Consider the following 56,422-nt stretch of genomic DNA (forward strand, 5'->3'; position numbering starts at 1 on the left):
GCTGACGACCCAGCTCGGATGTGATCGAGCCGAACAGCTCGGGATCACGGTCAGATAGGGACTGGGTGAAAAATCCGGTATCACGGAGATTGGCGTTCATGGGGGCTCCACATGGCTGGGTAAGAATCTTGCGGATTTCCTATCGGAAACGGCAAATGCGCAAAAGCTTTAAAGCGACGAATTGGCCCGCTGCGGCGTCAAGTCTGGCTTATCGGGGAAAGGTATGGTTGTTTCGGAACCAAATGTGCAAGACCGGAAACCGCAGCAAATGATCCAGAGAATCGCTTTTCTTGCCAGTGACGTCAAAGTGGCCCAAACCGCCCGAGATACTCTGGTAAAACGTTATGGTAATGCTGCCCCGCGGGATGCTGATGTGGTGGTGGCTTTGGGCGGCGACGGGTTCATGCTCCATACGTTGCACAGCATGCAGCACCTGGATACGCCGGTTTACGGCATGAATCGCGGCACAATCGGCTTTCTGATGAATGAATTCCACGAAGCCGACCTTATGGCCCGTCTGGGCGAAGCCGAGGAAGAAGTCATCAACCCACTGGCCATGCGTGCGATGGATCAGTCAGGTAAGATGCACGAGGCCCTGGCGATCAACGAGGTTTCGCTGCTGCGCGCAGGACCACAAGCCGCGCGCCTCAGGATAAGCGTCGATGGCCGTGTTCGTATGGATGAGCTGGTCTGTGATGGCGCGTTGTTGTCCACGCCCGCCGGATCGACCGCCTATAACTACTCGGCTCACGGCCCGATTCTGCCAATTGGATCAGATGTTCTTGCCCTGACGGCTATTGCTGCATTCAGGCCACGTCGGTGGCGCGGCGCGCTGTTGCCCAAGATCGCCAAGGTGCGTTTTGATGTGCTGGATGCGGACAAGCGCCCGGTCATGGCGGATGCAGATTCGGTGTCTTTCGCTGATATCGACTGGGTCGAGATCCGCTCTGAACCTGCAATCCAGCACCGCATTTTGTTCGACCCGGGGCATGGGTTGGAAGAGCGCCTGATATCTGAGCAATTCACCTAAATTTTGGGACTTACGAATTTTTTAGAACTTGTGTGAAGCAGTTCACATGAGCTTCATTAACTTTCCGCTAATCTGATCTTGCCCGGAGAACACGTCTCGGTGGGAGTGAGTGGCCACCAAACGACGTTTTCGAACGATTGCGCAGTTTACGCGCTGGCGAGGGTAGGTGGTGCTACGCTCGTTAATGATATCTGGGCTTATTTTAGTAAGCGGACCCCGGGCACAATAACCCGGGGTCTATTTTCGTTTTGGGTCGCACTACGTGCTCATCTTCTCCCACAACGGCAAACACATCTGACCGACGCGCGCCTCAATTGCGGCGGCGGCATTCACGGCCATATCTTCTCGCCAGCGGCGGGCAGCGATCTGGACATTGATCGGCTGCGGGCCGCTGGGCAAATCCGCAAGCCGCGCGGGAACGCAAGCGGCGGGCAGGCCAAGGAAGTTCATCGCATAGGAATACACGGCGCAGCCAAGAACCTCGTGCACCCCTTCGGCACCTTCGGTGTCCCGATCCGGTTTGAAGAAAGGTTGCGGCAGGAAAGGCGACAGGACCAATGCGTAGTTTTCCATAAACAACGACCATTCACGGGCGTAATGACTGCGCTTGGCCAATATTCGGATCAGGTCGGTGTTTACGATGGGTGGGAACTCTTGGAAATAGACATCAAATATCTCGCGTATGGTTTCAGATCCCACCGCCTTGATGTCGCTTTGCATCAGGGTCAGGACTTCGCCCATCAAGGCGCGATAGCCTACCCGGCCGCACTCAAAGACATCCGGCGGGTCGATCTCTTCCACCAGATAGCCGGCGTCGACCAGCGCATCGCGGGCCGTGTCCAGCGCCTTGTCGACGTCGGGGTGCAGCGCATAGCCGAAGGTGTTTTTGGTGAAGGCCACTTTGATCGGATCATCCGAGGGTTCCCCGCGCCACGGCATTGAAACGTGAAACGGGTCGCGCGGGTCGGCGGCGATCAGGCTGGGCATGGATAGATGCAAGTCGGCGGCAGAGCGGGTGATTAGCCCCTGCACCGACATGGATTGTGCCAGAATTCCGCGTTCGGCTTGTTGGCTGGGGTTCCACGCAGGAACACGCCCCAGCCCTGGTTTGATCGTGACCGCGCCATTGGCCGCCGCAGGAAACCGCAGACTGCCGCCAATGTCGTTGCCATGCGCCAGCGCACCGATGCCTGCCATCACGCCTGCACCGGCCCCGCCCGAAGATCCACCGGGCGAGATATGGCGGCCCCACGGGTTATGTGTCCGGCCATGCAGCGGGTTGTCTGTATCGGCGCGGAATGAGAATTCCGGCGTGTTCGTCCGTCCGATCACGATGGCCCCGGCATTCTGCAGGTTGCGCACAACAGGCGCATCGTCGGGCGCGATCACATCTTTCAGGGCCACCACACCGTTTGAGGTCGCGTGCCCCTTTTGGTCGACGTTAATCTTGATGGTGACGGGAACACCGTGCAGCGGACCGGCAGGGGTGCCGCCCGCAACAGCCGCATCCAGATCACGTGCGCGCTCCAGCGCTTCGGTGCTCAGGTCCTCGACCACCGCATTCAGGTCTGGGTTTACCTGATGCATCCGGTCGATGGCATTTTGGGTGACCTCAAATGCGCTCAACTCACCGCTGCGGGTCAAGGCGGTCAGGTCGGTGGCGTTCAGCCGCCAGATATCGGTTTGTGTCATGGGCCCTCGCTGTCTTGGGATGACAGTAGGGGGCTTGTTTCAGGTTGCAAGAGAAAGGCATGCGGGCGACGGATCGTCGCCCGCATGTCTGCTACTGAGCGTAGCCAAGGGTTTTCAACGCGTCGGCGATCTCGTCCAGAATAGCCGGGTCATCGATGGTGGCTGGCATCTTGTAGTCCTTGCTGTCCGCAATCGACACCATCGTTCCACGCAGGATCTTGCCAGAGCGGGTCTTGGGAAGGCGGTCTACCACCACAGCCAATTTGAACGCAGCGACTGGCCCGATCTTTTCGCGCACCAGTTTGACGACGTCCTGCACGACTTCGCCATGGTCGCGGTCACAGCCAGCGTTCAGGCACAGGAACCCCACCGGCATTTGACCTTTCAACTGGTCCGTCACACCGATCACTGCACATTCGGCCACGTCGGGGTGGGCGGCCAGAACCTCCTCCATCCCGCCGGTCGACAAGCGGTGGCCAGCGACGTTGATCACGTCATCGGTGCGCGCCATGATGTATAGGTAGCCATCCTCGTCCACCATGCCTGCATCGCCGGTCTCGTAATAACCGGGGAATTGGTTCAGGTATGAACTTTTGAACCGATCCTCGGCATTCCACAGCGTTGGCAAGGTGCCCGGGGGCAGGGGAAGCTTGATCGCAATAGCGCCCAGCTCACCTGGCTTCATCGGATGACCGCCTTCGTCCAAAATCTGCACATCATAGCCAGGCATCGGTTTGGCGGGCGAACCCAGCTTGACCGGCAGTTCCTCGATCCCCAGTGGGTTACCTGCGATGGTCCAGCCGGTTTCGGTCTGCCACCAGTGATCGATCACCGGCACCTTCAGCGCGTCTTGCGCCCATTCGATCGTATCGGGGTCAGCGCGCTCGCCCGCCAGATACAACGCGCGCAAGCAGGAGAGGTCATACTTCGCCAGCATTTCCCCCTTAGGGTCTTCACGCTTCACGGCGCGGATGGCGGTCGGGGCGGTGAAAAAGCTTTTGACCTTATGCTCGGAAATCACCCGCCAGAACGTGCCTGCGTCGGGCGTGCCAACGGGTTTGCCTTCGAACACAATCGTCGTGTTGCCGTGAATCAACGGAGCATAACAAATGTAGGAGTGTCCAACGACCCAGCCCACATCCGAGGCCGCCCAGAACACATCGCCCGGATCGACATCGTAGATGTTCTTCATTGTCCAGTTCAGCGCCACCAAATGGCCTGCGGTCGGGCGTACAACACCTTTGGGTGCGCCGGTGGTGCCGGAAGTATACAGGATATATGCCGGATCATTGCCGTCGACCGGAACGCATTCCGCCGGTTCGACGCCATATTGGAATCCATGCCAATTGTAGTCACGCCCTTCAATTAATTGCGCCACTTCCTGCTCGCGCTGGAAGACCACGCAGAACTCGGGCTTGTGGTTGGCCATGTCGATGGCCCCGTCCAGCAGCGGTTTATAATGCACGACGCGACCCGGTTCCATCCCGCAGGATGCGGCGATGATCGCCTTGGGCTTGGCGTCGTCGATCCGGACAGCCAGTTCATTGCTGGCAAAGCCGCCGAACACCACCGAGTGCACGGCCCCCAGACGGGCGCAGGCGAGCATGGCCTCCAGCGCTTCGGGGATCATCGGCATATAGATGATGACACGGTCGCCCTTTTCGACGCCCTTGGCGCGCAATGCCCCGGCCAGATTGGCCACGCGGTTGCGCAGTTCGACATATGAAATCTCGCGCTTGGTGTGGGTGATCGGGCTGTCATAGATGATTGCGGCCTGTTCGCCGCGACCGTTTTCGACATGCCGGTCGACCGCGTTCCAGCAGGTGTTCACCTTGGCATCGCTGAACCACTCATACAAAGGGGCGTTGTCGTCAAACAGGGCTTTGGTCGGCGGTTGAACCCAGTCAATAGCCTTTGCGGCGTTCATCCAAAAAGCCTCTGGGTCCGATTTCCAGCCTTCGTAAATGTCCTGATATGCCACGGTGAACTCCTCCTAAATCTCCTTGAGAAGTGTGTTATGTGGCCAGGGGGCACCGCACAAGCGAGCGCTTTGACGGAGCGTCACTTTATCGCAAAAAATTTGCAAGAATCCGCAGGTTGGCCTGCAAATTTTTGCAAATCATCGCCTTTTTGCTGACTTTTAACGATCAATTTTGCGCTTTTGCAAAGTTGAATATTTTGGCGTGCAAATTTTTGCCTGCTGTGAATCAAACAGGGCGCCGATACTGGCGCCCTGAATACTGTGCTCAGGTTAATTAACCGTAATGCGCTACGGGTGTACCCGCGATCGCCGCCATATTCAGCAATCCGCGCGCTGTGATCGACGGCGTCACGATATGCGCCTTGTTGCCCATGCCCATCAGGATCGGGCCGACCTCCAAGCCATCGGCCTTCATTTTCAAGATATTGCGCACTCCGCTCGCCGCATCCGCATGGGCAAAGATCAGAACGTTTGCTGTTCCTTTCAGGCGTGAGTTCGGGAAGATCCGCGAACGCAGTTCAGGGTCGAGGGCCAGATCCAGGTTCATTTCACCTTCATATGTGAAATCGCGCGGCTCGGCGTCGAGGATATCCAGTGCCGCCCGCAACCTTTTGCCTGATCCTTCAGCCTGATTGCCAAACTGCGACTGAGAACAGAAGGCGATTTTGGGCTCGATCCCGAACCGACGAACATGACGCGCGGCGCCAATGGTCGACTCGGCCAGCTCTTCTGGGGTTGGCAGCTGCCGAACATGGGTATCGGCAATGAACAGCGGTCCGTCCTCGAGGATCATCAACGACAGCGCGCCATGCGGGTGCAGATCGACATCGCCCAGAACCTGTTCGACGTAGTTCAGGTGCCAACGATACTCGCCAAAGGTGCCGCAGATCATGCTGTCTGCCTCGCCACGTTGCACCATGATGGCCGCAATGGCGGTGTTGTTCGTCCGCATGATCGCCTTTGCCAGGTCCGGCGTGACACCGCGGCGTTGCATGATCTCGTGATACGAGTTCCAGTAGTCATAATATCGCGGGTCGTCTTGCGGGTTCACAATCTGGAAGTCTTTGCCGGGACGGACCGTCAGCCCCAACCGCTCGCATCGTGCATTGATCACTTCGGGGCGGCCAATCAGGATTGGGGTTTCGGTTGTTTCCTCGAGAATGGCCTGAGCTGCGCGCAGAACACGCTCGTCCTCACCCTCGGCAAACACGATCCGGCGCGAGGCCACGGCCGCGGCCTCAAAGACCGGGCGCATCAGCAGGGCAGACTTGAATACGGACTGATTCAACCGCTCTTTGTATGCCTCGAAGTCGTCGATCGGGCGCTTGGCCACACCACTTTCCATTGCGGCTTTGGCAACGGCAGAGGACACGACGCCGACAAGGCGCGGGTCAAAGGGTTTGGGGATCAGATAATCGGGGCCAAAAGTCAGTTGCTCACCTTTATAGGCCGCAGCCGCCTCGGCGCTGGTCGTGGCGCGTGCCATCTCGGCGATCCCGTCCACGCAGGCGATCTGCATTTCGTCGTTGATCTCGGTCGCGCCCACATCCAGAGCGCCCCGGAAGATGAAGGGGAAACACAGAACGTTGTTGACCTGATTGGGAAAGTCGCTGCGGCCCGTGGCAATGATCGCGTCCGGCGCGACTTCGCGTGCGGCTTGTGGCAAAATTTCCGGGCTTGGATTGGCCAGCGCGAAGATGATCGGGCGCTTGGCCATCTTCTCAACCATCTCGGGCTTCAGGACGTTCGGCCCGCTAAGGCCAAGGAAAAGGTCCGCATCGCCGATCACATCGTCCAGCGTGCGCAAATCCGTTTTTTGCGCGAATTGATCCTTGTGCGGGTTCATATCCTCTTCACGGCCTTCATAGACAAGCCCGTGAATGTCGCACAGCCAGATATTCTCGCGCTTGACGCCCAGTTTTACCAGCATCATCAGGCAGGCAATTCCCGCCGCGCCGCCACCGGTTGAGACCACTTTGACGTCTTCAAAATTTTTACCGGCAACGTGCAGCGCATTCTTGGCTGCGGCACCCACGACAATCGCGGTGCCGTGCTGGTCGTCGTGAAAGACCGGGATGTTCATCCGTTCCCGGCACAGCTTTTCGACGACAAAACAGTCCGGCGCTTTGATGTCTTCAAGGTTGATCGCGCCAAAGGTCGGCTCTAACGCGCAAACGATATCCGCCAGTTTCTCGGGGTCGGGTTGATCGACCTCGATGTCAAAGCAATCGATCCCGGCGAATTTCTTGAACAGGACAGCCTTGCCTTCCATTACCGGTTTGGAGGCAAGCGCGCCGATGTTTCCCAGCCCCAGAACAGCTGTCCCGTTTGAGACGACCGCTACCAGGTTCCCGCGTGCGGTATACAGCTCGGCGTTGGCAGGATCCGCTTTGATTTCCAGGCTGGCCTCTGCCACACCGGGCGAATAGGCACGTGCCAGATCGCGGCCGTTCGCCATTGGTTTTGTCGCTTTGATTTCAAGCTTACCGGGCTTTGGGTGGGCGTGATATTCAAGCGCGGCTTGCCGCAGGCTGGGTGTGTCCGACATCGGCGACTCAACTCCTCAGAAAATTTGATTTAGTGTTAAACTATTTCCCCGGCTTTGGCTACGCTACGTCATTTTGCAACAGTTTCGCTAAAGTTCACCGACATCCCGTTGAAAAGCGTCGTATTGCTTTTACATTCGGGCAACTTTGGAGCCAACTTAGACCTGTCGAGCACTGAAAGCCATAAATGAGCTATAAAGACGAAATTCAGGCCGGGACTGCCTTCCCGGCGGAACAAGTTGTGGTTGGTCCGGATCGCGCCGCTTACGTATCGGTTTTGCTGATCGCCATCCTTATCCTTGCCGCCGTAAGTATCTGGCCGGTTCAAGCCCTTGCTCTGAACGAAGAGGGGGGATTGTTCGAAACGATCTCGGCCGCAGCGCTTTTTGCCTCGGGTCTGGCCGCGCTCTGGCGCTATCCCGGCATCACCCGTCTTTATATCGCGCTGGTCTGTCTGTTGCTTGCGGAAAGAGAGCTTGAGGCGGATGTCTATCCAGTCGACAGCCTACCATATTGGGTCCTTAACGGTTTGGACAGTGTGCTTGATATGACGTCGGTCCGGGTTGTTCTGGCCGTCATCGTAGTTGGCGGTGCCCTATGGCATGGAGCCCCGACGGCATGGCAGGCGGCAAAGCGACGGGCGCCTTTTTTCGTGATTTTCGTGCTGGCGGGATTGCTGGCGGTAACCGCTCAGCTGCTCGAGGAAGTTTCCGGAATTTACCAGGCAGATCTGTCCACACTTATGGCAGTGCGGTTCTTTGTTCTGGAAGAAACGCTTGAGATGTTCTTTTCGATTGGCATTTTGGCCTCTGTTCTGATCGGATGGCCAAAATCCGATGCCGAAGAGACGCTGAATGACCTCGACCTTGAACAACAGCCAGACGCGCGCTGAAATCCGACTGCCCACAAGCGAACTGCGCGACGATATCCCGTTTTTCACAAAGACCCTCGGTATGAGGATGGATATGATCTATCCCGCTGACGATCCGAGTGTTGCCGTGTTTTCAGGCCACGGGTTGCGCCTTCGGGTCGAGAAGGACGCGCCTGAGGCGGCAGGCACGATCCGCATCCTGACAGACGATCCTGACGGTTTTGCAGACGGGCAGCGGACTCTGGTCGCGCCCAATGGCACACGGGTTGAGATTGATGAACTGAACCCGCCAATGGTGATGCCTGAAACAGTGCATTCCTTTGTGGTTCGCAGGCTCAAAGATCAGGCGCCCTGGATCATCGGGCGGGCAGGGATGCACTACCGCGATCTTGTGCCGGATCGGCTAGGTGGGTCGATCATCGCCAGCCATATCCGTATCCCCGATGGCGGCCCAGTGCCGGATATGGTGCATTTCCACAAGGTCGGGTTTCAACTGATATTCTGCATCCATGGCTGGGTTGACGTCGTCTACGAGGATCAGGGCGAAAAAATGCGCCTGACAGCCGGGGATTGCTTTATTCAACCCCCCGAAATCCGCCATCGGGTTCTTGAAGCCTCGGATAATGTTCAGGTGATCGAAATCGGTGTTCCCGCCGAGCACGTCACTGAAATCGACCACGAGATGGAACTGCCTACGCCGAATTTTCGACCGGACCGCGAATGGCAAGGGCAGCGTTTTGTTTATAACAAAGCCGAGAATTCAGAGTGGGGGCCATTCCGCCTGCCGGGCTATGTCTGTCGCGACACGACGATTGCCGAGAATACCAAGGGTGTTGCAGGCGTGCAGGTCGTACGAAAAGGGCAGGGTGAACCGGTCTGGGCGACGCATGACACGGATATCCATTTTACCTTCGTCATGACGGGCGAGGTAACTCTGGAAGGTGAAGGGCGCGACCCGTACCGTCTGGAACAAGGGGATGCGTTCGTGATCCCGCCCGGTATGCGCACCAAACTGTCCGAACCTTCCGATGATGCCGAATTGCTTGAAGTCACCCTTCCGGGGGTCTTCAATACCAATCTGGGTTAGGTGAGATTTTGCCTGGGAATCTTGTGCTCGGGGGTTCAACTCCCCGGGCAGTTTCCTTTAGGGTATGATTTTCTGACCAGTTGATCAAAAATGGGGAATCGCCATGACTTTGAAAGATGCAGCTCTGTCTGTCCGGGAAAAAGCCTATGCGCCTTATTCCAACTTCAAGGTTGGGGCGGCGATCCGGTCCGCAGACGGTGAGGTCTATTCCGGCTGTAACGTGGAAAATGTGGCGTATCCCGAGGGCACCTGTGCCGAGGCCGGAGCTATTGCCGCGATGGTCGCTGCGGGCGAACAGGAACTGTCCGAGGTCTATGTCGTCGCTTCAAGTCCGCAACCGGTGCCGCCGTGTGGCGGTTGCCGGCAAAAGCTAGCCGAATTTGGCAAGCGGGACGTAAAGGTGACGCTGGCGACCGTGGATGGCGCCGAGTTTGTAACCACGATTGGGCAATTGCTGCCGGGCGCTTTCGACGCCTCGCACATGGAGGACGTGTGACCCCATGGACGCCCGTTCGATCATTGCAAAACTGCGCCGGAATGAGGTGCCGACCGGAGATGAGCTGAACTGGTTCGCGCAAGGACTGGCCGATGGTGGTGTCAGCGACGCTCAAGCGGGCGCTTTTGCCATGGCCGTCTGTATGGGCGGATTGGGCACCAAAGGGCGCGCCGATCTGACGATCGCAATGCGCGACAGCGGTGATGTGCTCAGCTGGGATTTCGATGGCCCGGTAATTGACAAACACTCGACCGGTGGGGTGGGAGACAGCGTAAGCCTCGTGCTCGCCCCTGCACTGGCTGAGATGGGGGCGTATGTCCCTATGATCTCGGGACGGGGTCTGGGTCATACTGGCGGTACGCTGGACAAGCTTGAGGCCATTCCCGGCGTCAGCACCCAGATCGGTCAGGACCGCCTGACGCAGATTTTGCGCGAAACCGGCGCGGCCATTGTCGGGGCCACGGGGCAGATCGCCCCGGCAGACAAACGCCTTTATGCGATCCGTGATGTGACGGCGACCGTTGAAAGCCTAGACCTGATCACAGCGTCGATCCTGTCCAAGAAACTGGCCGCCAGCCCCGAGGCTTTGGTGCTGGACGTCAAGGTCGGTAGCGGCGCGTTTATGAAAACGTTGGATGATGCGCGCAAATTGGCAAAGGCCCTGTCGGAAACTGCGAATGCAGCAGGCTGCCGGACCTCGGCTGTCATCACCGATATGCACCAACCTTTGGCCCCGGCGCTGGGCAATGCTTTGGAAGTGGCCGAGGTGATGAAGGTCATGACGCAAGACCCCTATGCCCCGCTGGCCGAAATCTCGGCCGAATTGGGCGGGGTTCTGCTGGCGGATGCGGGGATGTTCGCAAATGCCGATGAAGGGCGCGACAAGATCACAGATGTTATCCGCGATGGTCGTGCGGCGGAACGCTTTGGGCGTATGATGGCAGCCGTAGGCGCGCCGCTGCAGTTTGTTGACAACTGGTCCCGGTACTTGCCAGAGGCCAGCGTGATCCTTGAAGTTCCGGCACCGACCAACGGGCACATCACTGCGATTAACGGTGAGGCACTGGGCCTGACAGTTGTTGCACTGGGCGGCGGAAGGCAGGTTGAGGACGACGTCATCGACCCGGCCGTGGGTCTGTCTGGCATCGTCCGGCTGGGCGACAAAGTCGAGAAGGGCGCGCCATTGGCGGTGATCCACGCTTCGCGGGAAGACGCTGCGCGGCAGGCCGCCCAGAGCGTTCTCAGCGCGATCTCGATAGGTGCCGATGCCCCGGCAGAACCCACTCTTGTCCACGAAAGGATTACGCCGTGACCCGCGCGTTTCTTGTGGTGATGGACTCGGTTGGCATCGGTGGCGCACCGGATGCTGATCGGTTTTTCAATGGCGATGCGCCGGACACGGGTGCAAACACACTTGCCCATATTGCACAGGTTTGCGCCGAAGGGCGGGCTGAAGATGGGCGCTCAGGCCCACTGTACCTGCCAAACTTAGATGCGCTGGGACTTGGGGCCGCAACGCGGTTGGCATCGGGGTCGGAAACGCCGGGGTTGGAGGTCGATCCGTCTGGGCGCTGGGGGTGCGCGAGAGAGCATTCACTGGGCAAGGATACGCCTTCGGGCCACTGGGAGCTGGCCGGTCTGCCGGTGCCGTGGGATTGGCATTATTTCCCGGATACCACGCCAACCTTCCCCGCCGACTTAAGCCGGGCTGCGGCCCAGGCGGCGGGAACAGACGGTATTCTGGGTGATTGTCACGCCTCGGGCACGACCATTATCGCCGAACTAGGGGCCGAGCATATGCGGACGGGTCGGCCGATCTGCTACACCTCCGCTGACAGCGTTTTCCAGATCGCGGCACATGAGGAGAGCTTTGGCCTCGACCGCCTACTGGACATGTGCAAGGCGCTTGCCCCGCGGTTGCATGAGATGAAAGTGGGTCGGGTCATCGCGCGACCTTTCACAGGCTCACCCGATCAGGGCTTTACCCGCACCACCAACCGAAAGGACTTTGCCATCCTGCCGCCGGCGCCGGTTTTGACCAATTGGGTGCAGGATGCGGGGCGCCGCGTCCATGCGGTGGGCAAGATCGGCGACATTTTCTCGATGCAGGGGATCGACACGCTGCGCAAAGGGTCGGATGCCGAGTTGATGGGCCACTTGTTCGATCTGGTCGATCAGGCCGACGAAGGCAGCCTGACCTTTGCCAATTTTGTTGAATTCGACAGCCTGTATGGCCACCGCCGTGATATCAGCGGATATGCCCGCTCCTTGGAATGGTTTGACCGCGAAATCGGTTTGATCCTGAACAAGTTACGCGCGGGCGATCTTATGCTTTTGACCGCCGATCACGGCAATGACCCCAGTTGGATCGGAACCGACCACACGCGCGAACAGGTGCCCGTTCTGATCGCGGGTCAAGGCACGGGCCAAATCGGGGCCGTCGATTTTGCCGATGTCGCTGCAAGTATCGCACACCATCTGAACATTCCGGCACAAGGGCCGGGGAAGAGTTTTCTATGACCGTCGCAGACCTACCCAAAATCGAGTTGCACCTGCACCATGAAGGCGCCGCGCCGCCCGAATTCATCCGTCAGCTTGCCCATGAAAAGCGCATAGACCTGAGCGGTATCTTTAAATCAGACGGAAGTTACGACTTCCGCGACTTCGCCCACTTCCTCAGTGTCTACGAGGCCGCCTGCGAGGTGCTTAAATCACCCGAAGATTTCCGCCGCCTGACTTTGGCCATTCTGGAGGAAAGCGCTGCGAATGGGGTAGTCTACTCGGAAACCTTCCTCAGCCCTGATTTCTGCGGCGGCGGGGATGTGCACGCCTGGCGTGACTATCTGAACGCCATACAGGACGCGGCAGACGAGGCCGAGCGCAAGTTCGATATCACCTTGCGCGGCGTTGTCACGTGCGTCCGGCATTTCGGACCCGAACAGGCGAAACAAAGCGCCTTTTGCGCAGCAGAAACCGCCGGTGACTGGATCACCGGGTTCGGAATGGGCGGCAATGAGGGCGTCGGGACGCAGGGCGACTACAAATGGGCCTTTGAATGTGCCCGCGAAGCTGGATTGCGACTGACCACCCATGCCGGAGAGTTCGGCGGCCCCGAAAGCGTACGCGATGCTGTTCGGGACCTCGGTGTCGAACGGGTCGGCCACGGCGTGCGGGCTATCGAGGACGACGATCTGATCCGGGAACTTGTCGACCGCGAAGTCACGCTTGAAGTCTGCCCCGGTTCCAACGTGGTGCTGGGCCTGTTCCCCGATTTTGCGGCACATCCGATTGCCCGGTTGCGCGATCAGGGTGTGAACGTCACAGTTTCCACCGACGATCCGCCGTTTTTCCATACCACCATGCGGCGCGAATATGAGATGCTGCATCAGGCCTTTGGCTGGGACGCCGAGGATTTTGCGGCCCTGAACGACACAGCCCTGAATGCGGCCTTCTGCGATGATGACACCCGCGAACGGGTCAAGAAAAGACTGGAGAGAACATGAGCGAACACCTGACCGTCGTTGACCACCCGCTGGTGCAGCACAAACTGACGCTCATGCGGGACAAGGGCACCTCGACCGCCGTGTTCCGCCAGCTGTTGCGCGAAATCACCCTGTTGCTGGCCTATGAGGTTACGCGTGAACTGAAGCTGACCACCAGCCACATCGAAACCCCAATGGAGGAAATGGACGCCCCCATTCTGGCGGGTAAAAAGCTGGCCTTGGTGTCGATCCTGCGTGCTGGCAACGGAATGCTGGACGGGGTGCTGGAACTGGTCCCCTCGGCCCGTGTCGGGTTTGTCGGGCTGTACCGCGACGAAGAAACCCTGAAGCCTGTGCAATACTACTTCAAAGCGCCTGAAGGTCTGAAGGATCGGCTGGTCATCGCGGTTGATCCGATGCTGGCAACCGGCAACAGCTCGGCTGCGGCGATTGATTTGCTGAAAGAAGCCGGGGCGACCGATATCCGTTTCCTCTGCCTGCTGGCCGCGCCCGAAGGCGTCGCCCGCATGAAAGAGGCGCATCCTGACGTGAACATCGTCACGGCGTCGCTGGATCGCGAGTTGAACTCGAAAGGGTATATCATGCCTGGGTTGGGCGATGCCGGCGACCGGATGTTCGGCACCAAGTAACCGGCTTACTCGCCACAGATATTCTGCAGTCGGACCCAATCGCGGTCCGGCAGCACTTGCGGCAGCGGGCGCCCGGCCATCGGGTCAGCCTCGATCAAGCCGAGAGTGTCTTCCCCCGTGACATCCACAGCATAGGCATATGGCGTTGAAGGCAGTGCCGCCTGGGCGAAAACTTCTAGCAAAGCTTGATCGGACAAAGTTGGGCGCGGTTCTGACAAGACCTGTTCTGTATAGGCGTCAACGATCTCGGGCGTCAGCTCTCCGGTTGTTAGCAGGCGAAACGCCGTCGTTGGGCCGGTTCGGTCCAGTACCTCGTCCAAGGGATCCTGTGCGGCGGCCCGCGCGCGTTCGGCGATGATGTAACCGGCGGCGATGGATGGGTCCTCGTGATCTTCAACCAATGACCGGTTCAACAGAATGATGCCACCAGGCAGGCCGAGGCTTGTTTGCACCCCAGCGGGCAGAATAACGACCTCTCGCACTCCGGTTCGGGCTGCCAGTTGATCCAACGCAGCCTGTGCATCCTCTGAGGTGCACGAAACACCCGAAACCCGTTCAATCCGGTGCAGGATCGCATTTCCGATATCGTATCGCTTGATCTCGGGGACAACAGAGACGACGTGGTTTTGCAGTGCGGCCGGAACCCAAAGCAGCAATAGCGCGGCAACTGCAGCAACCACACCCGCAACACTAAGCCAGCGCAACCGTCCGGGATGCGGGCGCGACCGATCAATTGCCTTTTGCAAACGGTCGATCGCCGCGATCATCGTGGTCTCTGTTTCCTCCAGCTCCAGCGTTTCGTCGGGGTCGCCGTCCGGGTTAAAGATTGCGGGATAAAGTCCTGGGTTCTGTCGTTCCAGCGCAGCCAATGACCAATGGGTCAATGCCCGATCGTTGAAATCAGAAATCGTCAGCGTTGCTTCGCCAATCGACACCACAACCTCGCGCCGCTGCACGTCGGGCGAGGGGCGCCACAGACCGGTGGCTTCGATCCGTTGGTACTGTTTCAGAGCCGTCATCAAGGTGAGGTTTGCTCGTTATTATTTTGCCCCAGCTTAACATGGTAAATTCAAAGGGCGCAAACCAGTTGCGCCGTCTGCAGTAAATGTGCTGGATACAACGGCGCGCGAAGGATCGGCCTGTCGTGCTCCACTGTTATGCCGAGGTGAATGATGCAGGCGGACACTCAGACGTCACCGATACTGGCATCGGTGCTGATGATCAGCGCGATGGCGATCATCGGGGTGATAGACAACGTAGTGATCCTGTTGGCGGAAACGGTTGGCCTGTGGCAATTCCACCTGAGCCGTGCGTTGCTGATGTTGCCGCTGATCTTTGGTCTGTCGCTATTGGGGCTGGGCAGTATGCGCCCGAAACGATTTGGCCCGGTGATTCTGCGCAGCGTACTGATCACCCTGGCCATGTTGTTCTATTTCGCGTCGCTTGCGGTCATGCCAATTGCGCAGGCGCTAGCCGGGTTGTTCACGTCGCCGATCTTTGTCCTGTTGATCTCGGCCCTGGCAATGAAACAACGGATTGGTCCTTGGCGTATCGTTGCAGTCCTGCTGGGGTTTGCGGGAATTCTGTGCGTGCTGCAGCTTGACCCCTACGATTTCGATACCCGCAGCCTGTTGCCGGTCGCCGGGGGCCTGTTCTATGCGTTGAGTGCGGTTATCACGCGCAGCCATTGTTCTGATGAAAGCACCGTCGCGCTGCTGGCTGCGATGATCATCACGCTGGGGTTGGCCGGGGCGATCGGTCTTTTGGTTCTCGAGTTGTTTCCGGTGGCCGCGCCGGATGGCCCCGACGGTTTCGCCGCGCGGGGTTGGGTCTGGCAGATGCAACCTGCATTTCCGTGGATCGCAATACAGGCCGTAGGGTCCACGATTGCCGTCTTCATGTTGATCAAGGCCTATCAGGTGGGCGAGCCGTCCTATGTCGCGGTCTTTGAGTACTCGGTCATGATCTTTGGTCCGCTCTTTGCTTTTGCGGCCTTCGGGCAAGCAATCGGGCCGATGCAGATTGCTGGGATTGGTTTGATTGCAATCGCGGGTGCCCTGTTGGGATGGCGTGCAGGGCGCGAGGCTGCCCGGCCAGAACCGGTTTAGCCGTATCCTGAGGCCAGCCATTTGTTTTGGGTGGGCAAGCGGGGATCATTCAGACCGGATACCGATGGGTGTCACATGACCGGCGCGATTTCAGCCGACGGGCTCAGACAGATTCGGCAACACGGATGACCGCCGGTGTAAATTATAGTTTCCAAAAACCTGCCAATTTTTACCAATTGCGCAGTGTTGTTCAAAGAATTGTTGTTTTTCACGGCTTTAAGAGCGCAAATTGGGCGGCAATGTGTCTAAATTAAGTCGTCCATGGTTAAGTCGTGCTAGTCGTTATGTGTAGTTGTTTTTGTGTCAGAAGTGGGTGCGACACGTGTTAAAAGTACAGAGTGTTTTGAGTTATGAGGCCGTTCCGAACCATCAAGTGCAGGACAACCCTGCGGTTTCGCTGAACGCGCGTCGGGGTGGTTTTGTTCACGGAACAAAGATCGCGACGGATCGCGGCTGGCAGCCCGTTGAAGGATTGCAAGTAGGCGATCTGATCCGCACGATGGACAACGGGTTCAAGGAAGTCTCGCGGGTTGCGACGGATTGCATAGCAATCGCCGCCAGCGAGTCCAGGTCGGAAAACTTACCTGTCCGTGTGCCGTCGAACACTTTGTACAACGGCGATCCGGTCTGGTTGATGCCAGAGCAGGGCGTGGCGTTGGACAACACCAAGCTGAGCCAGGGTCCGATCACGCTGCCGATCAGCATGCCCGTGGTGCCTGCGCGGGTTCTCAGCGGTACGTTCCGGCTTTCGTCCAGCGCGCCATCATTGCTGTTTGAGGTTTGTTCGTTGTTCTTTGAGCAAGACGAAGTGATCTATATCGAGGGTGGCTTGCGCGCCTTTTGTCCTGCGGGCCGCTTTGGGTCGAACAGCCGGCCCGCGAACGCCTCATACAAGGTGGTCGATGCCGAGCGCACTGAAGATCTGATCGACATGGTCGCGCATAGCCGGGACATTGCTGTTCTTGCGAATTCACTGGGCGCATTACCGGCTCCGATCATGCAGAACCCGATATTTCCGGCGCGGCCTGTTATGGGCACGCGACGTCCTGGGCGGCCGGGGCGGCCTGCTCCGATATTCTAATTTTTTTAAAGCTATTGATTAAAGAATGGCGCTGGCGCGGTAACCCGCACCAGCGTCTATTTTTTTAGGCAGCTTTTGCTTCGGGGTCAAAGCGACCATAGAAGCTCTGGCCTTTCTCAGCCATCTCTCGCAGCAGCGGCGGGCAGGCGAAACGTTCGCCATACTGTGCCGTCAACTGGTCGCAACGCTCGGCGGCGTAGGGCGTGCCAATGATGTCCAACCAGCTGAGCGGACCACCCGACCAAGGTGCAAAGCCCCAGCCAAGGATCGCGCCCACGTCGCCTTCGCGGATGTCCTCCAGAACGCCTTCTTCCAGCGCGCGGACCGCTTCCAGAACCTGCGCGAACATCAGACGTTCTTGCACTTCGATCAGGTCAGGCTGGTCCTCGGCATGCGGGTATTTCTCCTGCAGACCCTTCCAGTACTCGGTGCGCTTGCCCTTTTCGTCATAGTCAAAGAAGCCCGCGTTTGCTTTGCGTCCCAGGCGACCCTCTTCCTCCATCCAGAAGATCAGATCATCGCCCGGGTTTTCCGGATAAGCATCGCCCATCGCGGCTTTGGTGGCGCGAGCAATCTTGGCGCCCAGATCAATCGAGGTTTCATCGTTCAGCTGGATCGGCCCAACGGGGAAGCCCAGCTGACGCGCGGCGTTGTCAATCAGCACAGGGCTGACGCCCTCGGTGATCATGCGCAAACCTTCGTTGATATAGGGGATGATGCAGCGGTTTGCGTAGAAGAAGCGCGCATCGTTGACGACAATCGGCGTCTTGCGGATCTGGCGCACATAGTCCAGCGCCTTGGCCACCGCGCGATCACCGGTTTCCTTGCCCTTGATGATCTCGACCAGGAACATCTTCTCGACCGGTGAGAAAAAGTGAATCCCGATGAACTGATCCGGGCGCACGCTCGCCTTGGCCAGATCCGAGATCGGCAGGGTCGAGGTGTTCGAGGCAAAGATGCAATCCTCAGGGATGATCGCCTCGACCTTCTTGGTCATCTCGGCCTTTACGCCGACGTCTTCAAACACGGCTTCGATGATCAGGTCGCAGCCCTTGAGGTTGTCCAGATCCGGCGTCGCAGTGATGCGACCCAGCATGGCCTCTTTCTTTTCAGCGGTGACCTTGCCGCGCTTCATACCCTTGTCCAGGTAGCTCTCGGTGTAGGCCTTGCCTTTATCCGCGGCCTCTTGGTCACGGTCGATCAGAACCACTTCCATACCGGCCTGAGCTGAGACCAGCGCGATACCGGCACCCATCATGCCTGCGCCCAGAACGCCGATCTTCTTGACCCGCTGATCGGGCACGTCTGCGGGGCGAACGGCACCTTTTTCCAGCGCTTCTTTATTCAGGAACAGCGAACGGATCATTGCGCCCGAAGACGGGTTCATCAAAACAGACGTAAACCAGCGCGCTTCGATCTTCAGCGCGGTGTCGAAATCGACCAATGCGCCTTCGTAAACTGCACTCAGCAGAGCCTTTGCCGCAGGGAAGGCGCCTTGGGTTTTGCCGTTCACCATCGCCGATGCGCCGACAAAGTTCATGAAACCGGCAGGGTGGTAGGGGGCACCGCCGGGCATCTTATAGCCCTTCGCATCCCAGGGTTTGACGATATCCGCGTCCTTGGCGTTCAGCACCCATTCCTTGGCTGCGGCCATCGGATCGACTGCGATTTCGTCGATATATCCCGCGCCTTTGGCTTTCTTGACGTCCAGCATCTTGCCTTCCAACAGCAGCGGAGCGGCAGCAATCGCGCCAACTTTGCGGACCATCCGGGTGGTGCCACCCGCGCCGGGGAAGATGCCAACCATGATCTCGGGCAGGCCGTATTTTGCCTTGGGGTTTTCAGCCGCAAAGATGCGGTGCGTGGACAGCGGCAGTTCCATGCCGATGCCCGCAGCGGTGCCCGGAAGAACGGCGGCAATCGGCTTGCCGCCCTTCTTGGTCTTGGGGTCCATGCCTGCCAACTCGATCTTGCGCAGCAGCGCGTGCATGGCCATCGTGCCTTCGAACAGACCTTTGGCAGGGTTGTCGCCTGCTTGCTCTTTCATCACGGCCAACAAATTCAGGTCCATGCCACCGGCGAACGAGCCTTCTTTGCCCGAAGTGATGATAATGCCTTTGACGTCGTCATCAGCGAGCGCCTGATCGACCTGATCGCTCAGTTGCGCCAGCCCGTCAAAGGACATCACGTTCATGGTTTTCCCGGGAACATCCCAGGTAATAATTGCGACGCCGTCTGCGTCTTTGCTCAGAGTGAAATCAGTCATTGTCATCTCCAATCTGGTCAGCCGTCAGCGGGCTGCCATCCTTGCGGGTGAAGGAGAATCCGTTCTCATCATCCTTCACCATCATGTCTATGTCGCTGTAATAGCCGGTCTCGGTCGGGGTCCGTGTGCCCACCACCAGAAAGGTCGCGGGCGCATCGGTTTTGTTCACAAGGTGGTGGCCGTTGGCCTCACCTGCGGGCCAAGCGGCGCAATCGCCGGGCTGCATCTCATGCTCACCATCATCATCGATCAGCACGCAGGTGCCGCTGAGCATGATGGCAAATTCGTCCTGCTCCATGTGGTAATGGCGCAGCGAAGACATGCCTTGCGGTTCCAACCGCACGATGTTGACTCCGTATTGGGACAGCCCGCCTGCATCGCCCACACGCTGGACGAAACGACCTGCGGTCGCCTCGGCCAGTTTGCCGGGATAGGCCGAGCCACCCTGAAACGGGATCTGAGAGAGATCCAGCTTGGGCATCAGACGCGCTCGATGATCGTTGCTGCACCCATGCCGGATGCAATGCAGAGCGTGGCCAGACCGGTTTCTTTGTCCTTACGCTCCAGTTCATCCAGCAGAGTGCCGATGATCATCGCACCGGTTGCGCCCAGCGGGTGGCCCATGGCGATCGAACCGCCGTTGACGTTGACCAAACCAGGGTCGACATCAAACGCCTGCTGGAACCGCAGAACGACTGAGGCAAAGGCTTCGTTCACTTCGAACAGGTCCAGATCGCTGATTTTCATTCCGTTGTCGGCCAGAATCTTCTCGGTCACCGGTACCGGGCCAGTCAGCATGATGGTCGGGTCGGTGCCAATCTTGGCCGTCGCTTTGATGCGGGCACGCGGCTTGAGGCCGTATTTCTCGCCGAATTCCTTGTTGCCGATGAGAACCGCCGCAGCACCATCCACAATGCCCGAGCTGTTGCCTGCGTGGTGGATGTGGTTGATCTTTTCCAGATGCGGGTATTTCAGCATCGCCACCTTATCAAAGCCGGGCATCTGTTCGCCCATCATCTGGAAGGCCGGGTTCAGGCCGCCAAGGCTTTGCATGTCAGTGCCGGGGCGCATGTATTCATCGCGGTCCAGAATAGTCAGGCCGTTCTGATCCTTGATGGTGATAACCGATTTATCAAAACGGTTGTCTGCCCATGCTTCCGCTGCGCGGCGCTGCGATTCCATCGCCAACGCGTCGGCGTCATCACGGCTAAAGCCATATTCGGTCGCGATGATATCGGCCGAGATTCCCTGCGGCACGAAATAAGTGTCCATCGCCAGCGAGGGGTCAACGGCAATCGCCGCGCCGTCGCTACCCATGGCCACACGTCCCATCATTTCCACGCCACCTGCGATGTAGGCTTGGCCAGCGCCGCCCTTGACCTGGTTTGCTGCCAGGTTCACAGCTTCCATGCCGGACGCACAGAAACGGTTGATCGCCAGACCGGGGATCGACTGGTCCAGGTCCGAGGCCAGAACAGCCGAACGTGCCAGACAGCCGCCTTGTTCCATCACCTGTGTGACGTTGCCCCAGATCACGTCCTCTACTGCGTGGCCTTCCAGATTGTTGCGCTCTTTCATCGCATTCAGGGTCAGGGCGGACAGGCGTACCGAGGTTACCTCGTGCAGGCTGCCATCCTTGCGGCCCTTACCGCGCGGGGTGCGCAGGGCGTCATAAATATAAGCTTCGGTCATGGGGTCTCTCCTTAAGCTCGATCCGACGGTTTGCCGGGCATCAGGTCATAGGGGTGTTTCCAGCCTGGCTGTTCCGACAAGCGGGTCAGCCAGGCGTCGATATGGGGCCAGTCGGCACGGTCAAAGCCGAATGGTTCAGGATAGTACAGATAGCTGCAGCAGCTGAGATCGGCATTCGTGACGTCATCACCAACAATCCAATCGCGACCTTCAAGATGAGTGTTCAGAACGTCATAAGCCGCTTTGAGGCGACCTTGATTGAAGGCAATTACATCAGGATTTCGGTGCTGTTCTGGCAGAAAGTTGATCAGGAAACGGGTCAAGCCAGCCATTGAGCTGAGCTTGTGATTGTCCCACAGCACCCAGCGCAGAATGTCATAGTTCTCATCCCGGTTCTTGCCGCCGAACTTGCCGGTTTTCTCGGTCACATAGGCCTGAATGGCGCCCGATTGGCTGGTCCGGAAATCGCCATCGACCAGCACGGGCGCTTCGCCCATTTCATTGACTTCGGCGCGGTATTCGGGAGTACGTGTAACGCCTTTGAAGAAGTCTACAAAAACCGGCTCCCAGTCCAGCCCGGACATTTCCAGGGCCAAGGCAGCCTTGTAGCTGTTTCCGCTTTCTCCGAAGCAATGAAGTTCGATTGTCATGCGATCGCCCCTCCCAAGGCGTACGGTGCGAAGTCGAAACTCGCGTATTTCGAGAAAGACGATCCGCTTGGCTGTGCGCCAAAGGGCATTGTCTTGCTGAAAACACGCCCACCTGAGTGAAGGTGGCTGTAGTGTTTAACGCTTGCGGTCATCCAACTCGGAATTGAAGATTCGCAGGCGATGGGTCAGGTTGTCCTCGTTGATCACGCTGTTGAAATTCTCGAACAGAAACGACAGCGCCTCTCCTTCGTCCAATCCAGCATCACGCGCGAACGCTTTGAGCTTGCGATACCCGTCTTCGGTCATTGCGACGGGAAAGCGGCGTGTTAGTCGAAAACGCTTTGGCATGTGGTTCCTCCGGTAAGCTGGGTCCGGGCAATATCGCCCGGACCCAGACTGAGATCAGAAGTTCGCCGCGTCCAGAGCCATCACTGTGTCCGCACCCGTCTGGATGCGTGCCAGATGCATGCCTGTGGCGGGCAGGCGGCGCGCCATGTAGAAGCGCCCGGTGTTGATCTTGGTCTCGTAGAACTCCTTGTCCGACGCGCCGCCATCCAGCGCATCTTGCGCGGCTTTGGCCATCTGCGCCCACATCAAGCCCAGGCAAACATGGCCGAACATGTGCATGAAGTCATAAGAACCGGACAGAGCATTGTTGGGGTTCTTCATGCCTTCCTGCATGAAGTACATGCCAGCGGCCTGCAGGTCTTTGGACGCAGCCTTCAGCGGTTCGATGAAGGCCTTGTCATAGGCTTCGTCTTTACCAGCGTTGTCTTTGCAGAAGGTCTTGACCATGTCGAAGAACGCCATGACGTGCTTGCCGCCGTCTTGCGCCAGCTTACGACCGACAAGGTCCAACGCCTGAACGCCGTTGGCGCCTTCGTAGATCATCGCGATGCGTGCGTCGCGGGTGTATTGCGACATGCCCCATTCTTCGATGTAGCCATGACCGCCATAGACCTGCTGTGCCTGAACGGTCATGTCATAGCCCTGATCGGTCAAAAAGCCTTTGATGACCGGTGTCAGCAGCGAGATCAGCCCGTCCGCATCTTTGTCGTTAGACCGATGCGCCTTGTCGATCATGGTCGCGCCCCAAAGAATGAACGCACGCGCACCTTCGGTGAAGCTTTTCTGATCCATCAGGTTGCGGCGGATGTCCGGGTGCACGATCAGCGGATCAGCGGGGCCGTCCGGGTTCTTTACACCAGTTACATCACGACCCTGCAGGCGGTCTTTGGCGTATTCTACAGCATTCTGGTAGGCGGCTTCGGCCTGCGACAGACCCTGCATGCCCACACCCAGACGCGCTTCGTTCATCATGGTGAACATGGCACGCATGCCTTTGTGCTCTTCGCCCAGCAGCCAGCCGGTGGCTTCATCATAATTCATGACGCAGGTCGAGTTGCCGTGGATACCCATCTTCTCTTCGATCTTGCCGACCGAGACACCGTTACGCTCGCCCGGCGTACCATCTTCATTGACGATGAACTTGGGCACGATGAACAGGGAGACGCCCTTGATGCCTTCGGGGCCGCCGGGGATCTTGGCCAACACCAGGTGGATGATGTTGTCAGCCATGTCGTGATCGCCGGACGAGATAAATATCTTTTGGCCCGAAATCTTATAGCTGCCATCGCCCTGCGGTTCTGCTTTGGTGCGCATCAGGCCCAGATCGGTGCCGCAATGCGGTTCCGTCAGGTTCATGGTGCCGGTCCATTCGCAGCTGACCATATTGGGCAGGTATTTGTCTTTCTGTTCGTCGGTTCCGTGCGCCAGGATCGCTGACGCCGCGCCGTGCGTCAGGCCCTGATACATCACGAATGCCTGGTTCGCAGCCGAGAACATCTCGCCAACGGCGGTGCCCAGGACGTATGGCATATTCTGACCGCCATACTCTTCCGGCATGTCGAGGCCAGTCCAGCCACCTTCTTTCATCTGCTCAAAGGCGTCTTTGAACCCGGTGGGCGTGTATACGATACCGTTTTCCAACCGGCATCCTTCGGTGTCCCCAACCACGTTCAGTGGGTGCAGAACATTGGTGGCCACTTTGCCTGCTTCTTCCAGAACAGCGCCTGTGAATTCGGCTTCAAGCTCGTTGTACCCCGGAACGTCGGAGTCCGAGATTTTCAGAACATCGTGCAGAATGAACTGCGTATCTTTGGTTGGCGCGTTGTAGACGGGCATGTGAAGCTCCCTTTAATTCATATGTCCGGGTGGTAGGCAGGCGAGGGGGTTACTCGGCAGCCTTTTTGTCTTGTTTGACCGAGGCGATGACTTTCTCGCCCCAGCGCAACTGTTCTTTCAGATCGTCGATCGCCTGGGTCAGTTCCTCACGGCGTGCTTCCATGTCTTCCAGACGCTCGCACGCAATTTCATAGGTGCGCGATATCTGCGTCATCTGTTGGTCGCCGACATGGTAAAGGTCCAGAAGCTGGCGAATTTCTTCAAGGCTGAACCCAAAGCGCTTGCCGCGCAGGATGAGTTTCAGGCGGGCACGATCACTTTTGGTGAACAGCCGTTTCTGACCTTCACGGATCGGAAACAAAAGCTCTTTGGCCTCGTAAAACCGCAACGTGCGGGGCGTGACATCATATGTCTCGCACATTTCTCGGATGGTCATCAGATCTTCGGTCATGGTTTCAGCACTCTCGTCACTGGCGTCTATGAAAGTCAGTTGCGCAGTCGATGCGCACGTTACAACACGTAGATGACGTTCACGTAATGTGAACGCTGCGTCACAAAATAAGTTTACGTAACTGCCCCGTGCGTCAAGTCGCGGATTTCTGACTTTTTCAGGTTTAACGTAACGGAATTTGAGGACGCCAATACCCACAGAGCGACCTGGCGCGCCTTAAAGCACGCCCGGAGTATGCGTATGTCTTTTCGATTTTTTAGGTTCGCGACGGTACGCCGCCGGAATCACTTTAGCGATTTGGCCGTTTGATCGCGCATCTCGGTCAGGGCATCAATTGCCTCGTCCAATTGCTGCTTTTGCTGGTTCAATTCGACGATCTGCTTATCGGCGACGTCGACAAAAGCACGCATTTGGATCTCGTTGCCCTCATTTTCATAAATCAGCAGCCATTGCCGGATATCTTCCAGCGAAAACCCATATTTGCGGCCGCGCAGGATCAAAGTCATGCGTGCGCATTCCCGCGGACCATAAAATCGCGACCTGCCTTCCCGATCGGGTTGCAGCAATTCGATGTATTCATAGTAGCGCAGGGTACGTGGAGTCACATCGTACTCGGCGCACATCTCTTTGAATGACAAACGGTTGTCGGACATTCCTGATCTCCTCTGGCGCAGACTATGTTTTGTCAGCGGCAAGCGCAACCGGCGGGCTTGCTCTTTTGGCGGACACGGGCTCATAAAGGGATAAATCAAAAGAACGGATTTAAGTACATGGTCGACAAAGCCGCGATTGCGCGCCAATTCATCGAGGCGATCCCGCATGCAAAGGCGTTGGGTCTTAAATTGACCTCAATCGGAAATGGCGAAGCGGGTATTACAATGCCGTACAGCAAAGAGCTTGTTGGCGATCCGCGCACCGGGGTGATTCATGGCGGTGCTGTTTTCGCCGCATTGGATACCTGTTGTGGTGCCGCCGTCATGAGCCATCCGTCGGCTCCCGGCGGTACGGCTACAATTGACCTGAGGATCGACTATATGCGGGCGGCAACACCGGGACAGACGATAACGACCCAGGCGACATGCTACCACATCACTCGGAACGTCGCCTTTGTGCGCGCGACGGCGATGGACGAAGACGAAGGTCTTCCGGTGGCCACAGCGGCAGGGTCATTCACGGTGGAGGGTCTGTAATGGCGCGACCTCGTCCCGAACCCGTCCAGGTCGTAAAACAACGCCGGGATGCGGCGCTGAATGCTATAGTCGATGGTGTGCCTTACATCCGGTTCCTCGACATCGGCTTTGATCGCCGCGGTGATGAACTGACTGGCGTGTTGAACTTCGACCAGAAACTGATCGGCAACCCGTTACTGCCCGCATTGCACGGCGGCGTCACGGCGGCGTTTCTAGAAGTCACGGCCGTCATCACGCTGAGTTGGGAGTTCTTGCTGCCCAAGATCGAAAGCGGGGAACTGAATGCCAGTGATATCGCCGACTATGAAACGGTACGTTTTCCAAAGACCGTCGATTTCACCGTCGATTATCTGCGGTCAGGCCTGCCGCGTGATGCCTATGCACGCGCGTTCATCAGTCGGGCCGGGCGTCGCTATGCCTCTGTCCGGGTCGAGGCCTGGCAGGACAATCACGCGAAGCTCTTTGCACAGGCTTCGGGGCATTTCCTGATGCCGCAGCCCACTACCGACGGAAAATAGAGCGCTATGCAGGACGCTTCGGCACCCATTACGCATAAGCGGGTGCTCCGGATTGCAGCGCCGATCGTATTGTCCAATGCGACGGTGCCAATTCTGGGGGCGGTGGATACTGGTGTCGTGGGGCAGTTGGGTCAGGCGGCCCCAATCGGTGCGGTCGGCATGGGTGCCGTTATTCTGGCCACCATCTACTGGGTGTTCGGGTTCCTGCGTATGGGGACAACCGGTCTTGCTGCCCAGGCACGTGGTGCAGGGGACACGGCGGAAACCGGAGCCTTGCTGATGCGCGGGCTATTGTTGGGCGGCGCGGCAGGTTTGTTCTTTATCCTGACACAAGTTTGGTTGTTCTGGGGGGCGTTCGCCCTGTCTCCAGCCAGTCCCGAGGTCGAGTCGCTGACCCGTGCGTATCTGGAGATCCGTATCTGGGGTGCCCCGGCGACAATTGCTCTGTATGCGGTGACGGGTTGGCTGATCGCGGTCGAGCGCACCAAGGGTGTGTTCGTTTTGCAGATCTGGATGAACGGCCTGAACATCGTTCTGGATCTCTGGTTTGTTCTTGGTCTTGGCTGGGGTGTCGAAGGTGTCGCCATCGCGACGCTCATCGCCGAATGGACCGGATTGGCGCTTGGCCTTTGGCTGTGCCACGACGCTTTCGCTGGAAATCAGTGGCGCGACTGGCCCAGGATATTTGACCCCGCGCGTCTGCGCAGAATGATGCAGGTGAACGGCGATATCATGGTACGTTCGGTGCTCTTGACCGGTGCGTTTACCACTTTTTTGTTTGTTGGTTCCGATCTGGGGGACGTCAATCTGGCGGCAAATCAGGTGTTGCTGCAATTTCTTGAGATCACGGCTTTTGCCTTGGACGGTTTCGCATTCTCTGCCGAGGCGCTGGTGGGCAGCGCGGTCGGTGCACGTGATCGCGCCCAGGTACGGCGCGCGTCGATCATGGCCTCGCAATGGGGCGTCGGAGGTGCGTTTGCCCTGGGTCTTGTGTTTTTTCTGACCGGACCATCCCTGATTGATCTGATGTCAACCTCACCCGAAGTACGGGTTGCCGCGCGCGAGTTCCTGCTCTGGGCGGCCCTTGCGCCGGTGATCGGCGTGGCCAGCTGGATGTTCGACGGTATCTATATCGGGGCGACCTGGACCCGCGCCATGCGGCAGGCGATGATCCAGTCCGTCGCGATCTATGTGGTGGCCCTGTTCCTGCTGGTGCCGACGTTCGGTAATCATGGGCTTTGGGCCGCGCTGATGGTCCTGAACATCGTGCGTGGGGTCACGTTGGGATGGCGATACCCTAAGCTGGAAGCGCAGATCGCTTAAAGCAGCGACAGCAGGTTTTCGGGCGGACGACCAATCGCGGCCTTGTCGCCGGCAATGGCCAGAGGACGCTCGATCAGGATGGGGTTTTCCGCCATAGCCTGGATCAGGTCATCATCGGGCGTTGTTTTTGACAGGCCCAGTTCCTTGAACCGCTTTTCGCCTGTCCGCATCATCTCGATGGCCGGAATTCCCAATTGGGACAACACCGCGCGCAGTTCATCAGCCGACGGCGCATCCTCCAGATATTTGCGAACCTTGACGGTCGCACCTTTTTCTTCCAACAACGCCAGACCTGTGCGGGATTTTGAACAGCGCGGGTTATGCCAATATTCAATCACAGCCAGTCCTCTCTTTTGCTGCCAACGGCCTCTGCGACCGAAGTGAACCCGTCTTGCGCCAGCAGGTCATCCAGACCTTCGGCAATTTCTGCGGCCAGTGAAATGCCGCCATAGACCATGGCCGTATAGAACTGCACGGCCGAAGCCCCGGCGCAGATCTTGGCGTAAGCCTGCTTTGCCGTCCCGATCCCGCCAACGCCAATCAACGGGATTTGCCCGTCGGTCAACTGGCTAAGTCGTGCCAGAACGCGGGTCGATTTCTGGAATAACGGTGCGCCGGACAGACCGCCTGCTTCACCCTTATGGGCACTGCGCAGACCATCGCGTGACAGGGTTGTGTTGGAGGCAATCACCGCATCCACGCCGGTTTCGCGGGCCACATCGGCGATGTCTTGCAATTCGCCTTCGGTCAGATCCGGAGCAATCTTCAGGAAGATTGGCAAGGGGCGGGGCAGTGCGTTGCGTGTCTCAATCACGCCACTTAGCAGTGCACTCAGGGCCGCCTTGCCCTGCAGGTCACGCAGTTTTTCCGTATTCGGGGATGAGACGTTGACTGTGGCAAAATCCAGATGCGCGGCGCAATGGGCCAGGACCTTGGCGAAATCGCCGGGGCGGTCGTCGCTGTCTTTGTTGGCACCCAGGTTCAGGCCAATCACCGCGTCCTTTGGACGGTCAGCCAGCCGGCGGGCCATGACCTCCATGCCTTCGTTGTTGAATCCGAACCGGTTGATGGCGGCCATGTCCTGGGTCAGGCGGAACAGGCGCGGTTTCGGGTTGCCGGGCTGCGGGCGCGGGGTCACGGCGCCGACCTCGATAAACCCGAACCCTGCGCGGGACAGGGGCGCAAGAACCTCACCATTCTTGTCGAATCCTGCGGCAAGACCAACGGGATTCGGCAGGTCCAATCCCGCCACTTCGGTGCGCAATCGAGTGGACGTCACCGGACCCGGCGCAGGGGCCAATCCGGCCTTTAGCGCCTTGATCGATAATCCGTGGGCTGTCTCAGGATCCATGCGGTGCAGGGCTGCCAGCCCCAGTTTTTCAGTCAGTTTCATCCGAATGCCTCTCCGCCACCGGTAGGGGCGCATCGTATAAGGCGCGAGGTTTCGACGGCGGCTTGGCGGTGCACCACGGCCATTTGGTAAACCGGGTCCGTCACCATTTCCAGAAACGCGTGCGCAGTGGGATAGCGGGCGATGAAAACTGCGTCCCAGTTTTCGTTTTGCGGGCCGATCAGTGTCGTCTGAAACACGCCGCGCCATAGGATCGAAGCGCCAAGGCGCGCTATGATCGGCGCGGTTTCCGAGCCGTACCTGCCGTAAGCCTGCTGGCCGGTCAGCCCGGCATCCGCGAGTTTGTGCCCTGTGGGATACTCAGCGGCGTTGCGGAACTTCACCAAGTTCAACATCTCGATCGGGTGGTCCCGATCAAGGTCTTTGAAGGCCTCAAACTGGGCGCGGTCCGGATCGACAAAATTGGTCATTCCATATCCTTGGGAAACTGATGAGCGGTTCCATCAAAGGGCAGGGCGCGCGACCAGACAACATCGGTCATTCGGATCTGCCGATAAAGATGCGGGAAAAGCGCGCCACCGCGCGAAACCTCCCATTTCAGGTCGTCACCCATTGCATCAGCGTCACACGCCAGCAGGGTCAGCTCTTCGACCCCGGCAAAATGTTTGGCGGCTGTTTCTGCGGCCTGCTTGGCGGTCGAGAAATGAACAAACCCGTCAGAGACATCTATCGGAGCCCCGTCTGATGCACCTTGTGCCTGTAGCATGGCCCATTCATCGGCCCGAAAAATTTTGTAAATCAGCATGCGGTCGTGATGCACCGGGCCACGGGTAGAATCAAGCCGGATTTCCCCCTTTGACTCTCGGCGTTGCGCGTCGCAACATCTCCGCAATTAACAATAGGGAGTTAAACTATGCTCACCCGTCTTTTGACATCTGCCGCGGTGCTCAGCCTGACCGCAGGCATGGCATTTGCCGAGTACAAACTGACGATTCTGCACACCAACGATTTCCACTCGCGTTTTGAGCCGATCAACAAATACGACAGCGGTTGCGGTGATGAAGACAATGCCGAAGGCAAGTGCTTTGGCGGTTCCGCGCGCTTGGTCACTGCGGTCGAGGAGGCACGTGGCCGTGCAGAAAACTCGATTCTGGTTGATGGCGGAGACCAGTTCCAGGGATCGCTGTTCTATACCTATTACAAGGGCAAGGTCGCGGCCGAGTTCATGAACAAGCTGGGCTACACCGCGATGACCGTGGGTAACCACGAATTCGACGACGGCCCCGAGGTTCTGCGCGGCTTTATCGACTCGGTCGATTTCCCGGTTCTAATGTCCAATGCGGATATTGCGGACGAAGAGTTACTGACCGACAAGATCAAGAAATCGACCGTGATCGAAGTTGACGGCGAAAAGATCGGCCTGATCGGCCTGACACCTATCGACACTGATGAGCTTGCCTCGCCCGGTCCGAATATCTCGTTCTCGGACCCGGTGCCTGCGGTTCAGGCTGAGGTGGACAAGCTGACCGGTGAAGGCGTCAACAAGATCATCGTTCTCAGCCACTCGGGCTATGGTGTGGATCAGCGCGTTGCGCAGGAAACCACCGGAGTTGACGTGATCGTTGGCGGACACTCGAACACATATCTGTCGAACACTTCGGACAAGGCCGCCGGCCCGTACCCGACCGTCGTCAACGGCGTACAGATTGTCCAGGCCTATGCTTACGGCAAATTCTTGGGTGAGCTTAATGTGACCTTTGACGATGACGGCAACGTGGTCGAGGCTGCTGGCGAGCCGCTGATCATGGACAACACAGTCACCGAGGATCAGGCCGCGCTGGATCGTATTGCCGAGCTGGCCGTGCCATTGGATGAAATCCGCAACAAGGTGGTTGCAAACTCTGCCGATGCCATCGAAGGCGACCGCGCTATTTGCCGCGTCCAGGAATGCCAGATGGGCAACCTTGTGGCCGACGCAATGTTGGCACGCGTCGCGGATCAGGGTGTGAAGATCGCGATTGCCAACTCGGGCGGTTTGCGGGCCTCGATTGATCCCGGCGACGTGACCATGGGCGAAGTGCTGACCGTGCTGCCGTTCCAGAACACGCTCTCGACCTTTGAGATCAGTGGCCAAGGCGTCATCGATGCGCTGGAAAACGGCGTCAGCCAGGTGGAAGAGGTCAAAGGCCGCTTTCCGCAGGTTGCAGGTCTGACCTTCACCTGGGACCCGGCCGTTGCGCCAAACGAAGGGCGTATCGCTGAAGTCATGGTTGCCGACGGAGACGGGTTTGTTCCCATCGATCCGGCCGCGACTTATCTGGTGGTCACCAACAACTACGTCCGCAATGGCGGTGACGGCTACAAGATGTTCTCGGGCGACGACAAGAATGCCTATGACTTTGGCCCCGATCTGGCCGATGTAACGGCAGAATACCTGGCCGAAAACGCGCCCTACACGCCTTATCTGGATGGGCGGATCAAGCAGAAGTAAACCTGCTTCGATAAACAACCCAAAAGGCCGCGTTTGACGCGGTCTTTTCAGTCTTATGGTCAGAAACGGCTTGATGGTGTTCCACTCGGTATCGGCGCGGGCGACATTAACCTACAATTTCTGAAAAAGGGACAAGGCCTATGTGCGGACGGTTTGCCGTAACACTTCCCAACGATGCAATGGCGCAGCTTTTTTCGGCGCGCCCGGCTAACACTTTGCCTGCGGTGCCAAATTTCAACGTCTGCCCGACCAATCAGGTGCATGTGGTGCGCGCGGGCGAAAACGGGCGCACGCTGGACCCGCTGCGCTGGGGTTTTTTGCCCCATTGGTACAAGGCGGAAAACGCAGGACCTCTGCTGATCAACGCGCGGGCGGAAACGCTTGCCGAAAAGCCCGCCTTTCGTGCCGCGTGCCGCGAACGCCGCTGCCTGATCGCCGCGACGGGGTTCTATGAATGGACCAAGACGGAACAAGGCGACCGGTTACCGTGGTACATTTTCCGTCAGGACAATGCACCGATTGCCTTTGCCGGTGTTTGGCAGGATTGGGGGCCTGAAGATGCGCGGCAGGGCACTTGCGCCATCGTCACGACGAAGGCCAACCGTCACCTCAGCGCGATCCATCATCGCATGCCTTTGATTCTGGAACCCGATGACTGGCCGATGTGGCTGGGGGAGGCCGGAAAAGGGGCCGCGCGTCTGATGCAGCCAGGGGACGAAGATGTCCTCAGCTATCACCGCGTCAGCCCGACCGTGAATTCGAACCGCGCCAGCGGGCCGGAATTGATTGAACCAATCGAAACCTAGCCCTGCCTTTTCATTCACGGCTTTGCGGGATAGACCTCTGACATGGTTCTGAAATTCGACAGTTTGCCCGATCTATATGCGCATGAATTTGACACGGTGATCGACGTGCGCAGCCCGGCGGAATTTGACGAAGACCACCTTCCCGGCGCCATCAGCCTGCCTGTTCTCGACAACGAAGAACGCGCCCGCGTCGGCACGATCTATGTTCAGGAAAGTCCGTTTCTGGCCCGTAAACTGGGGGCCGCGCTGGTGTTTCGGAATGCGGCCAATCACATCGAGAACAGCCTGTCCCATCATGAGGGCGGATGGCGACCGTTAGTTTACTGCTGGCGCGGCGGGCAAAGATCGGGTTCGTTCACATGGATGCTACAACAAATCGGTTGGCGGGCCGAAGTGGTCGAGGGTGGCTACCGCAGCTATCGCCGGTTGGTGAAACGGTATCTTTATGATGACCCGCTACCGCATCGCCTGATCGCGCTGGACGGATATACCGGCACGGCGAAGACCGAACTATTAGTGCATCTTGCGGCTCGCGGCGTTCAGGTTCTGGATCTAGAGGGGCTGGCCAACCACCGTGGGTCCTTGCTGGGTGATATGCCCGGTGGACAACCCAGCCAAAAGGCGTTCGAGTCTGCCCTGTCGTCTGTGCTGTGCCGTCTGGACATGTCGCGCCCCGTGGTGGTCGAGGCGGAGTCGTCCAAAATCGGGTCTCTGATCCTGCCGCCGACGCTTTGGGCGGCCTTGCGCCAAGCCCCACGCATCCAGATAACAGCCTCTGTTCATGCGCGTTCGGACTACTTGGTATCCGCCTATAATGACGTTCTGTCGGACTCTGACCGCCTGCGCGACCGCCTTTCCCCGCTGCGGTTTCACCGCGGGCATGGCGTGGTGGACGGTTGGCTGGACATGATTGACGCTGGTGACAAACGCGCACTGACTCAGGCGTTGATCGAGCAGCACTATGATCCTGCATATGCCAAATCTGCCCGAGTGCGCAGTTCAGACGTTATCGCGAATATCCATGCGTCGGCGCTGGATCATGCTGGCTTGTCTGCAACAGCAGCGCAGATCGAAGCCATCCTGGATCAGGTTTGAACCCGAAGCCCCGGTGCATCGGTCATGTGCCCAATGATTACGGCAGGATACCCCACTTCGCGCAAAGCTTCGCAGATCATCTGTCCTTGATCCGCTGGTACCGCGGCCAGTAAGCCTCCCGCGGTCTGAGGATCATACAGCAGGTCAGCTTTGCCGCCCGTTGGTAATTCGGGCGTAATCGTGCGATTGTCTTCGAATAAGGTTGACTGGATGCCCTGCGCGGCCAGTTCCCGCGCTCCATCCATAACCGGAATTGCCTCCAGATCCAGGGTGGCACCGCAACCCGAAGCCTCGGTCATGCCCAGCAGGTGTCCAGCCAGACCAAATCCCGTTACATCGGTCATCGCATGTGCGCCTGCCAATATTTCCGAAGCCCTGCCTTGTGGCTGCACCATATGTGCAAGGGCCGCCGCAACCCATTCGCCCTTTGCTGCGCCCGCCATCTCTGCCGCCATCAGAACGCCGCTTCCCAATGGTTTGGTCAGTATCAAAGCATCACCGGATGTCGCGCCAGATAGTGTAATCGGGTCGGCGTCGCACAGGCCAGTCAGGGTGAACCCGATCGTCATCTCGTCGCCCATCGAGCTGTGGCCGCCGACAATCTCGGCCCCGGCGTCACGGATGACGTCGCTGGCCGTTGCCATGATCTCGGCCATGGTGCGACGCTGAAGGGTTGGCGACATGCGGGGTAGGATGATCGTCGCCGTGGCGGCCTGCGGTTTGGCCCCCATGGCCCAGATATCCCCGAGCGCGTGAACCGCTGCAATGCGTGTCATCAAGGCGGGATCGTCCACGAAGCCGCGCAGATGGTCCGAGGTCATGACCTGCCGAGCACCCCCGGTCTGCAACAGGGCGGCATCATCGCCGGGCAGTGGCGTCACGTCCGCACGAACAGGGGCGGGCAGATAGGCAAGCGCGGATTGCAACGCGCCGCGCCCGACTTTGGCACCGCAGCCCCCGCACATGGGTTTATCGCCCAAGGCTTCGGTCAAACCGGCCGCGTGATGGCGCGGCAAGGCCGGAGGCTTCATCTGCGGCAGGTTGCGAAACTTGTCCATAAAGCTTTGATCGATGTGGTTCTTCCATTTCCACATCAACGACCCGCCGAACGAGGTCCCCAGCCGCTCCCCCAATGCAGACTTGCCGCCTAATGAAATCAGCTTGAGGTAATCTTTTTGCGGCTCATACCGACGCGCAACACCTGACCCTAAGGCGGCCCTTAGGTTTTGGTACAATACGGGGGCCTCGCGCACCGCGTAAACGCCGGCTTTGGGGCGGGGGTTTTCTGTCAGATGTGCGCAGTCGCCCGCTGCAAAAATCGCAGTATCGCTGGACTGCAGGTGCCCGTCGACGCGGATGAAGCCGTCCTGAAGGTCCAGCCCTGTATTCGCGATCCAGTCATAGGGTTTTGCACCGGCCGCACCGGTCACAAAGCTGGCTGCGATTTGGCGGCCATCTTGCAATGCGACGTGATCCTTGGCGATGTGCGAAACAGATGCCTGTTCGACCACTTCGATACCCAGATCAGCCATTGCCTTGCGAATGGTCTGCGCGGACTTGGGATGAGTCGCCGTCAGGGCATGTGCGCTGTCAATCAGGGTCAGGTGCGCGGTGCGTCCCTTGGTGCGCAAGGCAAAGGCCATAGCCATGATGAGCTCAGCCCCGGCTACCCCACCGCCAATCACCGCGACCGTAGCATCACCTGATCCTTCCAGGTACTCTGCCCATCTGGCAGCAAACGGACCCAGCGGTTTGGCGGGAACGGCATGCTGGTCAAAGCCGGGCAGGGCTGGCATGTCCGATGTAATCCCCACATTGACTGAAGCCACGTCAAACGCCACCGGGGGACGGTCTGGCACATGAACCTCGCGCCGGTCTGGGTCGATGCCGGAAACCGCGCCCAGAATGATCCGCGCGCCGGCAAAGCGGGCTAGTTTGACCAGATCTATGTTCAGGTTCTGACGTGCGTAGTGCCCGGCGACAAAGCCCGGCAACATCCCCGAATATGGCGCGGTGGGGCCGGGGTTAATCACCGTCACCCGCGCGCCGGGCAGGGGGTTCATGCCCCACTTGCGCAGCAACAAAGCATGGGTGTGACCGCCGCCGATTAGAACCAGATCGCGGGTTAGGGGCAGCGGTGGGTGGTGCATCAAACTCAGGACTTGCTGTGATCAGGGACGTCTTCGACTTGCTCAACCGCGTGCGTGGCCCAAAGTCCGTCCTCGCCCGCATCCGGCAGATCGCTGGGCTTTTCATGACGGTGAATGTGCCATTTGGCAATGAACAGGGCCGTGATCGGCGCGGTCAGGAACAGGAACAGAGTGATCAGAAGCTCGTGCAGCGACAGGTGCTGTTCGATCAGAACCGAGTGGCAGATCGATGCCAGCAACACGCCACCCACGCCCAGGGTCGTCGCCTTAGTGGGTGCGTGCAGGCGCGACATCGGGTCTTTCAACTTGATCATGCCGTAGGACCCGACAAAGCCAAAGATGCCTGAGATGACCAGGAAGAAGGCGATCAGAAGTTCTACGATGAAACCCATTCGACCCTCACTCGATGATATTGCCACGCAGCATGAAGCGCGCGTAGGCAACCGTTGAGACAAAGCCCAGCATGGCGATGATCATGGCGGATTCGAAGAACACTTCGGTTCCCAGAGTCAGACCATATAGGATCAACAGCGCGATCGTGTTGATGACCATCGTATCCAGAGCCAGAACGCGGGTGCCGACGCCGTCTGCGGTGATGATCCGCCAAAGGCACATCATAATGGCCGCGCCGAAGCAGGCGAATGCAAAGGCGATTGCAATGTCGATCATTCGAAAATCTCCTTCAGGCGACGCTCATAGCGGCTTTTGATCTGGTCGCGCACGGCATCAGGGTCGGGGGCATCCAGACAATGCACCAGCAGGTTGTGCCCCTGCGCAGACAGATCGCTGCTGACGGTTCCGGGGGTCATGGTGATCGTACCTGCCAACACTGTGATAGCCTCAGGTGTGCGCAACTCCAGCGGGATCGAGATCCAGGCCGGCTGACGATCTGCGTCGCGTTTGAACAGGATAATCCGGGCAACGGTGATGTTCGCGATCACGATGTCCCAAAGCACAACCAGGATGTATTCAACGACCATGGGCCAGTTGCGCAGCTTTGGGCGATCAGGCCAGTAGGGCTGTGTGATGAAGGGAATGATGATGCCCAGGATCAGGCCAAAAACCAGCGAATTCAGCGTCAAGTTGTTGGCCAGCAGGATCCACACGATGGTCAGCAGGAACGTCAGATGCGGGTGCGGAAATATTCGGTGCAGAAGTCTGATCATGTGTCGCCTCCCAATACGGCTGCGATGTAATCTTCGGGTGTGAACAATTGCTCGGCCGTTTTATTGGTATACTCCAGCGCAGGTCCCGCAAACAGAGTCAGCAGCACAAGGCCGATCGCCATTGCGCATACGGCGGTGAAAGCCAGCCCGGGGTTGGGTTCGGGCGCAGGTGCGGACGGGGTTTCTTCTTCGTTTTCAGGGTCCATTTCCGTGTTGTGCTGGGCATCATGGCTTTTCCAGAAGATCAACGAGCCCGCTCGGGCAAGGCCAACAATGGTCACGAAGGAACCGATCAGGATTACGGCCCAGATGGCGTTTGCATCCGGTGCGTCCCGTGCGGCGTCCAGCACCAGCAGTTTGCCGACAAAACCCGATAGCGGCGGCATGCCCGCCAACGCTATGGCACCCACAAAGAACAGAGCAGATATCAGACCCGTTTGCGGCATTGGTGCAGTCGGGGCAATCGCGCCGCCACGGCGCTCCATCACCAGATCGGCGACCAGGAACATAAGCGCTGTGGCCAGGGTCGAATGATACACATAATACAGTGCCGCCGCTGTGGCCGTTTCAGTGAACAGCGAGATCGCGATCAGCAATGTTCCCATCGAGGTGATGGCGCAGAACGCCACCATCCGCGCGATATGCTGTGTGCCCAGAATGCCGATGGCACCAACAGCCAGCGTCACCAAAGCGGCGGGTTGCAACCAAGCACCAACAAGCCCCTGCGTAGCCTCAACCTCTGGGCCGAAGCCCAGTGTGTACATCCGCAGGATCGAGTAGGCGCCAACCTTGGTCATGATCGCAAATAGGGCGGCCACGGGCATGGGTGCGCTGGCGTAGCTCGCCGGTAGCCAGAAGTGCAGCGGCAAGACAGCGGCTTTGATGCAAAACACCAGCAGCAGCAAAACCGCACCAACCCTCAGCAGGGCGGTGTCATCCGCTGGCAATTCGGCCACTCGCACGGCCAAGTCGGCCATGTTCAACGTTCCGGTCACAGCATAAAGCGTGCCTAAAGCAAACAGGAACAGCGTGGACCCCAGCAGGTTATAGGCCACATATTGTACGCCAGCTTTCAGCCGTACTGCACCGCCCCCATGCGTCATCAGGCCATAGGAGGCGATTAGCAGAACTTCGAAGAACACGAACAGGTTAAAGGCATCGCCAGTCAGGAATGCGCCACAGACACCCATCAACTGAAAGTGGAACAGGGCGTGAAAATGTTTACCCCGGTCGTCCCAGCCAGAGGCGATAGCATAAAGCACGATCGGCAAAGCCAACAGTGCAGTCAGAAGCACCATCATGGCTGATAGCCGGTCCAACACCAGAACGATGCCAAAGGGCGCAGGCCAGTTACCCAGTTCATAGACCTGAATATCGCCACCCGCGGCCTGTGCGGTGATGGTCAGGGCAATACCAATAAGGGCCACCACACCGGCAACCGAAAAGATGCGTTGCAGGTCCAGGTGAAAGCGTAGGACCATGATGATGAACGGGGCCAGGATCGCGGGCAGGACGATTGGCGCAACGATCCAGTGGTTCATGCGTCTTCTCCCGGCGCGTCGACGCTGTCATTGGCGTTCATGTCGATATGGTCATCCTTCGAGGACAGGTAGGCGCTGAGTGCGATCATCACGATCACAGCGGTCATTCCAAACGAGATCACGATGGCCGTCAGCACCAAAGCCTGCGGTAGCGGATCGGTATAAGGCACCTCTTTGTATTTGTTCAAAACGGCAGGCGCGTCCAAAGCCAACCGGCCCGTAGCGAACAGGAACACGTTCACTGCGTAAGTCAGCAGAGACAGGCCCAGAATGACAGGGAAGGTCCGGCGGCGCAGGATCAGGAATATCCCGGCAGCAGTCATGACGCCAACGGCAGAGGCTACGAGCGCTTCCATCAGACCTGCTCCTTGTTTTCTTCTTCTTGCGGTGGATTATCCCGCAATGGGTTGATATCCATCGGGAATTCCTGTGCCATACCCGGTTGCCACGCAAATCGGGACAGGCTGTCCAGCGCCAGCATTACCGCCCCCAGAACAGCAAGGAACACGCCGGTGTCGAACAGGATGGCGGTGGCCCATTCGAACTCTTCCAACGGTGGCCAGTGAATATAGCCAAAATCGCTGGTCAGGAATGGACGATCGTTAAACCACGCACCCAGACCTGTAGCCGCGGCAATCAGCACGCCCCAGCCGATAGAGCCATGGTAGTAGAACCTCTGGCGTTCGATGGCCCAAGTATAGCCGCTGGCCATGTATTGCATCAGGAAGGCGATTGCGACGACAAGGCCCGCGATGAAGCCTCCGCCCGGCTGATTGTGGCCGCGGAAAAAGATATAGGCCCCGACCATCAGCGCGATGGGCATCATCATCCGGGTCACGACCACCATCATCAACGGATGCGAGTCCCCCGACTGTGGCCAATGCGGTTTCCTGTTCAGCAGATAGCTGCGGACATTGGTGCCCAAAACAGCCTCGGTCAGGGCAAAGATGATCAGCGCGGCAATACCCAGAACGATGATTTCGCCAAAGGTATCAAAGCCCCTGAAGTCCACGAGGATGACGTTGACCACATTGGTGCCGCCACCACCTTTGTACGAATTCGCCAGATGGAATTCCGAAATCGTCGGAAAGGCAAAATCCCGCAGCAGCAGCGCATAGATCAACGCGCCCGAACCAATGCCCGCCACGACTGAAATAGCCGCGTCCCGCCAGCGGCGCGCGGCGCTGCTGTCCCAAGGCGTATCCGTGGGCAGGAAGTTCAGCGACAGCAGCAGCAGGATCATCGTGACCACTTCGACCGAGATCTGCGTCAGCGCCAGATCCGGGGCGGACAGATAGTTGAAGGCCATCGAAACGATCAGGCCGACAACACCAATCAGCACCAGCGACAACAGGCGATTGCGGTGGAACCACATAATCGCCAGCGTTGCACCCACAAGGCAGATCCATCCGATAAGCGGTATGATCTGAATGGGCAGCGCCTCTCGCGTTTCGGGGCCAATCGTGCCGGTTGTATAGGCATAATAACCCAGCGCGAGGGTGAAGCCGATCATGATGATCGCGTAACGGCTGAGGACGCCGTTGTGCAAAGTATCGGTGATCAACCGACTGAGTCTTGTCAGCACGCCGATCGCGGTGTCAAAGATCACCTTGGCGTCGGGGCGTGGCAGGGCATTCCAGATTTTCTCTTCATGCCGATGCAAGCTCAGCAGGAACAGACCGCCCAGTGTCGCGACCACGGACATATAGAGGGCAGGCGTAAAGCCGTGCCACAGTTTCAGCGAATAGTAGGGCAGCTTCTCGCCGCCAATGACCGCGCTGGACACAACGGCGACCAGGGGCCCCACGATGGCGGCAGAGTTCAGCCCGATCAGTACCACCAGCACGACAAGGAAGGCAGGAGCCAGCCACAGACCAACTGGCGGATCATGCGGATGGGCCGGGTAATCATGCCGCTCCGGACCCAGGAACACGTGGCTGACAAACCGGAAGGAATAGGCCGCTGACAACAGCGCCGCCAACAATGCCAGACCCGGCACAAGATAATGAGAGTGCAGCCATGTGGTGTGAACGGTCTCTTCCAGCATCATTTCCTTGGACAGAAACCCGTTCAGGGGCGGTATGCCCGCCATCGACAGAGCGGCGATCGTGCCAATCGTAAACGTAATTGGCATCAGGTGGCGTAACCCACCCAGCCGCTTGATATCGCGGGTGCCGGTCTCATGGTCCACGATCCCGGCGGTCATGAACAGCGCGGCCTTGAACGTGGCATGGTTGATGATGTGAAAGATCGCGGCCACGGCTGCGATCTTTGTGCCAAAGCCCAGCAACATGGTGACCAGCCCCAGATGCGACACGGTCGAAAACGCGAGAAGGGCCTTGAGGTCATCCTTGAACAACGCGATCACCGCGCCCATCAGCATGGTGATAAGTCCAGTTGTGGCAACAATGTAGAACCAAGCGTCGGTGCCGGCCAAAACGGGCCACATCCGGGCCATCAGGAACAACCCGGCCTTCACCATGGTGGCCGAGTGCAGATAGGCCGAAACGGGTGTTGGAGCCGCCATGGCGTGGGGCAACCAGAAATGGAATGGGAATTGCGCCGACTTGGTAAAGCAACCCAGCAGGATCAGGATCAACGCGGGCAGGTAATAGGGCGACGCCTGGATCAGCTCTTTGTTCTGCAAAATTACGCTTAGGTCATAGGACCCGGCGATATTGCCCAGGATCAGCATCCCGGCAATCATCGCCAACCCGCCAGAGCCGGTCACTGCAAGCGCCATCCGCGCGCCTTGACGTCCTTCGGGCAGGTGTTTCCAATATCCGATCAACAGGAAGGAGCTAAGCGATGTAAGCTCCCAAAAGATAAGCAAAAGCAGTATGTTGTCCGACAAAACAATCCCGACCATCGCGCCCTGAAACAGCAGAAGATAGGTGTAGAACTGCCCCATCGGGTCTTCGCGCGAGAGGTAAAATCGTGCGTAGAGGATGATAAGTAACCCGATACCAAGTATCAGCAAGGCAAACAAAAAACCCAAGCCATCCAGCATGAAATTTGCGTTCAACCCAAGGGCTGGTATCCACTCGAACCGGGCGGTCACAACATCGCCCCGCATCACAGACGGGATGTGGATCAGCAAACCCATCAGCGCCAGAAATGTGGTCAACCCAGCAGCAGAAGCGGCTGCATTTCGTCCTGCCCTGATCAGAAGAGCTGGAAAAACAGCGCCGAGAAAAGGAAGGGCCGCGATGAGGAATAGGGACAAGTGCGATACTCCGTTCTGGGCGGTCAAGTAGTACTGATTTTGTAAGGATAATTTTCTTACTGTCCAGCTAATACAACTCATTTGCCGCGCGCCAACACAGCGAGGCTGCGGCTTTTGCCCGCAAAAATGACGTGAACTTGAACTGCCAGGATAAATTCGGCGCGGATTCCAATTCTGCGCTGTGATAGAAACCCGGTGTCAGGTCAGGAGGGTGCGACGTGACCCGAAACGTAAACCGATCCCGCAGGTGGATCTTGATCGGAGGCTGTGCCGCAGTGGCGGGGGGATTTGCGATACGCGAATACCGGCTTATTCCGCCTGACTATGCGGGACAGCAACTTGGCGTGCAGGATGCGCATAGGCAGGCGGTGGCCGGGGACGTGTTGTTGCTGGACATTCGCACCCCGAAAGAGTGGCAGTCCACCGGGATCGGTGAGGGCGCTAAATCTTTGGACATGCGCCGTGATGATTTCATTCCCGCTCTGACGCAGCTCGTCAAAGGTGACAAGGGCGCGGCAATTGCGTTGATCTGTGCGCGGGGCGTGCGTTCGGCGCGGTTGAGCAACCGGCTGACCGAGGCAGGATTTACGAATATCATTGATGTGCCCGAAGGCATGTTGGGGTCGGCCGCCGGGCCGGGATGGGCGCGCGCCGGATTGCCGGTTCGCGACTACGACAGGAGTGCAGTATGATCCGGGAATTAACACTGGCAACGGGTTTGGCGCTGGTCGGGCAGTCGGGGCTGGCCGCCTGTGCCGATCTGGAGGGTATGTGCGAAACCGCCTCGGGCGGATACCATATCGAATTGCCGAAGAATGAGAATCCACCGCTGGTGGTGTTTCTGCACGGCTATGGTGGCTCCGCCACCGGTACACTGAAAAACCGTGGAATGGTGGAACCGCTGCTGGCGCGTGGGTATGCGGTGATGGCGCCAGAAGGGTCGGAGCGCAACGGGCGGCAAAGCTGGAACTTCTTTCCGGGCTGGGAAGGGCGCGATGAAACCGCCTTTTTGACCGAGGCGGTTCAGGATGCCGCGGATCGGTTTGGCGTCGATACTGACCGGGTCGTTCTGGGCGGGTTCTCGGCGGGTGCGTTCATGGTCTATTACCTTGCCTGCGCCGCGCCCGATACATTCTCGGCCTATGTACCCGTCTCTGGAGGGTTCTGGCGTCCGGATCCTGAATCTTGCGATGGCCCGGTGCGGATGTTCCACACCCATGGCTGGACGGATAACGTGGTGCCGCTGGAAGGGCGCTTGTTGGGCGGTGGTCGGTTTCATCAGGGCGATATATTTGCCGGGCTCGAGATTTGGCGCGTCGCAAATGGATGTGTCGATACCAAGCCCAGCGGGTTCTCGACCACCGGACCTTTCATGCGCCGCTACTGGAGCGGATGTGACGACGGCAGCGCGCTGGAATTTGCGCTGTTTCCCGGCGGTCACATGGTGCCCAAAGGCTGGGCCGACATGATGGTTGATTGGTACGAAGGTCTGCCGGGTGGGTGATCACTCGGCAGGAGTCATCACGCCCTTGCCTTCGATCACCTTCTTCAGTTCATCCCTGTAGCGACGGGCCGAGCGTGTGATTGCGGGCTCGTTATAGTCCTCTTTCATACCAACCATACGGCGGGCTGCTCCGGCCGATACGCCACTGAGCGCGGACAAAGGAATCGCGAAGGCAAGGCTGATCGCGATCGGGGCCAACCAGACCGACACAAGACCGGACAGGATGCCCACGCTAAGGGCAACACCGCTGATCGTTTCGACCGTGTGGCAAAGGATCAGCGTGCGCAGACCATAGCTGCCGCCATCCCGCGCCTGCGGGGACCAGCCCTTTTGGATACCAAAGGTGGTGCGAATGACAGCGATCATCTGTTGCACCATAAGAATGGGGGCGTAGAGAATCGACAGAACAACCTCGGCCAGGAATGAGGTCAGGAATTTGCGCCCGCCACCGAATTCGGCATAGCGTACACCGCTGAGCGGCAGGGCCAGAACGCCCAGCACCTTTGGCGCAAGCAGCATCGCGTACATGACCAGAATGATCAGCACATGGCGGGTTTCCGTCATCTCGGGCCATTGCGGGAACAGTGGATTGTCTGGGCTGAAATAGTGCAGGACCGAGGCATCCTCACCCTGACCGATCAGCGCCCACATCACCAGCAGCGCAAACCAAAGCGGCGACATCAGATATCCGACTGCGCCGTGGAACATGTGGAACCGTGACACCGACTGGAACCCGGCTGAGCCCAACAGTTTCAGGTGCTGCAAATTGCCCTGACACCAGCGCCGATCGCGCAGAGCGTGATCAATCAGTGTCGGCGGCGTTTCTTCATAAGACCCGCGAATGCGGGGCAGGAACCGCACGCCCCAACCGGCCCGACGCAACAGACCGGCCTCGACGAAGTCATGGCTCATGATCAGTTTTTCCTGACCATTCAGTGCTCGCAGTTTCGGCAAACCCGCACAGTTGGCGAATGCTTGGGTGCGGATAATGGCGTTATGCCCCCAATAGTTGCCTTCCTGTCCGCACCAGCGCGCAAGCCCTTCGGCAAAAGCGATGCCATAGACGCCATTGGCGAATTGCTGCATCCGCGCAAAGACTGATTGTGCACCGATCAGCTGAGGATAGCTCTGAATCAATCCAGCGCCCGGGTCCCGGGCCAATGCGTCGGTCAAACGGGCGATGGCGCGACCGGTCATCAGACTGTCGGCATCCAATACCAGCATCGCATCCCACTCGGCACCCCAGCGGCTGACCCAGTCGGCGATGTTGCCAACCTTGCGGTCGGTGTTTTGTTCGCGACGGCGGTAATACAGTTCCAGCCCGGGGGCGAGGGTGGTACGCAAGGCCTCGACACTGGCTTGCTCCTGTGCGGCGATCTCGGGGTCGCGCGTGTCCGAGAGGATGAACATGGCATAGTGATGCTGCCCACCGCGCGACTGCAAGTCTTCAAGCATCGTCCGGGCATTTCCCAGCACGTTCCAAGGCACCTCGTTATAGACCGGCGTCAACAGGGCCACGCGCAGCGGTTGGGCACGACCCTGACGAACGGGGCGTTCCTGCCGGGATAAGGAGACCATGCCCAGCAACACGGTGCAGACCGTGAAGGAGATCCAGAAGAAGTTGAACGAGATCAGCGCCAGAAGGATGGCCTCGATCAGGTTGATGCCTTCGGCGTCGAACCAGTCCGTCATCACCCATAACAGTCCCAGCGTCGCCGCCATTGCGGGCGAAAACGCCAGCGCACGCCAGAACCCGGCCGAGGGAGGTTTGGCATCAGGAACCTGTGCATCCCGAAACCCTGCACTGAAATCCTGCGCAGGCATGGCCAGAGGCGTCTCGGGCGGCATGATATGAAGGTCGCTGCTCATGAGGTCCAACGGTATAGCCAGACCTCAGAGGCTGGCTGTTTGTCTTTCAGCAACTGCGCGCGCAATTCGACATGGTCGCGGTCGCCGGGCTCGAACGAAAACGCCAGCCGCAAACCGCCTGTGTCGGGGTTGCGTTGCAGCACACCTTCGGATGTTTCGGCATGCGGCGAGTCCACGAAAATGGTCATCGCCTCTGGGTCGTCGAACAGCTCGCTTTCTTCAAAATCGATGACGGCCAGACGCCCATCACCAAACGTATTGTCGCCCATCGCGGTGTTGATCACGCGCGCCATCGGTGTGCGCTGGGGCTCATCCCCCCAGATCAGGCGATAGGACAGGTCGACCTGGCTGCCAGCCGTATAGGGTTCGGCAGGGCGCCAGTAGGCGACGATGTTATCGTAGATTTCCTGATCAGCGGGAATTTCAACCAGCGTGACCGCACCTTTGCCCCAATCCGCACCGGGTTCGACCCACAGACTGGGGCGTTTGTGATAATTCGCCTCAAGATCCGCGTAGTCTGAGAACTCACGCTTGCGCTGCAACAGGCCAAAGCCGCGCGGGTTGGTGTCGACGAACGACGAAATCTGCAGGCGGGTCGGGTTCGCCAATGGCCGCCACAGAACCTCTCCGGCACCGTTGCGCACCAACAGACCATCGCTGTCGTGTACGGCAGGGCGGAAGTCGTCAAACCGGCTGTGGTTGGTCTGATCGAACAGGAACATCGACGTGCCGGGGGCGATACCCACATGCGTCAGCTCTTCGCGTGGGAACAGCGTGGCCTCGATATCCATCACGCAGTCCGCACCGGCGGTCACATTGAACCGATAGGCCCCGGTCACACTTGGGCTATCCATCAGCGCGTGGACGACCATATCGCGCTGGCCGGGTTTCGGGCGCTCAAGCCAGAACCGGATGAACTCGGGGAATTCCTCACCATCCGGATCGCCGGTTTTGAGCGCCAGACCACGGGCCGAGAGACCATAGACCTCATGTAGGCCAATAGCGCGGAAATAACTGGCTCCTTGCCAGACGCAGAACTCATCGGTCTTGCCGGGACGGTGCATTTCGGTGCGCAGACGCAGGCCGGAAAAGCCCAGCGTGTCGTCGATTGGCAGTTCCGGGACGTCCTCAGATTTGTCGAACATCTCCAAATCAAACGCGACCGGAATAGCCATTCCATTTTCAACGGTTTCAACTTTAACAGTGCGCGGGAAGTACAGGCCTGGTGTGAAAAAATCGACGTTGAAGGGTGTTTCCGTTTCATACCAAAGCGCGCGGTCCAGCCGAAACCGGATCGAACGGTATTGCTGATATGTCAGATCCTGCCATTCCTGCGGCACCATCTCGCGTTCCGCATAAGGGCGGCTGGCCAGATCGCGGGCCATCTCAATGACGACATTGCGGTCAAATGGGACCTCACCGCCCGTGGCAAAAGTTGCTGGCGCGAATGCAAGCGCCGAAGTTGAGATCAGAAATGCGCGACGTGTAAAATTCATTTCTTAGACTTCCAAGGTTGTGACTTAAACCAAGCGGCCATGTATGCCACGCCGATGATCATCGCAAAGCCAATCATGTTGGCGACGAAAACACTGGCAACATCCCGCCCACTCAGGTCCAGACCGACGCCGATAAGTCGTGCTGCAGCCATCGAAAATACGAACACCGCCAATGATTGCTGCCCAACTTTGGTGATGACGGTCAGCAGGGATTGCCAGACTTTGGCCGCGGTACCCTGACCGGTTGCAATCAGGCGATGCCCATGTTCCCCGGCGACAACCCAGCCCAGATAAGCGAGTGACAGGAAATGCAGATAGCGAAACAGGCCAAAATCGGTTTTGTCGCGGAACTCTTTCGTCACGGGCCAGACCTTGCGGATTTCGTCAGCCAGATCGGGGGCCGCTGCGTTGATCCATGTGAACACCTTCCACGAACCAAAGGGCATCGAGAAGATCAGGAACAGTGCTGCCGCCCAGATCAAGGTTTTCGATACCGGGGGGGCAGGTATCCAGCCGCGCATGAAGGCGAAACCAGTGAAAAACAGCAGCTGCCAACCGAAGGGATTGAAGAACCACTGCCGCTCAGACCACGGTTCGGCTGGGAGGTCCAGAATGTCGGTCTGTGCGACCAGCCAGATCGCGACGGATGTCGCAGCGACGGCCCAGAAACCGAACCGGTAGAGGCCCATAAACATGGGCATCATTGCCAGAACCACCAGATACATCGGCAGGATGTCGAAGTAGTTCGGGACATAGGTCAGCGTGAACAAACCCACGATCTGAGGCGCAGGATCGTTGAAGAAGTGCTGCAGGTTCAAAGACGAAACGTAGGTCTTTTCAAACAGCCCCGATTGATCCAGCGCCGCCATTGACATGGCGACAAAGAAGAACAGACAGATATGCGCCCAGTAGACCTGCCAGATACGGAACGACACGCGGGCCGTTCCCATCCACCACCCCTTGCGCAGGAACGCTCCGCCAAAGGCAATCGCCGACGCCATGCCCGAGCAGAACACAAAAATCTCGGTCGCGTCCGAGAATCCAAACCGCGCGGGAATCCACTTAGCCCATGGATCGTTCGGGATATGGGCGATCAGGATGATGAACATCGCGATGCCGCGATAGAAATCCAGGCGCGGGTCGCGCGTGCGGGCAGGGGCCGCCGCAGAGGCAGCCACTGGCGCAAAATCAGAAGCGGGCGAAACTGTCGCCATACGTATTCTGTCCTTCTTGGTCTTAGTTTTTGTTATTCAGCCGGGACGCTTTGTGCGTCTCCGTTGTCGCGTGCCGCATCGATCAATGTGCGGCGCGCAAGAGCGTAATTGTCTTCGCCCCCGGCTCTTTTGGCGCGACGGTCATCCAGGATGCGCTCGACAGCATCCAGACGGCCGGCGCGCAGGCCGGAATCAATTGTGATGCGCTCGAATACATCACGTTGGGCGTGGCTTCCACCTGCCAATTGCATACCTGCTCGGGCGTTCGATAAAAAGTCGAAGGCGTCGCCGTAAAGGCCTTCGCCAAAGGCCTCAAGCCCCTTGGCGGCTGCAATGCCCGGATCGGACATGCGGATCGGGGTGTCCCCCTGATTGCGCTGCGCATCTTTCTGAATACGCTGCAACATCTTGCTGGTCGCCTCTGGGCGGTTATCGCCGGTCAGAGCCAGAAGATAGTGAAGATCGGCAAAGATCAGACAACCATCTTCGGTCCTCGCTGCGCTGAGATCCGCCAGTTCTTCCCAGCGGTTGCCCACATTGACGCCCTCAAGCTCAAGCCGTGATAGCAGGGACGTGGCGTTCGAGATATCGCGGTAGTCGTCGGTTTTGTCCTGACGGATGTAGTTGTCATACAGCTCCATCACCTGATCGACCTGACCCAGATCCAGATGCATCAGCGCCTTGTGCCACCAGACGTGATAGCGGAAGTTGTTGCAGTGGGTCCAAGCCCCTTCGCGACCCGCGAGCCAATCAAGGCCCAGCTGCGCGTTGCCTGTCATCTCATGCACGTGTGCAACGGCGTGCAAACCCCATGCATCGTCCGACACCATCCACAGCGCCTGCCGACCTGCGATTTCGGCCTTTTCATAGGCACCGGTTTCTTCCAACGCAAAGGAATGACAGCCCAGCAAATACCCACGACCTGCATGATCGGGTTCGTACGCCGGCAGAATCCGCTCGATCGACCGGCGCATGCCTTCCGCGTCGCCAAGTACAAATCGCGTCGCGTGGCTGAGTTTCATTGCCAGCGAGTCTTGTGGGTGGTCGCGCAGAATCTCTTCGAATTTTTGAATGGCCTGAGTGGGCAGGTCAGCCAGATACAGACCCAGCGCTTCGACATACAACCGTTCGCGCGCTGAGACCGGCTGGCGTTCCATGGCACTGTTGGCGGCTGCCATCGCTTCGACGGCGACCGGCATCATCTCGCGACGGCCCAGCAGGACCATGAACAAGCCTTTGATTGCGTGACCCAGGGCAAAATCGGGTTCAAGCTCCAGAACTTTGCCAAGATGCTGCGGCGTCACGGCGGCATGGGCCATGAACCCAAGCAGAACACCATCCCAGGCCTCGGCACTTGCCGGGTGGCTGAGGGTGTTCATCTGTCCGAAAACGTCTTGCTTCATGTTCATGTTCCGATCCAATCGAGAATATCTACAGCACTTGATGTATCAGAGACTGTCGGCGGGTCGTATCAGTATCGGCCCTGCTCTCGAATTGGTGAAATGCCGTGTGGGCAAAAATTGAAAAAAACCGCCGATTCAAGGGCATGTTTCAGCAACATGCCGCCGAAACAGGCACAGTGTTTCAATCGTCAAAGGGGTTTTCAGCGCCTAGAACGGCCTGCGTATCCGCCCCAAAGACGGGCGGAGCAGCCCGATATGTTACAGGTGTGCGCGACAGTTTCAGCGGATTCCCGATCAGTTGAACGTCGCCCGGTGCGGCCTGCATCGCGATCTGCATCTGGCGGGCTTCGACCTGATCGGTTGCAAAAACCTGATCCAATGTCTGTACCGGGCCAACCGGAACCTTGCGGGCTTCGAGCTGAGCAATCATGGTCTCTGAAGCGTGGGTTTTCACCACCGGACGCAGCACGGCGTTTAACGCGTCACGATTTTCCAGCCGGGCTGGGTTGGTGGCGAAACGCGGGTCATCCGCCAGATCGGGGTGATCGATGAATTCGCAGAACCGGCGGAACTGACTGTCATTTCCGACGGCCAGAATAACGTGGCCATCGGCGGTTTCATAAACGTCATAGGGCACGATGTTCGGATGCCCGTTGCCGCGCCGCTGGGGCACGTTGCCCGAGGTCAGATAGTTCGCACCTTCGTTGATCAGCCACGCGATCTGCGCATCTACCAGCGCCAGATCAATCTGCTGGCCTTCGCCGGTCTGATCGCGGTGGCGCAGGGCGGCCAGAATGCCGACACTTGCGTACATTCCGCACATAACATCGGCGATGCCCACGCCCACCTTCATCGGCGCGCCATCGGGTTCGCCTGTCAGCGACATGATCCCGCCGTACCCCTGTGCCATCAGGTCATAGCCCGGCTTGGACGCATTCGGGCCGGTCTGGCCGTAACCCGAGATCGAGCAATAGACGAGGCTGGGAAAGTCTTGCGACAACGTGGCGTAGTCCAGACCGTATTTCGCCAATCCGCCAGGTTTGAAGTTTTCGATCAAAATGTCCGCATGCGAGGCCAACCGTTTGATTTCAGATTGCCCCTCGGTCGTGGTGATGTCGATAGCCACGGATTTCTTGTTGCGGTTGGCCGACATGAAATAAGCGCTTAGATCGGACCGGTTGCCTTGCGCATCTTCGACGTAAGGAGGGCCCCATTGGCGGGTGTCATCCCCGCCGGTCGCGGGGTTTTCGATCTTGATCACGCTGGCCCCCAGATCGCCCAGCAACTGCGTGCAGGTCGGTCCGGCCAAAATGCGACTGAGGTCCAGTACTTTGACGCCCTTCAGCGGTCCTTCAGATCCGGCCATCATAGCCCCCACGGTCAATTTCTGCGGCAATCACGGTGAATGAATTGGCTTTCATCGCCTCATTCAGGGCATTGCGCAGTTCCTCGCGGTTGCGAACGGTGTGACCGTTGCCGCCAAACGCCCGGCCCATGGCGGCAAAGTCATGGCGGTCGAAATCCACGCCCCTGTTGCCCATCTGGCGCTGGCGCTGTTTCAGCTCGATCAGCGCAAGGCTGGCATCCACAAAGACCAGAAAGATCGGGTTTCCGCCCATTTCGGCGGCGGTTGACAGCTCTCCGGCGACCATCAGGAACCCGGCGTCGCCCGAAAAACTGATGACTGGGCGGTCCGGTTCGGCCAGTTTCAGGCCAATCGCCATTGGCACGGCGCACCCCATGGTACACAGCGCCGAGGATTGGATCAGCCCGCGTTCCTCGGAACAATTCCACATCTGGCTTAGCAAGATACGATGCGCGCCGCTGTCCGCTGTGGCCAGTGTTTCGGCAGGCAGGGTTGCGCGGGTTTCGGCGATGACGGCGGCGGGGCCCCATTCCTCATCGGTCGGGAATGCCTGAGCCAGCGCGGTTTTGGCCTGTGAGGGTTCACCGTCTGGCCACGTCTTGCGGGCAGCATTGCCCTTTGCGATAGCCTCCAACGTGGCGCCGGTATCGGCCACCATATTCAGGCTGGCCTGATGCATATAGTGGTCGTTCACCACGGCCGAGATGTCGATGACACGCTTTTCTTCGGGGTCCCAGACCTCGCGCCAGCCGGGGCGCATCTCGATCGGGTCGTAGCCAAGACACAAGACCAGATCGGCCTGTTCCACCAGTGGCAGAAGATGTTTGTCGGCCAGCGGTGACAACCCGGCCCCTCCAAGACACAGGGGGTGATCTTCGGGCACAACTCCCTTGGCTTTGTAGGTGGTAATAAAGGGGATGCCGAAATGTTCCAGAAACGCCTGCACGATATTGCGTGACCCGTCATACAGAACGTCCAGCCCGACAATCGCAATGGGTCGTTCCGCGTCAGCCACCCAACGGCGCGCTTTTTCAAGGCAATTACCCTCAGGCGCGACGGCGGCGGCCTTAACCAGTCGTCGCGTTTTGACACCGGACACTCGCATATCCGCAACCGAGATCGGAACGTCGATATGCACCGGGCCGGGGCGGGGCTGGTTGGCCAGCGATACGGCTTTGTCGGCCACGATATCCGCGCCCTGCGCCGTCAGGGTAAATGTCCCCTTGGTGATCGAGCGATAGACCTGAGCGTGGTCCATGACCTGATGGGTATAGGTCAGTGCCTCATCCGCATCGACGCAACCGGTCAGCACGATCATCGGCACCCGGTCCTGCAAGGCGTTGGCAACCACGTTGATCCCATTCATCGCACCGGGGCCAAGCGTCGCCACCAGAATGGCGGGTGCGCCGTCGCGGTGATGCACGGCTTCGGCCATGAATCCGGCGGCGTTTTCGTGCTTGGTCAGGTGAAAGGTGATCCCCGCCTGTTCCAGCGCGTCCACCAACGTCAGAACTTCGCCACCGGGCATACCAAAGGCATGGCGGCATCCGGCCTCGTAAAGTCTTTGGGCCAAAAGGTCCGCGGCGCGGGGCGAAAGGTCCTGCATCAGTTATGCTCCGAAATAATACGTCTTTGCAGATTGCTGAGGGCGCGTCCGGACGCAAGCAGGTTCACGGCAGTGTGACTAATTGACTGCGGATTCCGCTACTGCCTGAAACTTCTCATCCAGTTCCGCCGCAATTTCTTGCAGTGGCTCACCGCCTTGCTGGGCATAGGGGGCAAAGACGTGACTTGGGGTTTTGTAGGACAAAGTCGCCGTGCCGTCCGCATTTTCGGTCACGTAGAACCGGATGGGCGCTTCGATCATTGCGTTGACCGAGGTTTCCAGAACCCGCACCGCGTAGTCGTTGTTAAAGGCACCGATTACTAAGTTTCCGGGAATGATGATGCCACGGGCCGCCGCCGCCTTGGTGGGCCCGGCCTGCGTTACAACAATCAGACCGTTTTCTTTGACAGCGGTCTTCGTATCCGCGACCAACGCATCATAGCTTTTGTCGGTGGAATGAACGGCCCAGCCCGACAGCGGTTCTTGCGCCAGCGCGGGAAGGGCCAGTAAACACAGTGCGGTCGAAATAGCCTTCATCGTGCTGTCCTCATGGGTATGGGTACGAAATTGATGCCAGAAACTCGTATTTCGCGCAGTCACAATCCCGTGGGTAGCAGCCGCAGAAGTTGCCTTCGGATCAGTCCACACGCCTTTTCAGCAGATAAATGTCCATGATCCAGCCATGATCCGCTCGCGCTTTTGCCCGCATTTCGACAATCTGCGACGCTATATCAGCCAAAGGACCGTGGATCAGGATTTCTTCCTTCATCCCCACATAAGCGCCCCACCAGATTTCGTAGTCGGCCATCTCAAGGCTTTGGAACGAACACTCGCCGTCCAGCATAACAGCCACTTTTGAAGCGTTTAGCGGCCAGCCTTCATCCCGAATGCGCCGACCGGTGGTCACGACATACGGCGCGCCCAGATCGTTAATCGGTATCGCATGCGCCGCGGTCAGTGCCTGAAGCGCGGTGATACCAGGGACTACGCGCGTCTCCGGTTGGGGTTGCAGCCGCGAGGCGATGCGCAGCGAACTATCGTAAAGCGAGGGATCGCCCCAGATCAAAAGGGCAACCCGATTTGCATCACGATGCGCCGCGATCGCCTCCTGCCACCGCAGAGCGATGGCATCGTGCCATTCATCAACGCCGCGCAGATAGCCATCATCGGCGCGTCGTTTGGGAATATCAAAATATGCGATCTGTGGCGCGGTGTCGGTCACCTGCACGATAATCTCTTCCCGCAAACCGGCCAGATCGGCCTTGTTTTCGCCCTTGCGCGGGATCAGGATCAGGTCTGCGTCCCGAATGGCACTAGCGCCTTGAAACGTCAGGTGGTCCGGATTGCCGGTGCCAATACCGATCAGGGTCAGGTCAAACATCGTCAGTCTCTGCAAGCGGGCCGTAAAGGATCAGGGCAGGGGCCGTGCCGATCTCAGCACCCAGCTTGTCCGCCAACTCACCAACCGTGGATCGGTGCAACACCTGATCCGGGGTTGAGACGGATTCAGCCATCAAAGCCGGTGTTTCCAACGGTAAACCATGTTCGTTCAGTGCCTTCACCAGTAAAGGAAATGTGCGCTTGCCCATGAATACAACGGTGGTGGCATCTGGGTCGGCAAGGGCGGCCAGATTCAGGTCATCCGGCAGCTTGCCACTGACATCGTGACCGGTGACGAATTGCACGCGGCGCGCCGTGAGCCGCCGTGTCAGGGGAATGCCAGCTGCCGCTGCTGCGGCAACCGCCGAGGGGATGCCGGGGATGATCTCGTATTCAATCCCGGCCTCGCGCAGCGCCACCAGTTCCTCTTCCAGACGTCCAAACAGACCGCCATCGCCTGATTTCAGTCGCACGACGCGGGCACCGGTTTTGGCATAGTCCACCAACAGGCGGCTGACGTGGTCTTGTTTCGGTGACGGGCGACCGGCGCGTTTGCCGACCCCAACAAGGTCTGCGTCCTGATGCGCATGGTTCAGGATTGGGCCACTGCTGAGGTCATCGAACAGCACCGCGTCTGCCTTTTGCATCCGGTCCACGGCCTTAAGCGTCAGCAGTTCCGGATCCCCGGGACCGGAGCCAATGAACGAAACGAAACCGCTCATGCCTGCGCCTCTGCGATCAGATGAAAGAATGTTCCGGTCACGTTGCCGCGAATTGATCCGGTTTGTGGTCCCTCAACCCCTTCAGCATCGAACACCCGTGCCAAAGGTGCGTCGGGTTGCTCGAGGATCGAAGAATAATGGAACTCATGGCCACGCAATGTCGCATCAGCGGCAAAACCTGCCATTGGGGCCAACAATTGCGCCTTGCGATACCCAAGATTGAACTTGCGCTTCTCATAGGACGTCACAAGCCCAAGCAGACCCGCCATCTGGTGTCGGACCCCTTCCTTGTCGACCAGAGCTTCGCCCAAGGCCATATAACCACCGCACTCACCATGGACGGGCTTTGTCTCCGCGTGTTTGCGCAGACCGCTCAGGAATGTGTCGGCAGCTGCTAATGTGCCCGCGTGCAGTTCAGGATAGCCACCGGGCAACCAGACCAGATCGGCATCCGCAGCCGGGGCTTCGTTGACCAGCGGTGAAAACGGCAGGATTTCCGCCCCTGCTGCGCGCCAGCCTTCCAGCAAATGCGGGTAGGTGAACGAAAACGCCGCATCCCGTGCCAGCGCGATCCGCTGTGCCGGGGGCCGCGGCAGCGCGACTGACGATGGCCCATTGGGGCCTGAGGAGGCCGCTGCCTTGATCGCCTCAAGATCCACATGCTCGCGCAGGAATGTGGCGTATCCGGCAATCGCGCTTTCCAGATCCGGGTGCTCAACCGCCTGAATCAACCCAAGATGCCGCTCGGGCAGGGTCAGATCTCCACGCCGGGGCAGCACGCCCAGTACCGGCAGGCCCGCGCGCTCCATTCCCAAACGAGTCAGGCGCTCGTGACGTGGGCTGGCGCAGCGGTTCAGGATCACACCGGCAAAGGGCAGGTCGGGATTGTACATCCGAAACCCCAGCGCAGTGGCCGCTGCTGATTGGGCCTGACCGCCCACATCCAGCACCAAAACCACGGGCCAGCCCATACGCTGCGCGGTTTCTGCGCTTGATCCGTGCCCAATCTCTCCGGGCTTGGCAACGCCGTCGAACAGGCCCATCGAACCTTCGGCCACGACGATATCCGCGCCCTCGGCCTGGGCAGAAATCGCGTTCAGCAGCGGATTGGCCATCGCCCAGCTGTCCAGATTGAACGAGGCGCGTCCGGCTGCGGCACGGTGAAAGGCCGGGTCGATATAGTCCGGGCCACTCTTGAAAGGTTGCACTGTCAGGCCATCCTCGGCTAGCGCCCGCAACAAGCCCAACATGACAGTGGTTTTACCCGTCCCGGAAGACGGCGCAGAAATCAGTAATCCCGGAGGGTTGGTCATCCCGTCATTCATTCTCGGGGCTCCAGCTTGACCACGGGCTGTCCGCGCTTTGCGGGCGATACCGGCGGTCGTAATCTTTTGAATAGAGACAGCTTTCGTCAAAGCCTTCGCCCGCAAGTGCCGGGCCAACCATGATCAGAGCGGTGCGAGAGATACTCTCGTCCAGTGCGTCTTTCAGGGTCGCCAATGTGGCGCGAATGATCCGTTCATCCGGCCAGCTGGCGCGGTACACCACTGCCACCGGGCAGTCTGCTCCATAGGCCGGAGTAAGGTCCGTGATCACGTTGTCCAAATTTCCGATCGACAGGTGAATGGCCAGGGTTGCACCGGTCCGGGCAAAGTTCTCAAGCGTTTCGCCTTCGGGCATTGAAGATGCGCGGCCGGGCGTCCGGGTCAGGACCACAGATTGCGCCAATCCGGGCAAGGTCAGTTCCGTTCCCAGCGAAGCAGCTGCTGCGGCGAACGACGGTACACCGGGGGTCACGCTAACTGGAATGCCCATTTCTTTCAATCGCCGGATCTGTTCACCCATCGCCGACCAAACCGACAGGTCGCCGGAATGCAGACGTGCAATGTCATGGCCAGCCTTATGCGCTGCCTCGATCTCGGCCATGATCTGATCCAGATCCATTGGCGCGGTGTTGATGATCTTTGCGCCCTCGGGGCAGTGGGCCAGAATCTCTTCGGGCACCAGCGATCCTGCATAGAGGCACACCGGGCAGGAGGCGATGATATCACGCCCCCGCAGGGTCAGAAGGTCGGCAGCGCCGGGTCCGGCGCCGATGAAATGAACGGTCATATTTGTCCTCCGATGGCGACGGCGCAGGTTGCAAGCCGGTCGTCCGAAATCTGTCTGGGTGAGGTCAGCCGGGCGCCTGTTCCGGCGGCGGCAAGTGCGGATGCTTCGGCTACGCTACCGGTGCCATAGGTGGCACGGCTGCGGTTCGAGCAGGTGAGAGTGCGCTGTCCCGCCAGATCGGCAGCAGCGATGAAATGCAGGGGCAGGGCGGTCTCTGCGGCAAACTCCGACAGCGCGGCGTGACCTTCCTTGTCGGCAACAGTGGCCAGCGCGTCGACGTCTTGCCCAACGCTGGCCCGCTCAAATACGGCGCGCAGGCTGTCCACGGTCGCCGTTGATGAAAACCCCAAACCTGCGATGATCATAAGATCACGCTCCACTGCACCACCGGATAGGCAGATTTCCAGCCGCGCCGAGGTCCCAGTGCCGAAGCCTGCGCCAGTTCGATGCGCAAAAGTTCTCCGCCCAGTTTTTCGTGCCATTGCGCCAGTAAGGCTTCGCTTTCCAGCGTCACGGCATTGGCGACCAACCTGGTGCCGGTGGGCAGGGCGGTGTGCAGCCAATTCAGCAATTCGGTACTCAGGCCGCCGCCGATGAATACCACATCTGGAAACCCAAGGCCGTCC

The 56,422-nt window shown here is 58.7% G+C and carries 54 protein-coding genes (1 of these 54 cut by a window edge); 18 read left to right on the forward strand and 36 right to left on the reverse strand.

From position 1 onward, the window contains the following. Positions 1-268 precede the first annotated feature (268 nt). Positions 269-1,030 carry an NAD kinase gene (locus AC2FIS_RS18615; RefSeq protein WP_496774866.1) on the forward strand — a complete coding sequence of 254 codons (762 nt, stop codon included), beginning with the start codon at positions 269-271 and terminating at the stop codon, positions 1,028-1,030. Positions 1,031-1,288: 258 nt separating this feature from the next. Here the strand turns inward: AC2FIS_RS18615 and AC2FIS_RS18620 are convergent, their stop codons facing one another. The 3 genes from AC2FIS_RS18620 to AC2FIS_RS18630 all read right to left on the reverse strand — a co-directional run bounded on the left by AC2FIS_RS18620 (position 1,289) and on the right by AC2FIS_RS18630 (position 7,251). Beyond that, entirely contained in the window at positions 1,289-2,722 is a 1,434-nt protein-coding gene (locus AC2FIS_RS18620) for an amidase family protein (RefSeq protein ID WP_496774867.1), read from the reverse strand. Between the two features lie 91 nt (positions 2,723-2,813). Continuing rightward, positions 2,814-4,703: a propionate-CoA ligase PrpE gene (gene prpE / locus AC2FIS_RS18625; protein WP_496774868.1), complete on the reverse strand. Its 1,890-nt coding sequence runs from the start codon at positions 4,701-4,703 to the stop codon at positions 2,814-2,816. A gap of 274 nt (positions 4,704-4,977) precedes the next feature. After that, on the reverse strand, positions 4,978-7,251 hold the full coding sequence (locus AC2FIS_RS18630; protein WP_496723781.1) for an NADP-dependent malic enzyme: 2,274 nt from the start codon (positions 7,249-7,251) through the stop codon (positions 4,978-4,980). A gap of 185 nt (positions 7,252-7,436) precedes the next feature. On the opposite strand from AC2FIS_RS18630, the gene AC2FIS_RS18635 reads away from it, so the two are divergent. From AC2FIS_RS18635 to upp, 7 genes are all read left to right on the forward strand, one after another. After that, entirely contained in the window at positions 7,437-8,141 is a 705-nt protein-coding gene (locus AC2FIS_RS18635; RefSeq protein WP_496774869.1) for a hypothetical protein, read from the forward strand. Continuing rightward, positions 8,104-9,207 carry a cupin domain-containing protein gene (locus tag AC2FIS_RS18640; RefSeq protein WP_496774870.1) on the forward strand — a complete coding sequence of 368 codons (1,104 nt, stop codon included), beginning with the start codon at positions 8,104-8,106 and terminating at the stop codon, positions 9,205-9,207. Before AC2FIS_RS18635 ends, AC2FIS_RS18640 begins: the two co-directional genes overlap by 38 nt. Positions 9,208-9,310: 103 nt before the next feature. Next, positions 9,311-9,703: a cytidine deaminase gene (locus tag AC2FIS_RS18645; RefSeq protein WP_496774871.1), complete on the forward strand. Its 393-nt coding sequence runs from the start codon at positions 9,311-9,313 to the stop codon at positions 9,701-9,703. Between the two features lie 4 nt (positions 9,704-9,707). Further along, positions 9,708-11,015, forward strand: a complete 1,308-nt coding sequence (locus tag AC2FIS_RS18650) for a thymidine phosphorylase (protein ID WP_496774872.1) — start codon at positions 9,708-9,710, stop codon at positions 11,013-11,015. Further along, entirely contained in the window at positions 11,012-12,223 is a 1,212-nt protein-coding gene (locus AC2FIS_RS18655; RefSeq protein ID WP_496774873.1) for a phosphopentomutase, read from the forward strand. Before AC2FIS_RS18650 ends, AC2FIS_RS18655 begins: the two co-directional genes overlap by 4 nt. Next, on the forward strand, positions 12,220-13,206 hold the full coding sequence (locus AC2FIS_RS18660; protein WP_496774874.1) for an adenosine deaminase: 987 nt from the start codon (positions 12,220-12,222) through the stop codon (positions 13,204-13,206). Before AC2FIS_RS18655 ends, AC2FIS_RS18660 begins: the two co-directional genes overlap by 4 nt. Then, positions 13,203-13,835: a uracil phosphoribosyltransferase gene (upp, locus tag AC2FIS_RS18665; protein WP_496774875.1), complete on the forward strand. Its 633-nt coding sequence runs from the start codon at positions 13,203-13,205 to the stop codon at positions 13,833-13,835. The genes AC2FIS_RS18660 and upp overlap by 4 nt, the downstream gene beginning before the upstream one ends. A gap of 5 nt (positions 13,836-13,840) precedes the next feature. On the opposite strand, the gene AC2FIS_RS18670 is transcribed toward upp, so the two are convergent. After that, positions 13,841-14,854 carry a hypothetical protein gene (locus tag AC2FIS_RS18670; protein ID WP_496774876.1) on the reverse strand — a complete coding sequence of 338 codons (1,014 nt, stop codon included), beginning with the start codon at positions 14,852-14,854 and terminating at the stop codon, positions 13,841-13,843. Positions 14,855-15,007: 153 nt separating this feature from the next. Between AC2FIS_RS18670 and AC2FIS_RS18675 the strand changes: the two genes are divergently transcribed. Both AC2FIS_RS18675 and AC2FIS_RS18680 read left to right on the forward strand, forming a co-directional pair. Further along, positions 15,008-15,943: a DMT family transporter gene (locus AC2FIS_RS18675; RefSeq protein ID WP_496774877.1), complete on the forward strand. Its 936-nt coding sequence runs from the start codon at positions 15,008-15,010 to the stop codon at positions 15,941-15,943. A 322-nt stretch (positions 15,944-16,265) separates the two neighbouring features. Next, the gene (locus AC2FIS_RS18680) at positions 16,266-17,024 is read left to right on the forward strand and encodes a Hint domain-containing protein (protein WP_496774878.1); all 759 of its coding nucleotides are present in this window, start codon (positions 16,266-16,268) and stop codon (positions 17,022-17,024) included. A 64-nt stretch (positions 17,025-17,088) separates the two neighbouring features. On the opposite strand, the gene AC2FIS_RS18685 is transcribed toward AC2FIS_RS18680, so the two are convergent. The 8 genes from AC2FIS_RS18685 to AC2FIS_RS18720 form a co-directional block, all read right to left on the reverse strand. Continuing rightward, positions 17,089-19,290 (reverse strand): 3-hydroxyacyl-CoA dehydrogenase NAD-binding domain-containing protein, encoded by a 2,202-nt coding sequence (locus AC2FIS_RS18685; RefSeq protein ID WP_496774879.1) that lies wholly within the window; start codon positions 19,288-19,290, stop codon positions 17,089-17,091. Next, a complete protein-coding gene (locus AC2FIS_RS18690; RefSeq protein WP_496774880.1) occupies positions 19,283-19,771 on the reverse strand; it encodes a cupin domain-containing protein in 489 nt (162 codons plus the stop codon). Before AC2FIS_RS18690 ends, AC2FIS_RS18685 begins: the two co-directional genes overlap by 8 nt. Beyond that, a complete protein-coding gene (locus AC2FIS_RS18695; RefSeq protein WP_496774881.1) occupies positions 19,771-20,982 on the reverse strand; it encodes an acetyl-CoA C-acetyltransferase in 1,212 nt (403 codons plus the stop codon). The genes AC2FIS_RS18690 and AC2FIS_RS18695 overlap by 1 nt, the downstream gene beginning before the upstream one ends. Positions 20,983-20,993: 11 nt before the next feature. Then, a complete protein-coding gene (locus tag AC2FIS_RS18700) occupies positions 20,994-21,632 on the reverse strand; it encodes a glutathione S-transferase family protein (protein ID WP_496774882.1) in 639 nt (212 codons plus the stop codon). A 135-nt stretch (positions 21,633-21,767) separates the two neighbouring features. Next, on the reverse strand, positions 21,768-21,980 hold the full coding sequence (locus AC2FIS_RS18705; protein ID WP_058274212.1) for a hypothetical protein: 213 nt from the start codon (positions 21,978-21,980) through the stop codon (positions 21,768-21,770). Between the two features lie 54 nt (positions 21,981-22,034). Beyond that, positions 22,035-23,816, reverse strand: coding sequence for an acyl-CoA dehydrogenase C-terminal domain-containing protein (locus AC2FIS_RS18710; protein ID WP_496774883.1), 1,782 nt, complete (start codon positions 23,814-23,816; stop codon positions 22,035-22,037). 49 nt (positions 23,817-23,865) lie between these two features. Next, entirely contained in the window at positions 23,866-24,267 is a 402-nt protein-coding gene (locus AC2FIS_RS18715; RefSeq protein WP_058274210.1) for a MerR family transcriptional regulator, read from the reverse strand. 284 nt (positions 24,268-24,551) lie between these two features. Then, positions 24,552-24,920 carry a MerR family transcriptional regulator gene (locus tag AC2FIS_RS18720; protein WP_113790288.1) on the reverse strand — a complete coding sequence of 123 codons (369 nt, stop codon included), beginning with the start codon at positions 24,918-24,920 and terminating at the stop codon, positions 24,552-24,554. Between the two features lie 117 nt (positions 24,921-25,037). Here AC2FIS_RS18720 and AC2FIS_RS18725 point away from each other — a divergent pair, with 117 nt between their 5' ends. Genes AC2FIS_RS18725 through AC2FIS_RS18735 form a run of 3 tightly spaced genes read left to right on the forward strand, consistent with a single transcriptional unit; the run spans position 25,038 to position 27,298 of the window. Next, the gene (locus AC2FIS_RS18725) at positions 25,038-25,457 is read left to right on the forward strand and encodes a PaaI family thioesterase (RefSeq protein WP_058274208.1); all 420 of its coding nucleotides are present in this window, start codon (positions 25,038-25,040) and stop codon (positions 25,455-25,457) included. Next, the gene (locus AC2FIS_RS18730; RefSeq protein WP_496774884.1) at positions 25,457-25,975 is read left to right on the forward strand and encodes a PaaI family thioesterase; all 519 of its coding nucleotides are present in this window, start codon (positions 25,457-25,459) and stop codon (positions 25,973-25,975) included. Before AC2FIS_RS18725 ends, AC2FIS_RS18730 begins: the two co-directional genes overlap by 1 nt. A 6-nt stretch (positions 25,976-25,981) precedes the next feature. Next, positions 25,982-27,298 (forward strand): MATE family efflux transporter, encoded by a 1,317-nt coding sequence (locus AC2FIS_RS18735; RefSeq protein ID WP_496774885.1) that lies wholly within the window; start codon positions 25,982-25,984, stop codon positions 27,296-27,298. Here the strand turns inward: AC2FIS_RS18735 and arsC are convergent. The 4 genes from arsC to AC2FIS_RS18755 are packed head-to-tail and all read right to left on the reverse strand — an operon-like array spanning position 27,295 to position 29,454. Further along, the gene (gene arsC / locus AC2FIS_RS18740; RefSeq protein ID WP_282153753.1) at positions 27,295-27,636 is read right to left on the reverse strand and encodes an arsenate reductase (glutaredoxin); all 342 of its coding nucleotides are present in this window, start codon (positions 27,634-27,636) and stop codon (positions 27,295-27,297) included. The two genes, AC2FIS_RS18735 and arsC, sit on opposite strands and share 4 nt — an antisense overlap. Then, positions 27,633-28,691: a quinone-dependent dihydroorotate dehydrogenase gene (locus AC2FIS_RS18745; RefSeq protein ID WP_496774886.1), complete on the reverse strand. Its 1,059-nt coding sequence runs from the start codon at positions 28,689-28,691 to the stop codon at positions 27,633-27,635. Before AC2FIS_RS18745 ends, arsC begins: the two co-directional genes overlap by 4 nt. Then, a complete protein-coding gene (locus tag AC2FIS_RS18750) occupies positions 28,688-29,119 on the reverse strand; it encodes a DUF1330 domain-containing protein (protein ID WP_496774887.1) in 432 nt (143 codons plus the stop codon). Before AC2FIS_RS18750 ends, AC2FIS_RS18745 begins: the two co-directional genes overlap by 4 nt. Next, positions 29,116-29,454: a DUF952 domain-containing protein gene (locus tag AC2FIS_RS18755; RefSeq protein ID WP_496774888.1), complete on the reverse strand. Its 339-nt coding sequence runs from the start codon at positions 29,452-29,454 to the stop codon at positions 29,116-29,118. Before AC2FIS_RS18755 ends, AC2FIS_RS18750 begins: the two co-directional genes overlap by 4 nt. 108 nt (positions 29,455-29,562) lie before the next feature. Here AC2FIS_RS18755 and AC2FIS_RS18760 point away from each other — a divergent pair, with 108 nt between their 5' ends. From AC2FIS_RS18760 to mnmH, 3 genes are all read left to right on the forward strand, one after another. Continuing rightward, positions 29,563-31,140 carry a bifunctional metallophosphatase/5'-nucleotidase gene (locus tag AC2FIS_RS18760; RefSeq protein WP_496774889.1) on the forward strand — a complete coding sequence of 526 codons (1,578 nt, stop codon included), beginning with the start codon at positions 29,563-29,565 and terminating at the stop codon, positions 31,138-31,140. A gap of 140 nt (positions 31,141-31,280) precedes the next feature. Then, complete coding sequence (locus tag AC2FIS_RS18765; protein ID WP_496774890.1) at positions 31,281-31,946, forward strand: SOS response-associated peptidase; 666 nt, start codon at positions 31,281-31,283, stop codon at positions 31,944-31,946. Between the two features lie 42 nt (positions 31,947-31,988). Beyond that, complete coding sequence (mnmH, locus tag AC2FIS_RS18770; RefSeq protein WP_496774891.1) at positions 31,989-33,041, forward strand: tRNA 2-selenouridine(34) synthase MnmH; 1,053 nt, start codon at positions 31,989-31,991, stop codon at positions 33,039-33,041. Here the strand turns inward: mnmH and selD are convergent. The 7 genes from selD to AC2FIS_RS18805 are packed head-to-tail and all read right to left on the reverse strand — an operon-like array spanning position 33,032 to position 41,124. Continuing rightward, a complete protein-coding gene (selD, locus tag AC2FIS_RS18775) occupies positions 33,032-35,191 on the reverse strand; it encodes a selenide, water dikinase SelD (protein ID WP_496774892.1) in 2,160 nt (719 codons plus the stop codon). The genes mnmH and selD overlap by 10 nt on opposite strands. Positions 35,192-35,196: 5 nt before the next feature. Beyond that, complete coding sequence (locus AC2FIS_RS18780; RefSeq protein ID WP_496774893.1) at positions 35,197-35,583, reverse strand: Na+/H+ antiporter subunit G; 387 nt, start codon at positions 35,581-35,583, stop codon at positions 35,197-35,199. Positions 35,584-35,590: 7 nt separating this feature from the next. Then, positions 35,591-35,860: a K+/H+ antiporter subunit F gene (locus AC2FIS_RS18785; RefSeq protein ID WP_058274196.1), complete on the reverse strand. Its 270-nt coding sequence runs from the start codon at positions 35,858-35,860 to the stop codon at positions 35,591-35,593. Beyond that, entirely contained in the window at positions 35,857-36,357 is a 501-nt protein-coding gene (locus AC2FIS_RS18790) for a Na+/H+ antiporter subunit E (protein ID WP_496774894.1), read from the reverse strand. Before AC2FIS_RS18790 ends, AC2FIS_RS18785 begins: the two co-directional genes overlap by 4 nt. Then, positions 36,354-37,898: a monovalent cation/H+ antiporter subunit D gene (locus AC2FIS_RS18795; protein WP_496774895.1), complete on the reverse strand. Its 1,545-nt coding sequence runs from the start codon at positions 37,896-37,898 to the stop codon at positions 36,354-36,356. Before AC2FIS_RS18795 ends, AC2FIS_RS18790 begins: the two co-directional genes overlap by 4 nt. Beyond that, positions 37,895-38,254: a Na+/H+ antiporter subunit C gene (locus AC2FIS_RS18800; RefSeq protein ID WP_058274194.1), complete on the reverse strand. Its 360-nt coding sequence runs from the start codon at positions 38,252-38,254 to the stop codon at positions 37,895-37,897. Before AC2FIS_RS18800 ends, AC2FIS_RS18795 begins: the two co-directional genes overlap by 4 nt. Next, positions 38,254-41,124 (reverse strand): monovalent cation/H+ antiporter subunit A, encoded by a 2,871-nt coding sequence (locus AC2FIS_RS18805; RefSeq protein WP_496774896.1) that lies wholly within the window; start codon positions 41,122-41,124, stop codon positions 38,254-38,256. Before AC2FIS_RS18805 ends, AC2FIS_RS18800 begins: the two co-directional genes overlap by 1 nt. A gap of 218 nt (positions 41,125-41,342) precedes the next feature. On the opposite strand from AC2FIS_RS18805, the gene AC2FIS_RS18810 reads away from it, so the two are divergent. Both AC2FIS_RS18810 and AC2FIS_RS18815 read left to right on the forward strand, forming a co-directional pair. After that, complete coding sequence (locus AC2FIS_RS18810; protein WP_496774897.1) at positions 41,343-41,816, forward strand: rhodanese-like domain-containing protein; 474 nt, start codon at positions 41,343-41,345, stop codon at positions 41,814-41,816. Then, complete coding sequence (locus tag AC2FIS_RS18815) at positions 41,813-42,628, forward strand: CE1 family esterase (protein ID WP_496774898.1); 816 nt, start codon at positions 41,813-41,815, stop codon at positions 42,626-42,628. The genes AC2FIS_RS18810 and AC2FIS_RS18815 overlap by 4 nt, the downstream gene beginning before the upstream one ends. On the opposite strand, the gene mdoH is transcribed toward AC2FIS_RS18815, so the two are convergent. The 13 genes from mdoH to cbiE form a co-directional block, all read right to left on the reverse strand. Beyond that, complete coding sequence (gene mdoH / locus AC2FIS_RS18820; RefSeq protein WP_496774899.1) at positions 42,629-44,497, reverse strand: glucans biosynthesis glucosyltransferase MdoH; 1,869 nt, start codon at positions 44,495-44,497, stop codon at positions 42,629-42,631. It abuts the gene before it with no gap. Beyond that, on the reverse strand, positions 44,494-45,993 hold the full coding sequence (locus tag AC2FIS_RS18825; RefSeq protein ID WP_496774900.1) for an OpgD/OpgG family glucan biosynthesis protein: 1,500 nt from the start codon (positions 45,991-45,993) through the stop codon (positions 44,494-44,496). Before AC2FIS_RS18825 ends, mdoH begins: the two co-directional genes overlap by 4 nt. Continuing rightward, complete coding sequence (locus AC2FIS_RS18830) at positions 45,990-47,207, reverse strand: OpgC family protein (protein ID WP_496774901.1); 1,218 nt, start codon at positions 47,205-47,207, stop codon at positions 45,990-45,992. Before AC2FIS_RS18830 ends, AC2FIS_RS18825 begins: the two co-directional genes overlap by 4 nt. A gap of 32 nt (positions 47,208-47,239) precedes the next feature. Then, positions 47,240-48,610: a tetratricopeptide repeat protein gene (locus AC2FIS_RS18835; protein ID WP_496774902.1), complete on the reverse strand. Its 1,371-nt coding sequence runs from the start codon at positions 48,608-48,610 to the stop codon at positions 47,240-47,242. A gap of 181 nt (positions 48,611-48,791) precedes the next feature. Beyond that, complete coding sequence (locus AC2FIS_RS18840; RefSeq protein ID WP_496774903.1) at positions 48,792-49,976, reverse strand: CaiB/BaiF CoA transferase family protein; 1,185 nt, start codon at positions 49,974-49,976, stop codon at positions 48,792-48,794. After that, positions 49,963-51,582 carry a thiamine pyrophosphate-binding protein gene (locus AC2FIS_RS18845; protein WP_496774904.1) on the reverse strand — a complete coding sequence of 540 codons (1,620 nt, stop codon included), beginning with the start codon at positions 51,580-51,582 and terminating at the stop codon, positions 49,963-49,965. The genes AC2FIS_RS18840 and AC2FIS_RS18845 overlap by 14 nt, the downstream gene beginning before the upstream one ends. A 78-nt stretch (positions 51,583-51,660) precedes the next feature. After that, positions 51,661-52,119 (reverse strand): DUF302 domain-containing protein, encoded by a 459-nt coding sequence (locus AC2FIS_RS18850; protein ID WP_496774905.1) that lies wholly within the window; start codon positions 52,117-52,119, stop codon positions 51,661-51,663. A 100-nt stretch (positions 52,120-52,219) separates the two neighbouring features. Next, the gene (gene cobF, locus AC2FIS_RS18855; RefSeq protein WP_496774906.1) at positions 52,220-52,963 is read right to left on the reverse strand and encodes a precorrin-6A synthase (deacetylating); all 744 of its coding nucleotides are present in this window, start codon (positions 52,961-52,963) and stop codon (positions 52,220-52,222) included. Then, on the reverse strand, positions 52,956-53,684 hold the full coding sequence (cobA, locus tag AC2FIS_RS18860; RefSeq protein ID WP_496774907.1) for a uroporphyrinogen-III C-methyltransferase: 729 nt from the start codon (positions 53,682-53,684) through the stop codon (positions 52,956-52,958). Before cobA ends, cobF begins: the two co-directional genes overlap by 8 nt. Next, positions 53,681-55,009, reverse strand: coding sequence for a cobyrinic acid a,c-diamide synthase CobB (locus AC2FIS_RS18865; RefSeq protein WP_496774908.1), 1,329 nt, complete (start codon positions 55,007-55,009; stop codon positions 53,681-53,683). The genes cobA and AC2FIS_RS18865 overlap by 4 nt, the downstream gene beginning before the upstream one ends. Next, on the reverse strand, positions 55,002-55,796 hold the full coding sequence (gene cobM, locus AC2FIS_RS18870; RefSeq protein WP_496774909.1) for a precorrin-4 C(11)-methyltransferase: 795 nt from the start codon (positions 55,794-55,796) through the stop codon (positions 55,002-55,004). The genes AC2FIS_RS18865 and cobM overlap by 8 nt, the downstream gene beginning before the upstream one ends. After that, a complete protein-coding gene (locus AC2FIS_RS18875; RefSeq protein ID WP_496774966.1) occupies positions 55,793-56,161 on the reverse strand; it encodes a cobalamin biosynthesis protein in 369 nt (122 codons plus the stop codon). The genes cobM and AC2FIS_RS18875 overlap by 4 nt, the downstream gene beginning before the upstream one ends. Then, positions 56,158-56,422 carry the 3' end of a precorrin-6y C5,15-methyltransferase (decarboxylating) subunit CbiE gene (cbiE, locus tag AC2FIS_RS18880; protein ID WP_496774910.1) on the reverse strand. It continues 935 nt past the right edge of the window, so 265 of the gene's 1,200 nt are visible here — the last part of the coding sequence; the start codon falls outside the window, past its right edge; it ends in the stop codon at positions 56,158-56,160. The genes AC2FIS_RS18875 and cbiE overlap by 4 nt, the downstream gene beginning before the upstream one ends.

It is taken from the genome of Ruegeria sp. CDSB113 (genome assembly GCF_059611045.1).

Excerpts from the sequence above, each read along its gene's own strand:
- AC2FIS_RS18710 (WP_496774883.1), bottom strand. The coding sequence starts at position 23,816 with ATGCCCGTCTACAACGCGCCAACCAAAGATACGCAGTTCATTCTGCAC.
- selD (WP_496774892.1), bottom strand. The coding sequence starts at position 35,191 with ATGCACCACCCACCGCTGCCCCTAACCCGCGATCTGGTTCTAATCGGC.
- AC2FIS_RS18630 (WP_496723781.1), bottom strand. The coding sequence starts at position 7,251 with ATGTCGGACACACCCAGCCTGCGGCAAGCCGCGCTTGAATATCACGCC.
- AC2FIS_RS18750 (WP_496774887.1), bottom strand. The coding sequence starts at position 29,119 with ATGACCAATTTTGTCGATCCGGACCGCGCCCAGTTTGAGGCCTTCAAA.
- AC2FIS_RS18690 (WP_496774880.1), bottom strand. The coding sequence starts at position 19,771 with ATGCCCAAGCTGGATCTCTCTCAGATCCCGTTTCAGGGTGGCTCGGCC.
- AC2FIS_RS18700 (WP_496774882.1), bottom strand. The coding sequence starts at position 21,632 with ATGACAATCGAACTTCATTGCTTCGGAGAAAGCGGAAACAGCTACAAG.
- cobA (WP_496774907.1), bottom strand. The coding sequence starts at position 53,684 with ATGAGCGGTTTCGTTTCGTTCATTGGCTCCGGTCCCGGGGATCCGGAA.
- AC2FIS_RS18725 (WP_058274208.1), top strand. The coding sequence starts at position 25,038 with ATGGTCGACAAAGCCGCGATTGCGCGCCAATTCATCGAGGCGATCCCG.
- AC2FIS_RS18730 (WP_496774884.1), top strand. The coding sequence starts at position 25,457 with ATGGCGCGACCTCGTCCCGAACCCGTCCAGGTCGTAAAACAACGCCGG.
- AC2FIS_RS18615 (WP_496774866.1), top strand. The coding sequence starts at position 269 with ATGATCCAGAGAATCGCTTTTCTTGCCAGTGACGTCAAAGTGGCCCAA.
- AC2FIS_RS18845 (WP_496774904.1), bottom strand. The coding sequence starts at position 51,582 with ATGCAGGACCTTTCGCCCCGCGCCGCGGACCTTTTGGCCCAAAGACTT.
- AC2FIS_RS18640 (WP_496774870.1), top strand. The coding sequence starts at position 8,104 with ATGACCTCGACCTTGAACAACAGCCAGACGCGCGCTGAAATCCGACTG.
- cobM (WP_496774909.1), bottom strand. The coding sequence starts at position 55,796 with ATGACCGTTCATTTCATCGGCGCCGGACCCGGCGCTGCCGACCTTCTG.
- AC2FIS_RS18765 (WP_496774890.1), top strand. The coding sequence starts at position 31,281 with ATGTGCGGACGGTTTGCCGTAACACTTCCCAACGATGCAATGGCGCAG.
- AC2FIS_RS18720 (WP_113790288.1), bottom strand. The coding sequence starts at position 24,920 with ATGTCCGACAACCGTTTGTCATTCAAAGAGATGTGCGCCGAGTACGAT.
- mdoH (WP_496774899.1), bottom strand. The coding sequence starts at position 44,497 with ATGAGCAGCGACCTTCATATCATGCCGCCCGAGACGCCTCTGGCCATG.
- AC2FIS_RS18735 (WP_496774885.1), top strand. The coding sequence starts at position 25,982 with ATGCAGGACGCTTCGGCACCCATTACGCATAAGCGGGTGCTCCGGATT.
- AC2FIS_RS18830 (WP_496774901.1), bottom strand. The coding sequence starts at position 47,207 with ATGGCGACAGTTTCGCCCGCTTCTGATTTTGCGCCAGTGGCTGCCTCT.
- AC2FIS_RS18635 (WP_496774869.1), top strand. The coding sequence starts at position 7,437 with ATGAGCTATAAAGACGAAATTCAGGCCGGGACTGCCTTCCCGGCGGAA.
- mnmH (WP_496774891.1), top strand. The coding sequence starts at position 31,989 with ATGGTTCTGAAATTCGACAGTTTGCCCGATCTATATGCGCATGAATTT.
- AC2FIS_RS18675 (WP_496774877.1), top strand. The coding sequence starts at position 15,008 with ATGCAGGCGGACACTCAGACGTCACCGATACTGGCATCGGTGCTGATG.
- AC2FIS_RS18800 (WP_058274194.1), bottom strand. The coding sequence starts at position 38,254 with ATGGAAGCGCTCGTAGCCTCTGCCGTTGGCGTCATGACTGCTGCCGGG.
- AC2FIS_RS18795 (WP_496774895.1), bottom strand. The coding sequence starts at position 37,898 with ATGAACCACTGGATCGTTGCGCCAATCGTCCTGCCCGCGATCCTGGCC.
- AC2FIS_RS18705 (WP_058274212.1), bottom strand. The coding sequence starts at position 21,980 with ATGCCAAAGCGTTTTCGACTAACACGCCGCTTTCCCGTCGCAATGACC.
- AC2FIS_RS18850 (WP_496774905.1), bottom strand. The coding sequence starts at position 52,119 with ATGAAGGCTATTTCGACCGCACTGTGTTTACTGGCCCTTCCCGCGCTG.
- AC2FIS_RS18620 (WP_496774867.1), bottom strand. The coding sequence starts at position 2,722 with ATGACACAAACCGATATCTGGCGGCTGAACGCCACCGACCTGACCGCC.
- AC2FIS_RS18840 (WP_496774903.1), bottom strand. The coding sequence starts at position 49,976 with ATGGCCGGATCTGAAGGACCGCTGAAGGGCGTCAAAGTACTGGACCTC.
- upp (WP_496774875.1), top strand. The coding sequence starts at position 13,203 with ATGAGCGAACACCTGACCGTCGTTGACCACCCGCTGGTGCAGCACAAA.
- AC2FIS_RS18760 (WP_496774889.1), top strand. The coding sequence starts at position 29,563 with ATGCTCACCCGTCTTTTGACATCTGCCGCGGTGCTCAGCCTGACCGCA.
- cobF (WP_496774906.1), bottom strand. The coding sequence starts at position 52,963 with ATGTTTGACCTGACCCTGATCGGTATTGGCACCGGCAATCCGGACCAC.
- AC2FIS_RS18645 (WP_496774871.1), top strand. The coding sequence starts at position 9,311 with ATGACTTTGAAAGATGCAGCTCTGTCTGTCCGGGAAAAAGCCTATGCG.
- AC2FIS_RS18685 (WP_496774879.1), bottom strand. The coding sequence starts at position 19,290 with ATGACTGATTTCACTCTGAGCAAAGACGCAGACGGCGTCGCAATTATT.
- AC2FIS_RS18825 (WP_496774900.1), bottom strand. The coding sequence starts at position 45,993 with ATGAATTTTACACGTCGCGCATTTCTGATCTCAACTTCGGCGCTTGCA.
- AC2FIS_RS18790 (WP_496774894.1), bottom strand. The coding sequence starts at position 36,357 with ATGATCAGACTTCTGCACCGAATATTTCCGCACCCGCATCTGACGTTC.
- AC2FIS_RS18755 (WP_496774888.1), bottom strand. The coding sequence starts at position 29,454 with ATGCTGATTTACAAAATTTTTCGGGCCGATGAATGGGCCATGCTACAG.
- AC2FIS_RS18780 (WP_496774893.1), bottom strand. The coding sequence starts at position 35,583 with ATGGGTTTCATCGTAGAACTTCTGATCGCCTTCTTCCTGGTCATCTCA.
- AC2FIS_RS18695 (WP_496774881.1), bottom strand. The coding sequence starts at position 20,982 with ATGACCGAAGCTTATATTTATGACGCCCTGCGCACCCCGCGCGGTAAG.
- AC2FIS_RS18865 (WP_496774908.1), bottom strand. The coding sequence starts at position 55,009 with ATGAATGACGGGATGACCAACCCTCCGGGATTACTGATTTCTGCGCCG.
- AC2FIS_RS18875 (WP_496774966.1), bottom strand. The coding sequence starts at position 56,161 with ATGATCATCGCAGGTTTGGGGTTTTCATCAACGGCGACCGTGGACAGC.
- AC2FIS_RS18835 (WP_496774902.1), bottom strand. The coding sequence starts at position 48,610 with ATGAAGCAAGACGTTTTCGGACAGATGAACACCCTCAGCCACCCGGCA.
- AC2FIS_RS18660 (WP_496774874.1), top strand. The coding sequence starts at position 12,220 with ATGACCGTCGCAGACCTACCCAAAATCGAGTTGCACCTGCACCATGAA.
- AC2FIS_RS18815 (WP_496774898.1), top strand. The coding sequence starts at position 41,813 with ATGATCCGGGAATTAACACTGGCAACGGGTTTGGCGCTGGTCGGGCAG.
- AC2FIS_RS18785 (WP_058274196.1), bottom strand. The coding sequence starts at position 35,860 with ATGATCGACATTGCAATCGCCTTTGCATTCGCCTGCTTCGGCGCGGCC.
- AC2FIS_RS18745 (WP_496774886.1), bottom strand. The coding sequence starts at position 28,691 with ATGAAACTGACTGAAAAACTGGGGCTGGCAGCCCTGCACCGCATGGAT.
- AC2FIS_RS18670 (WP_496774876.1), bottom strand. The coding sequence starts at position 14,854 with ATGACGGCTCTGAAACAGTACCAACGGATCGAAGCCACCGGTCTGTGG.
- AC2FIS_RS18650 (WP_496774872.1), top strand. The coding sequence starts at position 9,708 with ATGGACGCCCGTTCGATCATTGCAAAACTGCGCCGGAATGAGGTGCCG.
- AC2FIS_RS18715 (WP_058274210.1), bottom strand. The coding sequence starts at position 24,267 with ATGACCGAAGATCTGATGACCATCCGAGAAATGTGCGAGACATATGAT.